The organism is Bacillus sp. H1a, from assembly GCF_000633475.1.
GTDB classification, from domain to species: Bacteria; Bacillota; Bacilli; order Bacillales; family Bacillaceae_G; genus Bacillus_A; species Bacillus_A paramycoides.
Genome location: NZ_AYMH01000017.1, coordinates 1 through 56617 on the forward strand (window position 1 = coordinate 1; position 56617 = coordinate 56617).

A 56617-nucleotide genomic window follows, 5' to 3' on the forward strand; every position below is an offset into this window, starting at 1 on the left:
CTTGATAGCGATGGGGTAGCACCACATAGCTATCAAGCTAAAGTTTTATTGCACCCCTAGAACGAAATTTTTAGGCTTTCTTGTAACGAAGAAGCTTACTTATCGTTTTTGGGTGATTCCAAATCCTTAGCTTGATGGACATGAGGCATCGCCAGCATTTCGGAGAATAGCCACGTTAAGGATTATTTACACAGTAACAAATTACAAAAAAAGAAGACGGTAAACCCGCCTCCTTTATCCATTACCATGGAAGATCAGCTACTTTGAAATAAAGTTCGATTAAAAATAGCACACAATTACTACTCAAATTGGTAAAGAGTATAGAAAATAGTCTTATCTAAATCGAGTTAAATGCTAAGCATCAAGATTAGCATTTTGGGCAAGTCTCACGTACTGACCATTTCTTTCGTCTCTAATGACAGCTCCTAACTGAGCTAAATCTTCTCGTAGATATTTAGCATCTGCCTTTTTCTTTTCTTTCAATGCACGGTCTCTAGCATAAAGTAATACATTTATTTTTTCGGAAAAGTCAGTATTTCCTAAAATCCATCGTTGATATTGGCTACTAAATGGATCCGTTTCATTCCATGGATATTGATATTTATTAAAAGCTTCTCGTACAGTATCCTTCTTCACTTCAATAACTTCTCTATATAATTCATTACTCTTTTGTCCAAGAATAATTAAGTGCTTATTTTCTATATAGATTGCTAAAATGTCCTGTTTCTCAATGACATTTACTTTTTCTCCAAATTTTAACTGTAAATTATTGTAGGAAATTGTGACTTCGAGACTCTCATTTAAAATAATAAAGCCTAATAATAAACCTGCTATTGTTCCAATAACAGTGGCAAGACTTGAAACCCATAAGCTGTTAAAGAATGTAATGAGTAAAATTAACTTTTCCATTGGAACTACTGGGAGTTTTAGTATCCAGTTGGCAATGATGGGAAGAAACCAACCAATCAAACCGCCTAATATCATGGGCACTAAAACAATAATTGCTTTTTCGAACTTACTATGTCCAAGAAATGTTTCTTTCTCTATCATAATACCTATCCTCTCTATTAAATTAGTTATAAACAATATTTTGGAATTATATATCGACATATAAGTCGCAGATATGCAGAATACAACATGGCGGCTACTGGCTTACTCTCTTTGTTTTAAACCTCGCATGTGTTAGGAAAAGGCCCTGACCGCTTCTGTGAACGGCCAGATGCTCTCGTCCTCCCCTAAAAAGAAAGGGTTTTTATGTCATTCTATTAACTTATATATAAATGATTTTTTGTTTTCATTATTTAACTATTTTCAATATGCTTTTTTTCAATTCTTCACTATAATTTTCTAAACTCATTTTACTTTGGGAAGATATCAAAGATTCCGCTATCGAACCTTGAATAATTGTTGCGGTCACTTGAATATTAAAATCTCCAAATTCTTTTGATTCCTGCCCCTGTAAGAGAATTTCTTGTAATAAACCCTTTATTAAATCTTCTTCATCGTCTTCTAGTAAATAATAAGGAATATGATCTGGTGTTCGTGCATTAAAAACTATTTCAATTAAAGCGATATTATTTGTTCGGTTTATAACCTGATAAGCTAAACTTGCTTCGATAAATGCTTTTAATTTTTCTGTAGATGCTTGTTTTTGACTAACTCTTGCATTAATAAATAACCATTCTTGTTCAACTAAATACATTAAAGTATTGTTCATCAAATCTTCTTTACCAGAAAAGTGATAAGAAATTAACCCTGTACTTATGTTTGCTTTTTTTGCTATTTTCGACAAACTTGTACTTACATACCCAACTTCTCTTAAAACTTCAACAGCGGCCTTAATTATTTGTTCTCTTCTTGCTTCTGTTATAAAAGATTGTCTGTCTTCCATAAGAATCACCACCTTATAAATTTTTCATCACTTTTGATTGAACGTTCATTTTTTTGATTGAACGTTCAATTAATTGGATTGTATATTTTTTTCCTATTCTTGTCAAATCTAATTTTAAAGATTATATCTTTAAAATCTCTACGATCTCTACAATGCGAATTCTATATACAGACATGAAAATATATTTTAGAAACACGAATACAAGTTATATCCTTAAATGTATACTTTTAAGGACATAACTTGTTTCCCTATAAAATCAAAGATTATCACGTTTATAACTATGAATGAAAACATTTATAAACGCTTGTTAAGTGATTCCAACCTTTATAAACTTCTTAGCATACAATTTTCTCGAAATGATATGGAATGTAGTTTCAGTGAAAGTTGATATAGATAAAAAAGAAGCTAACGAAAACATTAAGGAATTAACTACCGTAGCTAATGAGTGTGTCGATGCGTTAGAACGATTAGAAAAGGAACTAGGAAGATTCTTTGTTTCTCCCATCCTCTTTAGTACCGTCACTTCGGCGATGGCTTTTTGTTCATCTGAATAAAAGGATAATTATGTTTTCTGTTGAATGAATAGATTGGGAAGGTGGAGAAATTATGCAATAATAGAATAGAGTTAACTATTTTATGCGACTCTGTAACAAAGTTCGGTGAATCTGAAACAGAAAGATTTAAAGTGATGGGTAAATACGAAATATATGTTCATAATAATCAAGGTTACTCTTATCATGCACCATCAAAAAAGACATTAGTTTATATTATAGAAAAGATTTAAAAGCATCCAAAACGGGTGCTTTTTCTTTGTTATATAAAATTTATATAATAAACATGAAATTTAACAAAATGGAAAATTGAATCCCGTACCTCAATACATTGATTCATGGCCAAAATTTTTTAAACAATTGATTTCTTCATTATATAAGTAAAAAAGAGATAAGAACACTTTTTTAAGTGCATTATCTCTTTTCGAATATGCATTTCATATCCCATGTAAATTTACCACATATTTCGATGGGACTTACAAATTGCTCTTCAATAATAATTATATCTTGTTTTTTGTGAAAAATATACAATTCCAAACCCTTTCAAAAATACATGGTCAGAATGTCAGTGCTTTACATGTTTTTAAGAATTATAGTTAGAGATAACAAGAAGTTTATTTTACTATAATTAATTAATCACGTACATAAATATAGGTCTTTCTGTAAGAATGCTACAAATTCTTCCCTGTTTACCTATACATATATTTTAGATAATTAATTATTATGTAGATATTAATTTAAAGTTATTTATACGAAATAACTAAATGGATTTTTTAAGAAGAGCAAATGATAAACCCTTCAGTTTTCTTAATTAACATAATTTTCAAAATTAAAATCTATAGATGTTAATATTTGTTATATAATAAAATTGTCAAAGCATTACCCTTGTAGTTTCTATGATGAATCTGTAAGATGGTTTGTTTGTCCCTTATATTCACCTGAGATTAAAAAGAACTTGTAGGGATTCCTACAAGTTCTTTTTGTTTCCACATTATTTTCCTTCTTAAGTTGATGGATGTACCTCGGTACCTATATTTTACTGAATTTTCAGTGTACAATTAGAATTCCGAATAGTATGATATTCAAGATGTGTAATTTATTTTAAGGAGAGGATTTAGTTATTATGAAAAAAATTATTGTATCGTTATTGTCTATTTTTATTTTTTTCACAGCTTTTAGTACAAACGCCTTTGCGGCAACTCCGAAATATATGGCTGAAACTCACGGTTATTGGGAATCTGGTTCGGATTTGTGTGGGAAAACTTGGGCTTTTAGGCTTTATCGTGATAGGGATTTTGTATATCGTGCTTGGGTGCAAAGTGAAGATGGAGTAGATTGGTATTATATTAATGGGTATGAGATGGTTGACCCATCATCTAGTTCGTGTAATGATAACGGAGGCAGCCCTTGGTTGAAGATAGACGGTAGATGGTACTTATTCAACCCTGGTGGAAAGCTAGTTAAGAAAGAAGGTTGGGAATGGTCGGCTAATGCCGGGAAGTGGATGTATTGGATTCCTGGAAATTATGGACTTGCAACAAATGAATCAAAGGTAATTGACGGGGTAACATATTACTTCGATAGTAATGGTTATATGAAATAAAAATGAAAGCACCCTAATGGATGCTTAATGATTCTCTATGTTTTTGGTAACTTTGCAACAGAACCCAATCAGATTTCTAACCAGGTTAGATTATCATTTGGAGTCATAAGTGATCTCCATATTTCTTTAGAAGGAGTTTTTGAATTTATTAATTGTGCCCATCCCTCTAAAGGATCTTCCCAAGGCTGAACTTCTAACCTATCCTGAAAAGACACATTTGACGGTAGAAGACTCCAATCAGCAGACTCAACTTTTAAAGTTTGTCCCTCAGGAGCTACGCCATATATTCGCGTAGATTCACTAAATAATTCAAATGTCAAATCTTCTATGTGACTAGAGGTTGTACCTCCTGGTTTTATCTCAAAGTGAGTCACTAAGTCCTGATTGGGGAAGCCATCAGCATAGGTAGGGCAGTTTTCTTCAGGTATAGCGATTGGTCCCTTTGTCACCATTTTGAATGGAAGTGCTGGTCCAATGATTGGATTTACTAATGCGTAGAGTTGACAGCCGTTTATATCTATATCATCTGCTGCTGAAGGTCCACGGTCGAACCGATCCCAAGCTAATAATAAACCCGCGCCACCGACAATTTCTGAGACTCCAGCAACGAAAAAAGCTAATTGTGGCATTCTTTATACCTCCTAGTAATAGATTGTTTCAAATCCATATGAACAGTAAATTTAGAGATGGGGTTTGAAATGGGGTTAATGCTATTTTTACGACATTTTAAGGTGAATTTTGGTTGTCTCAAATGCTTACGTTTTTGAGACTGTATGAATCCCTTAGAATAGTATAATCAACGTTTTTTCGTGTCGAATTTGCTTAGCGTATATTTTCATTAAAATGTGGATAGGACCCCATCACCATCAAGCTTAGATTTTGAAGTACCCCAGAACAAAAAATTGACATCTCCAAGTGAAGATGCACAATTTTTTGTTCTGGGACTTTATAAAATGGTTAAGTATTATTGTTCTAATTTATCATTACAGTCTATTCTTATGACCTGTCTCTAATCGAATATCGAGAAAGAGGATGTTTTTAAATCTACTCTGCCTGATCACCGATACAGATTAAACCACTATTATGGCTACCGATACAGATTAAAGCGACATTATGTCCTGTACCGCTTCCTCCACCTCCACCATGTCCTCCGCTTCGTTGAACCTCACCCTCATGTATAATTCGGTCCCCAATTTCCATTTGTAATTGTTGTTTTAATGTATCTGCAAGAGAACCTGAAACTATAATTCGCCCCTGTTCATCGATAACAATCTCAACTTGATTTTTTGACATTGGAATCCTCCTAAGTAATAATATGATTTTTAATGTTGCTTAAATTCCAGATATACCTTTTAAAGGGCATTGTAGAATAGAATAATCTAAATTTTCAATGCCCCGTAACCAAGGGGATAAACGATCCTGGTTAATCTTCACAGTTCCATCAGGTAATAATGAACCAATATGATTGTGATTATCATACAGAGCAACTGTGCATTTATTGATTTTTCCATCTGAACGTATCACCATGTGATTTGGGCGAGATGCATAGCATATATAAGGATTTTTTTCTTCGTAAAAGGTATAGTTTTCGCCATATAATTTTTTTTCTAAACTCTTTATGATTTGCCCTCTTTGATTTGTTGGAAAGACATCAAAGGTCTTGTCATTTGGTCCTCCAGCATGGCCAACTGCACGAAATAATACTTTAAATCTTGGGTCAGAAATAAATTCCTGTCGTAAATCTTCAATTAAAGGATCTAATAACATAATGTTATCTGGAGTAGCATGAACTCTAATCAATATAGATACCGGAGCAGAAGATTTTTTGATTTCTAATAAATTTTCCCAAATTTTATCAAAAGTCCCCCCACCGTTTGCTTTTAGTCTTGTTTTGTTATGTATATCGCTTGGACCATCTAAAGTAATTTGATAGTCCAAAACATTTAAATTTGTTAATTCCGAAAAAAGGTCAGGAGTTAGTAAATAACCATTTGTTGTCATACCAGAACGGTATTCTAATTGTGGATGCCTTTTAGATAACTTTTTAACAAACTTAGATATGTTTAAGACAACATCCTTAGCAACAAGTGGTTCCCCTCCAAACCAATCGATGTTAAGATATTCCAAATCTGAAACCCTACGAAGAATTAATCTTTTTATCCCTTGAATAATTTCATCAGACATCTTACTAGCTTCGAAATTTTCGTAACAATATGTACACCTAAAATTACACTTTTCAGTCGGTAAAATGGTTAAACTAAATCTGCGATTAGACAATAATTCAGTTAGCACTGTCATTAAATTTTACCACCTCCAGTTTTAAGTATTCTCTTCATGTTTCGATAATATACAAATTTTAAGTATACTTTTTAGAAGTTGCATAATAATTACAGGAGGTTATTCGTAAAGGTACACCTTTTGGAACCGCCAAAATCATATGAAATATTAGTTCCAAAACCTCAAAAATACATTTTTGAAACGTATCTAAAAAATAGACATCTTTTGGAACTAATTTGTTATAATATGTATTATAAAACATCAAGAGAAGGAGATTCTGATACATTGACTAACAGAAAATTCGGATACATCCGTGTAAGTAGTAAAGATCAAAACGAAGGTAGACAGCTAGAAGCGATGAAACAAGTTGGTATTGATGACAGAGATATTTTCATTGATAAACAATCTGGTAAAGATTTCAATCGCCAAAAATATCAACTTGTAAAAATGATGTTACGGGAAGGTGACATTTTATATGTACAATCCCTGGATCGTTTCGGAAGAAACAAGGAAGCTATTTTAAATGAATGGAGGGATATTACAAAAAATATAAGAGCACATATTGTTGTACTCGATATGCCTTTATTAGATACAACTAAGTATCAAGATAACTTGGGAAATCTCATTACAGACCTGGTACTTCAAATTCTTTCGTGGCTTGCTGAAGAGGAACGCACAAAGATAAAAGTTCGGCAGCAAGAAGGCATCCATTTGGCTAAAAAACAAGGGAAACATCTTGGAAGACCTAGAGTAGAGATTACAGAGGAATTTATCATGGCTTATAATTCCTGGCAGACAGGAAAAGTTACTGCCGTAGAAGCTATGAAACAAGCTAATCTATCTAAGACTACATTTTATCGACTTGTGAAGCGATATGAAAACAAAACATAAAAACAAAATTGAGGGGGATAAAAGTGGGTAGAAATGAATTATGTTTTTGTGGTAGTGGCAAGAAACAGAAAAAATGTCATTACGATGTAGATCCGAATAGTTATATCGGAAATCTTTATAAAAAATATCTTAAAATAGATAACATCATTTCAGATTACAAAGCAACACATGAAGAGTTCGAAAATCATCCTTGCGGAAAAGGATGTTTCAATTGTTGCTATGATGTCTTTCCTGTTTCAATGTTAGAATTCGAATTACTTTTAGAAGAAATGCGTAATATTGGCATAGGGTTTGCTGAAGCTGTTTTTACAAAGGCACTTAAACATTTAGATTCACTACGAATCAATAATCCTGGGTTATACAAGAGATTAGAAGAGGATACAAGTTTTCAGAATAAGAGAAAAGTTGATTCTAAAGACCTAGAACAATATCAACAAACAGAAAGATTCCAATTCCCTTGTCCCTTATTAGATGAAAATAATGGAAGATGTACAGTATACAATAAAAGACCTATGGTCTGTAGAACCTTTGGCACTACTCATGATTCTCTTTTACTTATGATAAGTAGTCCTCAATCAGCAGTTTGTGAAAATATCCCTAGTATTCATGCTAATGCATTACAAACACCTGAAATTGAACCTTCAGACTCACAAGTAAATAGCATGCTTAAAACAACATACCTAGGACAAGAAACGCTTATAAGGGCATATCCAATTGTTTATTGGTTCAAGATATATCACAATAAGAACAAGAAAAAAGGAAAACCTGTTTATTCTTCTTTAGTTCCTTCTTTTTTTCATAAGAAACTAGGAACTATTACACTTGCTGAATTAATGCCCTAATCATTTATAAGGGGTATCGTCAGGAAAATGCAGATTTATAACGTTAAGGAAATTTCAATATTAAAAGCCTAATTTCTCAATTTAATGCTGAAGAATTAGGCCTTTCTCATATTTTTATTCTCTAAAACTTTTACTTTATAGTAGCTCGAGACATTTCAAACTTTGCACCTAGTTCAGCAATTATAATATTTGCACACTGCATTAAAATTACTTGAATATTATCTGTTAAAGTTTGAGTTTGTTTAATTTTAATTTCTCTTGATAACCATTTCATTTCTTCTTCGTCAGTTTCAAATTGATTCCATGCAATTTCCTTATATGGTGCGACAGAATGCATGATTAATAAATTCATACGTGACAGGAAAATTAATAACGTACATTTATAAGATTTAAGACTAGGATACTTCGCTTTAAATTCAATAGAGATATAATCAAAGGGAATATCCCCAGATTGTATTTCTAAATCTATAGGTTTCCTTTTCTTCTTAAATGGAAAAAATGCATTGGCGAAAATACCTTTGGATTCTTCTTCTTCTGCCTCTTCATATACCACATCAACAAAATAATTTCTTTGTTTTTCATCAAGTAATCCGAGCACAGATCTATATCTACCAATAGTAGATACAGGGATTCCTCCATTTATATGCCCTTTATAAACTGATAGTTCATAAATACCAGCTATGTCATCTGGAAGTGTATACTCCCCTACTACTTGACCAATTATATCTACGGCATTAATGATTTCCGAAAAATCTGTGCAGTAATCTTCTGATTCTTTTTGGACCATGTCAATTAAGGTAGCCACTGTTTTTTCTTCTACTACAGCTCCTGAAGTAACTGCTCCGACCTCTTCTAATTTTTTCGCAACTTGTTCCTTTAACTGAGTCGTTACTGTGCAAAATTCCTCTGTAAGATTAGCTTGATTAACAAACTTGGGAGTCTGATCATCTTGATATATTGAACTAAATGTATCAGATATGCTGTCTGTAATATTCTTAAATCTAATTGTAGTCCCAGTCTCTTGCTCAAGAACTGATTCGACAAAACTTTCTGTAAAATAACTTAATCTTTGCGCAAGCGAAGGTTCGTTATCTTGGGAGGAAAACATAAAGTAACAGTCTTTCAATTCCTTTTTCTTCGCGGATGCACTTAAAGTTTTCTCCACAAGTTGTTCATCATCGTCTTTAATATATGTAGCACCTGAATAGCATGCATCAATGACCTTTACAGCTAATTTAGGACTTAACATTCTTAAATAACTGTCTACCTCTGAATTTTGTAAAGAAGTAGAATTTAACTTTGTGGTTTCATAATCTGATAATAAGAAATAAAAGTCAGATGATTTTGTCTTCCCATGCCCAGTAAAATAGAAAAATACCTGATCGATTTCTTCTTCAGAACCTTCATGTTTTTTTACAAACTCTATAATTTGGTCTTTTACTTGATTACTATTCACATTCTCTTTAATAAATAAAATGTCACTATACTCATTTGTTTGTTTAAGTAGTTCATGCATTACCTCAACATCACGTAAGCAGGCATCTAAATTTTTTAGACTTTTATATTCGCTTACACCAACTAATATTGCTATTCTTACTCCCAATTATCTCGCCCCAATCCATAATTATTACAATTGTAAAAATATATAATACAATTGTACCAAATTTTTTTATAAGCATTGTATCATTACTTCATATAAAAATAGGAAAATGTTTGGTGCGAATAGTGAACCTATAAAGGGGAGCATCAGAAAAATAAGTTTACCGTTGTAAATCCGCATTTACCTGATGTTATCCCTATCCAGGAATTATAGTTAGCAATAACATAAAATTCATTTTCTTATAGTTAATTGTTCCTGAATAAAAACATATTTCTTTCTGTAAGAACGCTAATTTTTTCTAGAAATACACATAGCGTATATAAGTATAAATGGCACTTGTTGTTAAAAATTATCTTAATAGGTTTTCAAGATTTAAATGAAACTTGCAGCGCTCTAAACTTCTTATTAAGCGATAGTAAAAATCGGATTACTGAATTTATAGAGGGTTCATTAGTGGATGTTGTTTTTACAAAGCCCAATTTCTTATTATATTGGTTACAAGAAGAAAAAGACATTTCTCAAGAGTTATATACTGTATTAGAGCAAGGTTTCGAAATAAGACATAAAGTAATACATGATGCAAATTTCATTTATAAGATTGAACCACATTTTATTAATGCATTTGAAGATTGTATGGTAATTTTTCCTCAATTAATTTCTATTTTGTTAGCTAAAAAATATAACGCTAAGAGACCGGTTTATAATGTGGAAAAACATTATAAACCGGTTAACTGATAATCCTAATGCTGATGAAGTTAATTTTATTTTTAGCAGAAATGATTTTGAGGGTGAATATGAAATTGTAGACTTGAAATAAAGTTGTACTGTTTATAAAAAAGATGAACCGAAATATCTTATTAAAGATGAGATTTCGGTTTTTCTTATTGCACTAACGAGATTTGATATTGATTTTGAAAATAGTTTGATTATTTATAATGGGAGTTTAAAGATTGTTGTTTTATAACTAAAAACAACATCAAGAACATACGTTTGTTTATTTGGGATTTTCTGTTATAATTATATTGATTAGGCTTAGAAAAGAGGGAGAAAATTGAGTGAGGTAAAAAACATTATTAGTAATTTTAGTCATTATTCATCTTGGTTAAGCACTTTAGAAGAAATCAATGAAACATTATGGTCTAAACCGATAGCTGAGGGTAAATGGTCTGTAAGTGAGATAATAGCCCATATTATGAATTGGGATAATTATCTATTAACAGAAATCTTCCCATCTGTTCAAAATGAACAGGGAATGGAGTTTCCAGATTTTGATACATATAATAAAAAAGCATCAAACTACGCAAAATCAGGCATATCACAATCAAAACTTCTTGAAGAAGCAAAAGATACAAGGGAATTACTTGTAAAAGAGCTTAATGAATTACCAACCGAAAAGTTAAAAAATCCATTAACTGCAAACGGTGTAACTCATTGTCCGAATACTGGAACACCTTATTCACTTATATATATTGTTAAGGAATTTACAGATCATGATAACCACCACAAAAGACAAATTATACAATTCCTAAAGGAAAACAACTTGGGCTAATTGAATCACGGGTTGTGATTATGAATAATTCTCAAACGTTGAAGAGTGCTTAAGAGACATATGAATCATTGAAACAATCAAACTTTTTTATAAAATTTTGTAGTATAGAATAACTAATCCCAATTATTTTGATTAATCTTTCTTCAAAATAATTGGGATTCTTTTATGATGAAATCAAATTTTTTAACTAGGTTTTAATTAAACTTTATTTCAAATCTACATTAGTTTCTATTAAGCAAGCGGGCGCTTTAATTGAATAAAAGAAGAGCACATATTAGTCATGTATAATATGTGCTCTTCTTTATTTTTAAGGATTTTTATAATTTAGGTCTTGATAAATTTTATCAGGGAACTCTTTGTATGTGTATATTTTGCTTAGATCGTATTCTTGTTTAGGTTCTTCATTTCCCATTCGTTCCACCTACATATCAGTCTGAATTAATACAGCTTAACCATAATAGCATGAATTGTTCACATAGTGGATGCTTTATATTTTGGAGGAGATGGAGTTTTAAAAATCCCTTAGCGTATAAAAACGTTAAAATGTGCGTGCTACCCCATTTTGGACGGATATTTCCAATCCTGTTTTTTCTTAGTGGCAGTTGAAGAAACTTCTCTTTTTTGATTTTGCTTTTCTATATTTTTCAGTGATGTTTGCATTTGTTCCACTTGTTCTTTTACTTCTTTTAGTTCCAGTTTCATTTCCATGAGTAACCGTAAAATAGCATCTCCTTTATTCATTGCAACATTCCCCTTCATTTTTCTATTATTTTTTTTCGGTTAACTGAATTTGAAAAATATCTGACTCCGTTATTTTTGATTGATGTAATCATAGTATCTTTTTAACGAAACTTTAGATTTAAAGCCTACTTGTTTTATAATTTTATCTTCTGATAATTGCTTTCTAATTAAACTTAGAATGAAAGTATTACGTAAATGCTGTGCTGAAATTCCTTTACGTAAGTTAGCCCTTGCCACTTCAAGTCGGATCATTTTTTGAACAGCAATTTCCGTTAAAGCTTTTGGTGCATCATTTTCATATACCCAACGAAATGTATTTCGATTATAATCAAATGCCACAAATAGTGGGTCAGTACTATGATATTTGGGACGAACAGGTTCCGGAATGATTTTGTAATAGCCAAATAATCGCTTTTTATCATCTTCACTTAATACAATCGTTCTTTCTATCCCTGTTATTCCTGGAACTGTGATTGTATTGTTCTCAAAATGAGCATGTTTCATTTGTAATCCCACAAGCTCTTGTAGTGATAGTCCATAGTTCAGAAGGAAATGTACAATAGAAATGTTTCGATCCTGAAGTATAGGACGAACAGCGCTTTGCCTCTCGGTTAATCCGTCCAATGAGGTTAAAATATACTGTAAACTTTTTTCTTCCTCTTTCGAGATAAAATCCTCATCACGTAACGCACGATTTGGTTGGATACTAAGTTTCATCTCTTCTAATGGATTTGGCAGTTCTAAATACTGATACAGTCTATTTAATACAATATAGACACGATGCATTGTTTTATCAGAGTACTTTCGTTGCTTCTTTAAATCATTAAAATACTCTTCATAATCCTCTGTATTAAGTGTCGTCCATATATTCTGTAATGGAAGCTTTTTAGATTTTTGTAACCACTGGCCAAAGTCCTCAATATCATAGGCATATCGTTTAATTGTGGAAGGTTTTCTTCCTTTACCTAATAAGAAAGAAGAAAAATGCTGTACTGTGTCTTGGAACTCCTTTGTTGGCATAGCCCTATCATCCTAATTTTTTCTTTTAGTATATCAAATTTTAAATCGCTTAAAGTATACATATTCTTCTAATTACAAGACAAAGATGGTAAATGGATGTTATATATTACTCCTTATATAAATTATCTTCTTTTACATTGTATAACATATACATGTGAGATTTACATAACGTCCTATTATTGGTAGCTGTGGCTTTAAAACAAAGTTTGATAATTTATAAAAAAGTCTGGTCGTTTAAAATAAAGATTGATAATATGTAAAAAAGTTTGATCAAAATCCTGTGTTGATGTGCAGGATTTTTTTTTATTCAGCAATCGGGCCATTTTCTTGAATAACTTATTGTGGAAATTATGGAATTTTGCGATGATTGTTATTGATTTTAATAGCAGGATGGTGGAAGAAAGAAGGGGATTTTTTATATGTTAAGTTTTAGAGATTCAACAAAGACTATTCAGGAAAGTGGGACAGAAATTGCAATAATTTCTGTTGGTGCTACCGAACAGTTTGGCCTTACTTACCGATGCACTTAGATAATTTGATTGCTGAAAAGTATGCAGAAGCGTTTGGTGAAGTATTAGATGCTTATGTATTACCGACACACTTCTGAAGAACATGCAAACTTTAAAGGCACTATTACAGTGAGCCCTAATGTATTAACAGTAATACTGGAAGAGATAATTGTAAATCTAACGAGACAAGGGTTTAAAAAATTCGTTTTATGTAATGGACACGGAGGAGCTTATTGGGAGTCTTCATTTGTTAAACAAATAAACTTTAAGTACCCAGAACTCATATTAATTACTACTCATCGGCATTTGGCTTGGGAATATGCTTTAAAAGAAGCAGGTATTGAAGGATTAAAAGATAGGCACGCTGGTTTCTTATCAGTATGTACGGCTATGTGGTTATGTCCAGAACTTGTAAAGGTTAAGTCCATGGGTTCTGAAGTACCTACCAAAAATAATAAATTTGCTGATTATATTTTTGGGGATAAGCTAACGAAAGATGGCTGTTGGGGCAAGTTTGAGAGTAATAATTATACTGCCCAACAACTTACTGAGATTGGAAAGACATTCTGGACCTCTTTTATTGCAAAGAGAAGTGAACACCTAAAAGAAACTCTTGAAAAAGCTTATCAAATAAAAATGAGTTGAATAAAGAAGTTTGGTAGATATAAAAGTCACTATCTTCAAGTAAAGGGCGCGATTTTTTGAAGAAAACTTAGATTATTAAACGACTTTATTATCGGTACACATCAAAAAGTATAACAATTTATCCCGCTACTTTAGGGCAGTAAGAGCCCGATTGGTTCAACTAATCCATCAGTAGGGATGAAGAAAAATCCCTACTGATGGAAGTTTCACTTTATCCTGCAATCTCAGCCGAAGAGAGCCCCTCATGAATATTTCCGCTTACAATGATAGAATGTCCCCAAAATATATCTCCATCCAAAAAGAATATTTCAAAATCACCTTCTGAATAAACGCTTATGCTGCTTAATGTGATGGAATCGATGAACATTTCTTTTGTAATTTCGTCGATTTCTGCTTCATCATCTTGTAGCCATTCATTTGCTAACTCTACCAGTTCTTTTGCAGCGTACATTTTCATTTTCATGTTCCATTCATCTTGCTCCTTGAAAAGTGCATGTGCTGTTTCCAGTGCAGACTTCATCATATGCTTGTCTTCATTCCAATCAAAATATAAATGACATTCTTCACCAGCCCAAGACATTCTCTTTTCAAAAGTTTTCACTCTTTTATCAAGTTCAAACTCGCCCAACATCTCATCATGATAAAAAACCGGTTTCATCGCATCTTGTAAGATGATTTCCAACTCATCATCTTTATATGGTGTTTCCAAAACCTTAACAAGCATCATTGAATTTTCTGACTTGCGCACCTGTAATATTACAACTGTATTTGCTGTCAAAATGTCTTTTGATTTTCTCCATTCTGCATCATCAACCAACCATGCGAGTCGTATGTCTTCTTTTGTAATCGTTTCATTGTTATGTAAGTCTTTCCACGCAATCAAATCAATTGAAGCAGTCCACAAAATGTTGTCACCGCCTCTTGATGCACCAATTCCTAATGCCCCTGTGACAGCTGCTATTTCAATCACATTTTCTGAGAATCTATTTTCAAATCTACTTATTTCACTTGATTTACTCAATTTCGTACACATTCCCTTCATCACCCACAGGCATAAGTACTTTGTGAGTTTTCCTGTTTTATTATAATCGGTCTATGTCTTGTAACAAAAACGAACGCTTATGTCACGTTTGTATTTAAAAATAATGAGCTTCATAACTCTTGAATTCATTGTAACAAAATACTGTATCAAAAGTAATTTGTAACATTATTAATCTCAACTATTTTGTTACAACAAAATGTATTTTTGGAAATAAGATGGTTCATCACCAAAAGACGGGGGTGACATATGTACAGAGATAATAAAGTTGTTTTAAACGACTTTATTAATTGTTTCGTTAAGATTGTAAAGAAGTGTACTTGTGCCAACGTGGCAGTTTAGTTGAATGGAAAATGTTATAATATTATTAAAATTTAAGAAATGTAGAGTGAAAAATGAAGAATATTAAAAGATTAATTCAAGTCATCTTAGTAAGTACATCATTCCTAATTCTTAGTGGATGTTATTTCCCTAAAGATAAACTGAATCAACCAATACAAGAATATTTAAAAACAAACTATGGAATACAAGGTGAGTTTTCTATTATTCAGACAGATAATAATTGGTTTGAAGGGATTGGCCATCAAACTTATGTAGAAATTAAAAAGCCATATCGTGCTTATCCGTTCTTAATGATTGAAAGAGATACTTTGAAAATCTTAAAAGATGCTAGTGACGATATCTATCTCGAACAATTCAAGGGTGCATATATTGAGCAACACCCAGAAGTAGTTCAAGTAATGAAACAGATCATTAAAAAATATGGGTTAGTGAAATATCCTGATAAAGTTGTCCTAGAAGGGCATAACCCTATTCGTATCTTTCCTTACGATAACATTAAGTTAAATATAAATAATTCTCAAGAGCTACTTGATGATTTTAAAAAGACTCAAAAGATTGATACTACTGGACTTTTACCTACATTAATACCAAGTGACCCCCGACGTGAAAATTATAATATCAGGTATGTAGGTGTGGTGAATTTTCAATTTGAATTTGACATGAATAAAAATAAACATCCTATTCCAAAGGCCAAAGATCTAATTGAGGACTTTCAAAAAAGTGGGATATTAACAAAAGGGATATACAACATAGATATGTTAGTAGATGATTCAAATCCAGATCATTTTGTGGGATGGGAATACAATAATGTAGCTTTGTTTGAAGTCGATGAAAATGGTAAATATACCATAATTGCTACTCCTAAATATGATGATTTAGAAAGCACTTACTTTTATGGTGATTACGCAGCTAAAAAAATATAGAATAGAATTTTAGGTTGAATTATCACAAAGTTTAATCGTTTATTTAATTATATAGACGAAATAATTATTTTCCCAAAAAAACATTGGGGATTTAAGGGGATAGAATGAATTTTCTCCAACTAATGATAGGTTAGTTGAAGAAGACATGTGCTTATCATCTTCAATAATCGGGCGTGATTGTGGAGTAACACAGGCAGAAAATGATCAAATTTTTTTATAAAAAAATGAACTAAATGAAAATATTAAGAACGTGTTTTGATCAATCTTTTTTTCAAAACACGCTCTTTTCTATGATCGTTTATCTAGATTATTAGTATCAATTTGATCAAACTTTATTTTAAAGCAACAGCAAGTAATCTCCTAATATTGGACATACTGATAGTATGACTCTAAAAAAGGTGCGTGATCAGTATGGAAAAGGAAAATTTGTTTAAATGGAAGCATTATCAGCCTGAACCAATCTTATTAACAGTAAGGTGGTACCTACGGTACAATTTGAGCTTCCGTAACCTGGTGGAAATGATGGAGGAAAGAGGATTATCAATTGCTCATACAACGATTATGCGCTGGGTTCATCAATATGGATCTCAATTAGAAGAGAAAGTACGACATCATCTTAAATCAACTAATGACTCATGGAGAGTCGATGAAACATATATCAAAGTAAAAGGTCAATGGATGTACTTATACCGTGCAGTCGATTCAGAAGGGTATACAATTGATTTTTATCTAAGTAAATCAAGAGATACACAAGCAGCCAAGCGCTTTTTCAAGAAAGCCTTGGCTTTTTCGTATGTTTCTAAACTTCGCGTGATAACAGTAGATAAGAACCCTGCCTATCCTGTAGCGATTCAAGAGTTGAAAGAAGAGAAACATATGCCTGAAGGCATACAACTAAGGCAAGTTAAATATCTCGATAATATAGTGGAACAAGATCATCGTTTTATTAAGAAACGCGTGCGTTCTATGTTGGGATTCAAGTCATTTAAAACAGCAACCTCTATATTGAGTGATGTTGAAGCCATGCATATGATGAAAAAAGGGCAACTTGTTTTACTGGATAAGTCTGTCCAAAACCAGAAAGAATTTATTCATAAATTGTTTGGCTTAGCTTCATAAGATAGAAATGAAGAGGAAATTGCTACTCTATGTTTCTAACTAGCATTTTCGTACCAGAAAATGTGATATTTCGTTGACCTTAATTAGATATGTAATATTGCATATAAAAATATATTGATATAGATTATATGTGCTTACTATAATAAGAGTATAAAAATTTACCACATCTTAATACGAAAAAAGAGGAGGAAATAATATGGAAATCGCAATGGCAGTTTTAAAATTTATTGGTGGAGTAATTCCATTCGTTCAAGAACTTTTAAAAACATTTATGTAAGTTCATTATTTAGCAATTATTTATAAAAATTATCACACAAATGATAAAAAGACTTAATCTCCTCATAAGGATTAAGTCTTTTTTATTAGTTTCGTGCGAAAGGTAGAATGGATTTGAATGAGGGGACTGACTTATATGAATAGAAGAAAGAATTGTAAATTACAAAAACCAATGAAAGTATTTATGGCATCTGCTGTTTTGACAACGACATTATTTACGTCTATGACTGTAAATAGTTTGAACATTCATGCTGAAACTACGCAAACTCAGGCGCAATATGAAGAGAGGACATTTGAACTTCCAAGTACAGGACATTATATGGGGGAAGCAGCAAGAGAAAGAAGAAGTGAGCAACGAAACTATGTACCAACAGGAATCTATGTACAACCGAATGAACAAGTCACAATTGAAGTATCGGGACTATCGGGATTAGACAAGCTTGGAGCAACTATTGGGACAAATGAATATGATAAAGCAGGGGGAAAAGCATTTCGTCTTTCTCTGGGTTCTAACACCATCTCCTCTCCAAACGGTGGTTTATTAGGGTTTGATAACTGTGAAGGGAAAGGAACTGTTAGGGTGAAAGTAACACAAGGGGGGAGCCCTGTTCCATTCTTTGAATTAGGGAAGCATACGAAAGAAGACTGGATTACTATGATGGACAAGTATCCAGATGCACATGCCGTTCAATTTAAGTCAAAGAAAGCAGTACTTACTGTTACTCGTGATAGTGCCAAGAAATATATTGTGGGTCAAGATCCGGTTCCTCTATTAAAAAAATATGATGAAATGATTCTAGCGCAAGATAAAATATCGGGACTATCTGAAACAAGTTCTAATCCGTTACATCGTCCAACTCGCCGTCTCTGGTCTTTTGTGGAAAATCCTAACAACCCAGATTGGGGTATGTATGCAGGGGTGAATGGAGTTGTATTTACTACTGCTGGTAATGCAATCGAAAGTGCTTTAAATGTAAATGAATTTGGATGGGGACAACTGCATGAAGCAGGACACACAAGGCAACAATATCCTTGGAAATGGAATGACCTTAGAGGAATGACTGAAGTCACTGTTAATATATATTCTTTAGCTGCACAAAAGCAATTATTCCCGAATCAACCAACACGATTAGAAAAAGAAGGGGATTACGATAGAGCTTTTGCATACTTAAAACAAACAGATAAAGAGTATAAAAATATTGATGACTTGTTTGTGAAACTTGTTATGCTTTGGCAACTTCATTTAGCATATGGAGATGATTTTTATCCGAATCTTCACAAACTATATCGAGAGTTACCAAAGGATAAACTTCCAGGAACTGATGAAGATGCAATACAAGCATTTATTTACAATACATCGAAAGTAGCGAAACAAAATTTACTTCCATTCTTTGATCAATGGGGACTGAAAGCATCACAAGAAACGAGAAAAAAAGTAGAAGCTTTGAGATATCCAACATTAACTTCCCCTATATGGGAAGCGACGGATGCGAAACCTGTTAAACCAGTAGCTGCGTATGATTCAAGAAAATAATGAAAGCAAGTGTGTAATCTAGCTAGTAGGGGTCACCATACACATCCATCAACTTAAGAAATTTATAACGCCCCCAAAACAAAAAATTGTACATTTTCACCTGAAGATGCCAATTTTCTCGTTTTGGGGTATTTGCTTTTCTCAGCTTGATTGTGATGTGGTGTTAAGTTAGTCCTTCGAGTTATCTGTAAAAGTATACCTTTATAAACTACAGTCACTTTTCCCATTAGTAAAAGTAATATTCCAGTTGACATTTTATAAAACGTTGAATTTCCAGTGCCAAATAGTCCCTATTCAGCTGAAAAATTGCCTTAACGTACAGCAAACAGCTTAAATGCGTCCAAATTGTGACATAACGTACAATTTTCTTTTTTTGATATGGTGACCCATGCTCATCAACTTAAGATTCTGAAATACCCCAAAACGAAAATTTTGTGCATTATGCTCATTTTTATTGTTTTGAGGTAACCCGTTCTTTTTAGCTTGATAGCAATGTGGTGTTACTTTTTTTATATATTTGCAAGACTTTTGTAACATTTATGAAAGACATTTGAAAGATATATAAACTATGATGATCTTAAATGCCCATCAACTTAAAAATTTTATAACATCGCAAAACAAAAAAATTATGCATTTTCACATAAAGATGTCAATTTTCTCGTTTTGGAGGTATTTGTATTTCTTAGCTTGATAGCGATGTGGTGGTACCCCTACTTAAGGATATTGAATTTACTGTTTATATATGATAATCATTATATTATTGTATTCAGAAAGGAAAATGAAATGAAAAAAATTATACCTACACTATGTATAGCTGGGATGACTTTAGCTATGTTAGGCGCATTCCCTCATAATAGCTATGCTCATACTGATCAAATTGATTTAACTGAGAATGATCCCATTGTTGCAAAATGGTCTGCAGAGGCTCCCTATCATTCTGATAAAAGTACACATTTATGGATTGCAAAACAAGCTATTGAAATTATGAAGGCAGAGTCTAATGTGGAAACAAATAAACAGGCTGTGGACTTCTTAAATTTCCCACAATATAAAGATTTATTTTCAAAAGGATTGTATGATGCAGATTATAATTCTGAATTTAACGATGGCGGGTTAGGAATTGGCGGAGTTTTTAAAGGCGGATGGAAGTCACACTTTTATGATCCTGATACTCAGAAAAACTATCGAGGCGAAACAGATCCAACAGCTCTTACACAAGGAAAGAAATACTTTTATGAATCTGGAGAACATTTTCGAAATAAAGACTATGAAAAAGCTTTCTATTATTTAGGAGTAGCCACGCACTACCTTACAGATGCTACACAACCTATGCATGCAGCAAATTTCACTGCAATTGATACAAGAGCTATCAAATATCATAGCCACTTTGAAGACTATGTCACAACTATTCAAGATCAATTTGCAGTCAATACTGGCGGGAATTATAACGATTCTTTCTCTAAACCTGAAGAATGGATCGATTATGTAGCAAAAGTAGCTAAACCTGAAATCCAGAATATCGTTAATGATAATACACTTGAGTATTACAATAGTGGTAAAGCACAATTGTGGCAAGAAATGGTTAAACCAGCTGTACAGCGAAGCTTAACAGCTGCTCAACGCAATACAGCAGGTTTCTTAAATCTTTGGTTTAAAACTTTTACTAAAAATGAGCAGGCTCCAAGTATAGAGAAGGCATTAATCTATGATACAGAAGGAAATATCGTAGAGGAAGGCAAAAACTATTATATCGTACCAAGTGAATCACCTTATCAAGGTTTAACATTTAAATGGTTCGCAGCAAATCGTTACGATTATGTGTTACTTGCAAATGGAAATAACAATGCACAATCTGGCACACCTATAGAATTTGAATTTTACAAAGAAAATGATACAAAATTACACCATGGTGAGAGCGTATATCTTCACATGAAGAGCTCGAGTTATGATCAATATCAATATTTAAATTGGTCTAATTATTCTAGTTGGGTTCACCTTGCTCAAAAATCTGATAGTTTAGCTGATTTCAAAATTCAAATAAACCCGAATAACCCTGCAGAATATAACATTTATACAGATGGTTATCCGTTAAATTATGAAAATATCAACGCAGAAAAAGGTTGGATCGTACTAGGAAAAAAAACACAAAAACCTAGTTCCTGGAAGTTTATACCTTGTAGATAAAATAGGTATATGTCTGTTAACTGAATGAGAGTGATGGTTATCATATTTTCGAATAGAACTTGTATAGATTGCAAAACACTTTTCACATGATATAATATAACTACAAAAAAAGGTATACTCTAGTCAATAAAATCATACAATAAAAAAGAGAGTGCCATGCGACCAACATGTACACTCTCTAGATAACTGCTACCGTCAAGGTGGTGGCTATCATAATTTAATTTTTCTTACGAAGTCCATCCTTTTTACGCTTCCGACGGCGAGATAATAGGGTGGGCTTCTTGTGTTCTAAAATCTTTTTTTTTGAAGAGATGTGCGAAGGTTTCACGAACGACACCCTTCATAATTTCCTTTAGAAATTTAAGAATTACTTCCATGGCTTTTCACCCCCTTTCTTTCTAAATATAGAAAGAAGGAGTAATAGCCTCCACCCTAGCTTCTGCAATTATCTTCGATTATTATAGCATATATTCTTTATATTTCGCTTCACTTTGGAATCGAGTAAGCCTATATGGGATCACCATACATGCCCATCAAGTTAATATTTTGAAGTATCCCCAAAACAAAAATTTCATCTTTTCATAGTTGCCCATAGGAATTTTGTTCATTTTTTTCATTTTGGGGAAGAATGTATTTCTAAACTTGAAAGCGATGGGATCACCACAGAAGAACCGATTTTTTGCTATGTTTTAATACTATCCATGATAAGGTTCATGTAGGTAATTTATATTTTATTTTTTTACAAGTAATACTCTGCATGATTCAGTTCAAATTCCTGCCTTGTCATTCCGTAGCAAATACCATCATAATAAGCTCCTTTGGTGAAAATGATACGTCTTAGTTGTCCCTCTTGCATGAATCCTAATTTTTCATGCAAGCGCATGGATGGATTATTGAAAGAATAAACAGTTGTATTTACTTTTTGATAAGCAAGCTCCAAAAAGAAGAAACGAAGAACCATAAGAATCATTTCTTTCGCATACCCATTGCCTCTGTATGGCTCAAATACAGCCAAATAATAATCAAAGGTACCATTTTTGCGATCGCAATCAAATGTTTCAATTATCCCAACAATATTATTGTCTCTATCAACTGCAATAAAACGGAATTCGTCATCGTCTTCTAATTGTTCTTCTACCCATTCTCTTATTTTATCAGCTGAACGGGGAAAATGAAGTGAGTCCATATTCCGTAAAATTTCGTCATCTAACGATTCGAACATAACAATATCTTCAGGTTGAATCGCTCGTAGTATAAGCTTTTCTCTTGTCCAATAAGCAACTGCCATTTAAACTTCCCCTCCGTTATTTGTATTTTGATAGTTGATAATAATTAGGCGCAATAACCAATTATGTATATTATATACTATGTATAATTGATTTAAGCTTGTTGGTGCTACCCAATCTCCATCAACTTAAGAAAAGTAATTACCCCATGCCCATCAACTTAAGAAAAGAAAAACACCCCTAAAACGAAAAAATGCGCTGACTTCTCAAAGTAACTAACTATAGAGAAAGAAAATTTTCATTTAGGGCGGAGAGCTTGTAGTAATTACTACAGGTTCACTTTGTTTTTCTTTAAAACCGAAAGTAAACTTTTACATATTTGTTTGCATTCATTTAAAAAAATAACACCAATGTTCATCAATTTAATTTCACTTTTATAAATCATGTATATATATTATTAATAAAGAGGTGAAAAAATGAAAAAAAAGAGAATAGTATTTTTATTTTTAGGTTTTTTGATTCTTTTTATTGTATTTTGGTATTCAAAAGGCTACAGCGGTGAATACATAAGATGGGGTAGTTCAGTAGAGTCTGTTGATACAAATATACTTGAAAGAAACAACATCCCATATAAAATAAAAAATAACAAAGTATATATTCCAGAAGATGCCTATGACAAGGCGATATATTGTTGTTCTTAATTCATCTTCACATTGTTTAGGTATTGGGCTTAATTAAAAATAAAATAAAACGAAAAAAGAGTCCCAAATTAATAGGACTCTTTTTTTATTTTTCTCGAATGTAAACTTTTTACCCATTAGTTTACATTCAAAACATTGTAAATAAGGCGTACCGCCAAATATAAAACATATCCATAGGGAAGCGTGTAGCACCTTGCTATAATAATGTTGGAACTATTTCCTAATTATTGATGAAGGAGCTTAGACATGGAAAAGATTAATAGAATATTAAGTGATTTTGCTAAGGTTAATGAATATGATGGCGTAGGTAATGATTATAGACTATATCTTTTATCAGAAAATACAAAAGAAGATATATGTGAGCTTATAAAAAAGGATATAAAAGCTACTAGTGATGACACAATAGAACTTATACAGTTGAATGAATGGCAGCAGGATTTCCTTTTTTGTGAATTCCCTGACAGTGAAGAGTATTGGTTCGGAACAATACCCAGTGGATATGATTTGAAAGGATTAACACCGAAGGAGTTTATAATAGAACAGTTATTGAATACATTTGAACAAGGGATTGGAGCAGTTTATTGGGTAAAATTAGATATAGGAGCCTATTATGCTTGTAGTTATGAAGAATATGTCTTCGTAACCAATAAGGGAATTTATTATCTTTCTATGCAAGTACATGATTAAAAAGAAATAGTGTACTGTTAGACATAATTTAGGATATCTTTTACCCGGTTCTTTGTATGACTAGGGGGGGGGGAATATGATTAGAAACTATGAAATTTTAACAAATACGCCCCCAACATTAGATGAATACATATATTTGTGTTCAAGTGTTGGGTGGAAAGATTTTATGAATTTTGATGCTGCAGAAATTTCAATACGGAATTCTGTATTCTCCGTTATTGTTAAAGATAATCATAACATCATAGGAATGGGAAGAATTGTAGGGGATGGTGCTATTTATTTCTATATTCAAGACATAGTGGTTCATCCCGACTATCAAGGAAAAGGTATTGGCAAGGAAATTATGAAGGTCCTAATGAAATATCTTGAAGAAAATGCACCAGATAAGGCATTTGTAGGTTTGTTTGCTTCAAAAGGAAAAGATGAGTTTTACGAAAAATATAATTTCAGAAATTACTCACCTAATATGACAGGAATGTTTAAAGTGATTTCCGAATGAACTAAGGAAAAATTGGATTTGTTAAATAGCAATTCAATTGGCTAGAGTTTTTTGAACCTTCCACGAGAGGGCGCTTAAGCGGAAGAACGAATTGTTATACCCCATAAAAACATAAAAGGAGTATTGCTTATGACAAAAATAATAATTGAAGACCAAATAGCAAATGACATCCCGATTATAAGTATGTTTCAAGAAGGATTATTAAATTGTCCATTGGTACTGTATATTCACGGGTATGGAGCAGACCGTGAACAGGCTATGGACTTTGGGTATATGCTTGCAAAGAAAGGTTTTTACTACATAAGCATGGATTGTAAAGGACACGGTAAGAGAAAACTAGAAAATGATTGTAATAAATTCTCTGAAGTCTTTCCACCAGATACTGGTTTGGACATATATGTCCATATGCATGAAGTTATAGAACAATCTGCAATAGATATACAAACTCTTATTAAATATTTTGAAAGTAGAGATGAGATTGACTCAAATAAAATAGGAATATCAGGTTTTTCTATGGGAGGATATGCATCATTTTATATTGCAGCAAATAACCCGGATATAAAAGTTGCAGTTCCGATAGCAGGAAAGCCAGCTTTTACTAAAGCATGGAAAGACAGCATTCTCTCAACAAATACTTATGAACAATGGAGTAAACAGATTCAGGAAGCAGAAAGAGAGATAGACAAAAGAACGGAGTATTTTCAAACGATAGACCCTTTTGAAAGGTTGAGTAGTTTTTCACCAAGACCACTATTAATAATTAATGGTGATCAAGACACTGATTCTCCATACATCTATTCATTAGAGCTTTATAAAGAATTATTACCAGTGTACTCCGAACATCCTGAAAACCTTCAACTAAGTATGCCTTTTGTAAATCATCAATTTAATTATAGTATGAAACTTGAAGTATGCAATTGGTTTGAAAAGTATCTTGTCTAAGTTGCCTGTTCATCAATAGGGGGCTTTAACTTAACAAGACAAAATTAAAAAGTCGATTCTTAGCGTACAGGAATTTGACTTTTTTAGATTGAAATTTGCTTAGCGTATAATATGTGCGTTTTGTCGGCAGGACCCCATGCCCATCAAGCTTATATAAATTTTTATCCCCAAAACGATACTTTTACCTATTTGGGTTGTTGATGCTTATTTGTAACCAAAAGACCACCCATAGATTAGCGGGTGGTCATATATTTTCTAAATTATTTTATATTATTTGGCTTTCTATTTCTTTAAATTGAAAGTGGTAATTTTAATTTTTTTGGAATATCAGCTTTAAAATTTTCGGTAAGGTGTACCGAAAACGAATATCCTTCCCGTATAAATGAAATTTCATTAGTATTAGAATGAAATTTCACATTGCTTTGAAAAAGATTAGCCTGAATCTCTTTTAAAAAAGAGAGACTTGTTGTTCCAAAAGAGATATGCATTTTAGGTGGTAATGCTCTCATACCGATAGGAATCCACGGTCTTCCTTTACTAACAACCACAGCATGGGCAGTCCCTCCTATAACTAGATTAAATATATCTTGATCTTCTAGCGTCCTCATCTGTAATGTTTGTTTTAGCCAATCACGAAACACTGGCACAGATTCAACCGGCAAACCTATTTCTCTTAGATATATAACTTGTAACTTTCCTACTGGATTTAAAATTCTCTCTTTAATGTAATCATGTGATATGATCTCAAGTATATTTCCATCACCATCTTTAAAATATAATGACCGACTTTGTTTAGTATTATGAATGATAAAATCTCCGTTTTTATTCCCTAAAATTTGTATACCTGATTGGAGTAACCAAGTAACAATATTTTGGAAAATAGACATTGGAACTTGAAAAGCAAAATGAGCTGGTGTGATTGGTTCTAACACCTCGCGAAAACTAATTGTTGTATAAGGGGTTATTTGAAATTGAACAAATGATTCAGTCTCATTTTTTATTGGAAACATAGTATATCTTGATAGACCTTCTTTACTCCCTCTAAAGAAAGTGTCTGTAATTCTAAATCTGAAATATGTGTAATCATTGTAATGTAGCTCCCTGTCCAATATATCTATTTGCTATTATATCGAAATTCAAATTTAATAAATCAAACTGAGGTAGCGAATTCAGATGAAATTTCTACTACTTTTGTAGGGGGTATCTTTATTAAATCTAGATGAAATCATATTTAAATAATGAAAAAAACGTTATTCTTTTAGTAGAAATATAAAGAAAGGATGGCGTTCTCGTATGAAAGTTTCGATTTCTGATGAGCTACAATTGTTTTCTTCAGAATTACAACGATATATGTCACCTAATGCTTTAGAGCAATTAGCTAGAAATGTAGGATTCGTGAAACGAAAAAGTAAATATCGCGCACAAGATTTAGTGGCTCTATGTATTTGGTTAAGTCAAAACATAGCTCATACTTCATTAAGACGTTATGTTAACCTCACATGAATACCCTATTCATGCAAATTTGCACAAAATTGTCTTTGCTGAGGGTACAATCAAAATCATGGAGGGATATTATGTTAATTTTTTATGTAATACCATTGTTTCTTATATCCGGTACTTCAATATTTTTATTTTTCATGTCTGTTTCACCAAAAATTAAGGCTAAAAATCTATCATTGATAATGATCTGTTTAGCGATAAATCTACTCACAATTCCAATTTCTTGTTTGGTAGGTTCGTTTGTTTCTTATACAAATGAGGCGGCAACAGAATTTAGATATAATAATCCACTTTATTCTTGGAAAGGATTTTTCTTTATTCAAATAATACCGCTTTTCATACTACTTGTAGCTTTGATACGGTGGTTTATCCGCAAGGGCAAAGAAAAAATCGACACATAAAATTTTAAAATGACTTCCAATAATAGGACGTTATGTTAACTCTCTATGAATATCATATACAACCAAAATTATACAACATATCACTTTCTCTAAATGGTACAATTAGGAAAAAGATGAAAGAAAAAAATAAGGGCGGGGCATAAATGAAATATATTAATGGATTGTACATATCACTTATATTGATGATGTTTATTAATTTACTTAATACTACAATATTTGACAATGAATATTCAGGGATAACAATGTACCTTTCTTCCGTTATATTCATAATTGGGAGCGCATTTTTCGGAAGTTCAAAACGACTTAAAATTAGTGAGAAAAAATAAAACATTTAGGAGATGACAATCATTAATGAGACAACAAGAACACGTTATTTTTCGTGAGGTTCAGCGATCCCCAATTTGGGCATGGATACTCATATTAGGGATTGCCATACTAATGTGGTATGGATTCATTCAACAAATTATTCTTGATACCCCGTTTGGAGATAAACCAGCTCCCAATGGTGTATTAATTGTTTTGTGGTTGTTTTTCGGGATTGCCTTTCCTGTATTAATGCTTGGAGTATTGAAACTGATCATTGAGGTCCGTGAAAAAGGTCTTTATGTTCGTTTTGTTCCTTTTCATTTTCAATATAAGCAGTACCTTTTCAAAAATATACATCACTATGAATGCATTACTTACAGTCCACTAAAACGATTTGGGGGATGGGGAATTCGTTTTAACCTTAAGGGTGAAAAAGCCTATAACATGAATGGAAAGAAAGGTATAGAGTTAAAGTTGAAAAATAACACAGTGGTAATCGGCACTCAAAAACCAGACGAATTAAAAAAAGCATTGGACTCAGTACAAAAAGTATAATGAAAAATTAATCTTCAACAAACTGGCGCAATTCAAGAATTTGTACTAGGAATACCTACTTTAAAAACAACTTAAATTTACTTCCGATATCGAAAATTATGTAAATATGTGTGGATTTAAAATAAAGTTACGACGTTTATAAAAAAGACGCGATGTTTTAAATAAAGTCACGATGTTTATAAAAAAGTTGTGATATTTTGTCTCTTTCAATTTAGGAATTCTAAGTGACCGGAATTACTTACACTTCGTTTTTCTTAGTGAACCAACAACGCAGATTAGTTACACATCAATAATTAAAATATCAGAACTTTAGGAAGGAGGGGGGATTATGATGAATAAAGAAATTCAAGAATTGTTTGATGATCTCAATTTATTTGCCAGACAAATTGCAAATGTAAGATTGTCAAATATATCATTTGATGTATATGAATTTAGAGATGAATATGCAATGCAAGTAGACTTAACATTCGCCAGAAAAGGTCAATTTGATAATATTCAAGAGGCATTTTCTGCACTATTTAAAAAGGAATTGTTCGATGGAGAAGAATGGGATATTAGTGATGAGCCAGACCCTTCAGACGAACAATGGCTAGCATCACTAAAAGATGGTTGGATTAATACATACTATTCAAGAGTGTGTATTAGCATAGAGTCAGTAAACAAAGATGACTTTATAAGTAGATTTAAAAGGGATTTAGCTGATGTGAATGCACCAGAACAAGTTATTAAAGAACTCTTAATTAGATTAAGTCATATTGAAACAATACAAGTACAAACGGGGTATGTTTATGATTGTATATTCGGACAATCTGATAGCCATTATTTTTTGTATGAATGGGGAATATATGATTAAAATCATTATAACGACTAAGATTGTGACGAAACGTACTTAAAGTAACGGGGGCGTTGGTGAAATAACGGATAACAAAACAATCAAACTTTTTTATAAAATTTTTATACTAATTAGCAAAAAAGGGCTCCATTTTAACCAATCTTTTTTCAAAATGGAGTCTTTGGGTTTGGCGTAAAATCAAGGTGCATATAATATTTCTAATCCAACTTTAATTCAAACTTACAAATAACACTTTTGGAATAGTTTCATCATTCATTTAGATATTAATAGAATTATATATAATGTCAATATTGTTAAAATGTGCTATTATCCCTTGTGTAAAAGTAATTCAAATAAGAGGAAAAAATTGAAAGGTAGGATTAAAATGATTAGTGGCTTAAAAAAAGCGGCCTTATCTTCATTAAAAGACAGATGGGGATTGGGGGTATTGTCATCGTTTCTTTATCATGTCATTTCCAGGATTGGTATGTTTATTATAGGGTTTCCACTGTTGTTACTGGGTATCTTATTAAGTGAAACAATGAATTCTAGTTATTCGATTACAGGAGACGAAAAGTTAAATGCAGTAGGTGCTTTTTCTTATTTACTTGTTTTCGCTGTTCTATTTATTTGTTTAATAGCTGTACAAGGCATTATGAATTATGGGTATATTAAAGTTACATTGCGTTTAGCGAAAAAAGAAGCTACTACAATTGGTGAGTTATTTGAAGGATTTCGAAAAAGTAATGTGTTTAGATCTATAAAGGTGACTATTTTAATGACTGTATACACACTTTTATGGAGTGTATTATTAATTGTACCAGGTATTATAAAATTTATCTCTTATTCTATGGCTTACTATATTTTGTTAGAGCATCCAGAATATACGGCGAGTGAAGCAATTAAAAAGAGCCAAGAACTGATGAAAGGACATAAATTAGATTTATTCCTACTATCGTTAAGTTTTATCGGATGGTTTATTTTAGGGGTTATCATCGGATTTTTCACATTTGGTATCCCGTTTCTTTGGATCTATCCATACTACATTACAACAGTATCGCATTTCTACTTGAATATAGTGAATAGAGATACTGTTATGGAGGAAAAAACAGTTATCTAGAAGGAGAATATAGTTTGTTTTATATTGCTACACGAGGATAGTATAATTTACGAAGAAACTTTAATGGTAAAGAATTAGTAGATACCTGGGGTTTTGAGAAAGACGGTAATTTTACTGTTTCACTTGTCTTAAAAGAAGATGGAACATTTGAGTTGTATGCAAAGGGTAAATATCCGTGTAAAGATGGTAATGTTGCAGGAACTTGTGAGTATACAATTAACGGTTGTTACAAAATTTATTCAAATTAAGACTCCAATTATATAAAAACTCATTAGTCTTTTATTGGAAATGTTATAATGGTAATTGTGGGTTTTTTCTGGAAATGGCTGATGTTCGCATAATTATTGGATTAGATTCTTAAGCAGTAGTTGAAGCATTTTCTACGTTTTTATCACAAGATAACTTGAATTTGTAACAAACAAAATTTGTTGAGTTAATCTAATCATTTATTATGTTGTGGGAAACGAGACATTTGCATGCCATTGCAGAAAAATCCATTTATAAGGTAGAGGTTACTTTATAAAAGTTTATTAAAATATTAAAGGGGTATATGTTATGAAACCGAACAAGGTATTATCCATAGCACTCCCTATCATACTCTTAACAGGGTGTGGTGGGGAAGACAAGATAAAAGAAAAAGCCGAAGCCAAGCAAGAAGAGAAACAAGAATCGAAGAAAGTAGCTAAAACTCATAAAGTACCTGCTGAGTTTTATAAAAAAGATATCAATGCTTATTGTAAGTATTTAGAAGATGACTTTAAAGCATACAACAATGAACTGAGTCATATCTCGGATAACACTACTACAAGGGAAGCGATTATAGATAGAATTAAACGACTCGAAAGAACAATTGATATGTTTAATGAAGTTGACCCTCCTAAAGAGTATGCAGACGTCCATAAAGATGTAGAGAGTTCAATGGAACACTTCTCAAAGGCAATGAAACTATCGAAAGAAGTATTTTCTAGAAAAGAAATGCCTAAAGGGGGTAGAACTGATAAAGAATTACTAGAAGAGTCTGATAATGAAATCAAGAAAGGTGACGAGTACTGGTTTAAATTCATAAAAGAACTTGGTTTCACAGAAGGCTCTCCTAACAGAGCAATAACAGAAGCTCAATTAAACGAGTTGGATAATAAAGAAGGTACTAACCTTGAAGCAGTAGAAAAGAACGTAGTAGATGGAACAGAGTTAATTGCTAACTGGGGTTTTGAAACGAAAAACGGTTTCCAACCTTCTCTTATCTTAAAAGGTGGTAATCCAAAACAGTTTGAAGTTTACCTATATGGAGATTATCCAAAGAAAGGTAACCACATTGAAGGTACATGGACTTATGATGTTCCATCCAAAGAGTTACGATTACATATCGACAAACAATTTGTAAATGGTCAGAAAGCAGAAGTTATTCATAAAGACCTTAAGTACAAAGTACAAAACTATGATAAAAAGAATTTACAATTATTTAACCAAGATTCTATGAAAATAACTCGATATACAAAGCAAATGTAATGATAAAAAGGAAAAGGATTAGGTATAGTCGCCTAATCTTTTCTTCTTCGTAACTATCCAGCCCATAGTTAAAAACGCAAAACAAATAGAGGTAATCACTACGATCTATTCTATTTTCCTCTGATTGGGGTACTGCCACATTGTTATCAAGCTAATATTTTGAAGCATCCCCAGAACAAAAAAATTGTACATTTTCATCTGGAGATGTCAATTTTCTCGTTTTGGGGTATTTGCTTTTCTTAGCTTGATTGTGATGTGGCGAGAACCCATTTATAAAAATAGATTCCAATAGAAATTTAAATACCTTTTTCAAATAAATACAGTCTTTGCACCAGAACCATATATACTATATGAATGTATACAATAAACATAATTAAAGGAGAATAGAACTTGATAAAACATATACTCAGTTTCATTCTTGGAACAATTGTTATATTAATTGGTTCCTTTTGGGTTATTCCTTCCACCCTCGAAGCAATTGACAGTAACGTAAGCCATATTACTCCTGACAAAAAGTATTTTAGTAAGCTATATGACTATGATATTAAGCTTTGGATGATTGCAAACCTTATATTTGTAATTTTTTGGGCAATTACTGTTCTTATAGTTAAGTTACCTAATTATAAGAAGAGCAGAAGTACTCATATAAAAAAATATAGTCATACAAATCAGCGTAAAAGAGCAAAGAGAAGGCGTCGTAAATAATTGTTTTATAAAAAACAATTATTTACGACGCCAGCATTTTGGAAAAAACCATACTAAGCAAAAAATACAATAAGCCGCCCATATGGACAGCTCATTTACATAATTATTGTTATCGGGAGTTATTAAATTTCTTGAAAAATATAATCTCTGGATCACCGTCATCCAAATTATCAATGTATCCACTATTAACGTAATTGAGTGAGCAAAAGACTTGTTGCATTTTTTCGTTTGATTTGTTCGTTGATGAAAAGATTTTATCTGCTGAGAAAATATTCTCCACGTGTTTCATAAGTGTTTTTGCAACACCTTGCCTTCGTACTGTCGGGCGCACAATTACTAAATCTATAAAAATATGATTAAAAAAATGTTTATGATACACTAGAAAACCAGAAGTTTGATCATCTATTTGTCCTACAAAACATCTATTTTCTTCAATAGATTTTCTTAGCTCAACTTCTCTACTCCTGTTACCAATAACTTCAGAATCAATAGATATTACATCTTCTAGATCATTAAGTGTCGCAATTCTTACTTGAACCATTTTATTTCCTCCTTACTGATTAGTTACCATAAAATTCGAAAGTGGAAGTTAAAAGTTTTTAGTTTCTTGCTCAATTAAAGCGTCCATTAGTTAAAAATTATGGATAATTAATTTGAAGGTGTTTTTATTTAAATACACCTTTTCTTTTGGAAAGCCAATCTTCTAAGGCATCTTCGTGTAGTCTTGTGAATAATCTCGGTATTTGGTCTATTGGGAAGTATTTTAAATCTAAAGTTTCAATACCATCTGCAGTAAGTTCCCCATCAATTGGTTTGCATTGAAAACAATGAACGATAGTCTGAGCTTTATCTCCGTTCGGAAACTCACCAAAATATTTAGAGTAGACACCTATAAGATGTTCCACTTCAACATTTAATCCTGTCTCCTCAAGTATTTCTCGTTTAGCGGTTTCTTCAAGAGATTCTCCAAGTTCCATAGCACCACCTGGAAGACCCCACTCATTTCTATCTCCCCGTTTTTGTAAAAGGATTTCATTTCGTTCGTTATAAACAATACCTCCAGCAAAATTAAGAAATATTAAATCGTGCCCTACTTTTTCCCGAATATAGCGAATGTAGTCCTTATTTACAGTCATAAATTTCCTCCTATTTATATATAAAATACAAATTAATTATATATAAAAATAGAGGGAAATTGTAATTAAAGTAATATTGTTCCTTATTCAACTAAATGACAGGTTAGTTGAAGTGTATTTTGGTTAATATAGGGATTTTTTGGATGCCCCTAGAATATAAAAAATATAGATTGTATTATAGGAGGTATATAATGAAACAAAACATTTATGATAATCCGTTTTTCTTTAAAAAGTATAAGTCATTACGTGAAACTGGATTTACCTTTAATGATTTTGTTGAACAGCCAGCAATTAAATCTATAATTGCTAATCTTACAGATAAGTCTGTATTAGATTTGGGATGTGGAACTGGTCATTTTTCTATGTACTGTGTAGAAAGTGGTGCCTCGAAAGTTATAGGAGTGGACATCTCAAGAAATATGATTGAACAAGCTGAAATGTATAACAAAAACGAAAAAATAGATTATATGTGTGCACCAATAGAAGAACTTAATTTGCCAAATCAAAAATTCGACTTAATAACAAGTTCTTTAGTTATACATTACATAGAAGATTACTCATATCTAATTAAGAAAATAAGAGATCTGTTAAAAAATGATGGTGAATTTATCTTTTCAACAGAACATCCAATAGTAACAGCTCGAAAGGAAATGAATAATTGGTTTAAGGATAATAATGGAAACAGATTGCATTGGGCATTAGATGATTACCAAGAAGAAGGAAAAAGGGAGGAACATTGGTGGATAGATGGTGTTGTTAAATATCACAGAACAATTTCAACATTAATTAATACTCTTATAGACAACGGTCTTGTAATTGAGAAAATTATTGAGCCAGAGTCAACTCCAACAGGATTAGAAAAAATGCCAGAATTAATAAATGAAAAACGGAGACCATCTTCTATTATCATTAAATCAAGAAAATATTGAGATTGAACCCTCGTTGATTAACTACTGGCTTTATTTTAAAAAAAGAGTAAAATCTTTTTCTAATTTTAAAAATAAGATTGTGAAGAAATACACTTAAAGTAACGGGTGCTTTAAGTGAGCAAGAAACTAAAAGCTTTTAACTTCCGCTTTCGATAATTATGTAAATGAGCTATCCATATAGGCAACTCATTGTATGTTTTGCTTAGCGTGGTTTTTTCAAAAATGATGGCGATGTTTCCGCGCCCCTTTAAAGGCCATCCCGAAAGGAATGGCCTATTTTTTATGAACGAATATCGGAATTTTTGAAGATTTCAATGAGGCTGGTGAAGCTATCATTGACATGACCAGTCTTCATGCCGCGCCTAAAGATTTCCAGAACAGTTGCTGGCAAGGCGGTGTCGATACTGGCTTCTTGGGAAGTATGAACAACATGCTCAACGCTCGCCAAGCCCATTGCGAGTCTGTCCACGTCACCAGGGTGCTCACCCTCATCGAGAAGCGGGGTATAGAACTCTACAAATTTCGGCAGTGACGACATCGTCGCCGAAGCATATGGTAGGAATTGCTCCGCCGTAATGCCGTTCGCGTTAGCGATTGCAAGAGCGTGAAGGTAACTAAGCATTGCCGTCCAGAATATATCCATCTGTATCTGGTAGTATAGCATGGCTAATCCAGGGTCCGCGCCCCGATAATCGGTACTTGTTAACACTCCCAAGGTCTCCCTGTGAGCCTCGAAGACCACTCGCTCACCACTATAGTATGTGTAAGATTCCGATTTACCTATGCCTGACGGTGGAACTTGCACTCCTCCAGTAATATGCCGTGCTCCACGGTCTTCCAACCATTTAGCCGCCTTGCGAACTTTTTCCGGGGTATCCGAACTCAAGTTAACGAGCACCTTACCGAATAAATTCTCAGAAGTCGGTTCCAGAATAGAGTACATCACATTGTAATCTGTAAGGCTAAGGATTACCAGCTCGTTAGCAGCTAATGCCTCGTTAACCGTAGACACCCTGATGGCTCCTCTTGCTACAAGCTGATCTGCTTTACTTGAAGTCCGGTTCCACACGGTCACCGAGTACCCATGCTCCAGAAAAACGCCTGCCATCGCCTGACCCATCGGACCTAACCCTATGAGTGTTACCGATTTTTGGTTCCCAACCGCGGTTGTAGTTTCAGAACCATTTTTCCCATTTGGGCTATTACTTTTCAATGGAAAAACCCCTTTCAGATGAAATTAAGTAAATCATAAAGGATTACACTAGTGTCAATGTCAACACAAACAAAAATGGCCTCGGAGCGATTCATCATGCTCAGGGGCCATGTCTACATTAAACGGTTCTCTTTTTCCTAATCGTTAAAGCGATTTGCCTCTCCAGTAATCTCTTTAATCCATGAAGTGTTTCGATTTGATAATTCACATTGCTTAGCTTCTTTTCATACGTTTCCAGCATCTCCTCGCAATATTCATATTCGTCAGGATTTGCCGCTTCGCTCTTGAACAACACTTTAATTTCATTTGCTGTTAATCCAAGCTTCAAGTATAACTGAATCGCTTTGACTCGTTCTATGGCCGATTCGTCGAAATCCCGGTAATCGTTCTCCAACCTTTCGGCGTTTAGAAGTCCTTTATTTTCATAATGCCGGATGGATCGTATGCTGACATTGGTCAATCGTGCTAGTGCGCTTATTTTCACTCCTAACAAGCCTCCTTGCATGCTCATAATAAATTGATTATACAACGGCGGTTTTCCATTATTATTTCACCTAAATGAACTTGTAGTATTTGTAAAATACAGTTTTTCATAAAAGGGATTTAAAGAAACTCTAACATAACAAACAGTTCACAATGGATTTTGTGAGTTTTTCTCAAAAATATCCTTTATTTGCGATTCGAATCCCGGTTCTAGATTTTGAATTACCCTCCATGATTTATATACACAGTTTATGGACATATTTCTAGCTAAAACGGACAAAAAACTCACCCATATGAGAGTGTTGTTTACGAGTATACTGGATTAAGAGGGCAAAAGAAAACTGTATAATTTATAGACCTAGCTAGGGCTTATATAGCATGCACATTTATAAGAAAATACTCCTTTTTTTAAATGCTTTTATTTTGGTAAACGAAAGCTTATTTTAGTTCTGTTCTTAAGTTAATGGCCATGTAAGGTGACCCCTACTATAAAAGTACGACATTAATGCTTCTTATGATTGATATAATGTATAATGGCGTTATATAAAAATTCAACTAAGTCTTCATTACTATATTGATTTATATAATTTTTAAATCGCTTATCAAATTTATACGTATTTGCAATACATGTCAACATTTCAGAGTCACATACAATAGATTGCTCGAGATAGCTTTTCCACTCTACAATTAATTGCTGTACTTCATCGGAAGTAGGTGATTGATTAATATAGGAAGCAATTTTTCTAAACATTCTTTCCATTTTTTGTTCGAATTCATGAAATAAGTTCGCCTTTTCACTAGGAGAGAGTTCTTTCAGTTTCTCCTCAAATTCTTTGTATTTTTCTGTTTCTCCATAGATGAATTTCGCTTCATGAGCATATTGTTCTTGTAATGGTAAAATAGATGAATTATTAAAAATATTTAGATTGTAGATATCCTTTCCTGATACATACTCATCCACCGCAGTAATAACTGTTTCTAAACGTTGTTTTTTTAACAATAAAGTTTGGTTATGCTTCTTTAATAATTGCTGCTGTTCTTCTCTCGTAAGTTTCAAAACATCCGCAATTTCCTTTAGAGAAAATTCCATTTCCTTAAAAAATAGTATCGTTTGAAGCTTTACTAAACTGTTCCTATCATAGAGTCGATAACCATTATCTGTTAAGGAAATTGGCTTTAATAAATTGATTTTATCATAATATTGTAAGGTTCTTTTTGTTATGCCTGTAATTTGGACAATATCTTTAACCGTTAATAGTTGTTTCTTCATCCCAAAATCCTTTTATTTCATCTAATATTAGATTGGCAGGAGTTATTGTGGCTTCAAAGATATTTTTCCCTGTTTTTTCTAAATAGTATTTAATTAAATAGTATCCACAGGCATAACCAGCAGCATAAGACATATTGACTGGCATATAGTTTTGAAGTTTTGCTAATTCGTCACCATAAAGATACGGTGCAATTTTATCAAATCCTGTTAATTGTAATTGTTCCTTGAGCACAGGTTTAATACGTCTATTAAGCATTTCCATAGTTGTTTTCGATACCCAAGGACCGAGTAGATCTTCACCAAAAATAGAAGTAGCAAAGTTTTCTGCTAAACCTTCACTAACAATTAATTCACCTAAAGTAACAGTATGATCCCACTGAATAAATTGATATCGAACATTATGATTACATTCATGTGCTAAAGCAGCTTTCATTCGAGGTATTGTGTATTCATTTGGCACAAATGTACACAAAATATAGCCAGGGATACCTCCATCACCACTATATCCTTCATTTAACATTAATGAAGGGCTATTTGGATCCCCTAATAGAATCGTGAATAAGTAATCTGATACATGAAGGTTCACATCATGCTCTCTAAATAAATGAAGGCTTTTCCTAACAGTTTCCGTACACTCAGACCAAAAAGAATCAGACGAAATCAATTCTAGTTCTGGTGTAATCTCATTTGTAATCTGATTAGGAGAAATGTTCATTATATTATTCAATGTGATAACATCAAAACCATTTGGCTCCTCAGCTTTAAAAGGAACATGTTGAATTTCCCATTTCCTTATAAACGGAGCCAACATTTCTTGTCTGTATAACTCAACCTTTTCCTCTTTTGGAGCTTGTGAAATTTTTCGATATATTTTATCTGAGCGTAATGATTTTATATTCATTTCTTTCACCCCTTATTTAATATAGTTAAAATTATGCACTATGACGCGGCGTTATAGTCAAGGGAATTAACTAAAAATATAGTAGGAAGATGGGATTAGGTGTTCTTTGAAATATTAATAGGGGTACGGAAACGATTCTGGGTATGAGGGGCTACTATGAAAAAAATTAATTAGCAAAACCGTTAAGAAGAACTTGTAGCTATAAATTTTTAGAGGAAGCATCCATAGCGGATGCTTTTTTCTGTACTATATAAAATTTATATAATAAATGAGAAATTAACTAAGTGGACAATTGAACACTGTAACTTATAGATAGCATCATACCTCACACATTGATTCATAACTAAAATATTTTAAATAAACGCTTGTTTAATTTTCCTATACCTGATTTCTTCATCACATAAATAAGAAAAGGTAAGAATACTCCATTTACATATATTTAAGAAATATAGTTAGTTATAACATAAAATTCATTTTCTTATAGTTAATTAATCCTGTATATAAATATATTTCTTTCAATAAGAATGCTACAATATTCTTATAAAAATCTTTTAATCTAATTATATGCAATATTACATATTGGTTATGAGTATTTTTCGTGTTATATTATTTAATTACTATATGTTTAGTAATATTTAATTTTGAAAGGGGAAAGATTATGTTACCAAATACAGTTCGTACTCCAAATAAGAAAAAAAAATGGATTATTGTCGGGGTTATTGTACTAATTGTTATCGTTGCGGCGGTTAATATTTTTGTTATGCAAGGTAAGAAGAAAGATACAACGAAGACGGATGCTGTAAGTTTTGAGAAAGTGACAGAGCATAAGCTAAATAATACGAAGTTAATTTCGGGTCAGGTGAAGCCGGGGAATATTGAAAGCTTCTATACGGATCCAACTAAAGGAAAAGTGAAAGATATTGCAGTGAAAGAAGGGCAAGAGGTAGAAAAGGGAACGAAATTATTCTCTTATGATAATGAAGAAATTAATTTACAGGTGAAACAAGCTGAGCTTGATCAGAAGATGGCTGATATGCGTTATGATCAAGGGAAAAAGAAAATTTATTCATTGAAGAACGAAATTAAGAAGGCAAAAGATAGTGGGGCTGGGAAAGAAGTAACAGACCCAATGGAAGAGCAAGTAAGTGAATTAGAAATGGCACAAAAAACAACTGAACTTGAGAAGGAAAAAGGAAAGTTGCAAAAAGAAGAGTTAAGTAAAAAACAGAAAGAACTTACGATTTATAGTAATTTTACAGGTGTTGTACAAAAGTTAGATAAAGATGCAGCACAAAGTTCATCTCAAGTTTTAGGTGGTCAAGGGAAAGCATTCTTACAAGTTGCTTCTAAAGATCCGTTCCAAGTTCAAGGGACTTTAACAGAGCTTCAAAAGTCACAAATTCAAAAAGACCAAACGTTTACTGTAACTGCGAAAGCAAATAATAAGAAGAAGTGGACAGGTAAAATTACAGAAGTAAGTGAATTCCCAACGAGTGCAGAGATGGCTCAAGCAGCTGGTGAGGGAACTCAAAATATGTCTCAATATACATATAAGGCAAGTCTTGATAGCCAAGATGGTTTATCACCAGGTTATCACGTTTCTTTACAAGTAAATTTAGAGAATAAGACGATGATTGCTGTTCCAAGTAAGAGCATTGTAGAAGAAGGCGATGATGCATTTGTTTATATTGAAGAAAAAGGAAAACTTCATAAACAGAATGTGAAAAAAGGTGCTACTGATGGAGACTGGACAGAGATTGTTGAAGGCGCAACAGTGGGGCAAAAGGTGGTTAAAAATCCTTCCGACAACGTGTATGACGGAATGGAAGTGAAAGAGAAATGATTACTTTAAATAATATTGCCAAAACGTATTATCAAGGGAAATTGGCAGTACCGATTTTACATGGTATTAGTTTAACGATTCAGAGTGGTGAGTTTGTTTCAATTATGGGACCGTCTGGTTCCGGTAAATCAACGCTTATGAATATTATCGGTTGTTTAGATCGTCCAACAGAAGGGAAATATATGCTGAATGATGTGAATATCTTAACAGCAGATGAGTCAAAGCTCGCTTTAATTCGTAATGAATATATCGGTTTTGTGTTCCAGCATTTTAATTTACTGCCGCGTCTTTCAGCGGTGGAAAATGTTGAACTTCCGCTCGTATATGGTGGGGTGAAGAAAACTGAGCGCCGTAAGCGTGCTTTGGAAGCACTGGACAAAGTAGGGTTAGCAGATCGAGTGCATCATTTACCGAATGAGTTATCAGGTGGACAGAAACAGCGTGTAGCAATTGCGAGAGCGATTGCGAATAATCCAACGTTCATTATGGCCGATGAGCCGACGGGTGCGCTTGATACGAAGTCTGGTGAACAAGTTATGGATATTTTCACGAAGCTTAATGCAGAAGGTACGACGATTGTTATGGTTACGCATGAAGAAGAAGTAGCGGCATATTCATCTCGCCGCATTGTACTGCGAGATGGGAAAATTACTGAAGATAGAAGGTGTGCAGTATGAGTTTACTAGATAGTATGAAAATTGCTCTATCTTCTATTTTAGCTCATAAACTGCGCTCGGCTCTGACGATGCTCGGTATTATTATCGGTGTTGGTTCTATTATTACTGTCGTTGCAATTGGACAAGGCGGGGAAGCGATGCTGAAGTCGAAAATCGCTGGTTCTGGTAATAATCTTATGCCAATTCAATTTAAGCCGGATATTAATGATGAGTTTGCTATGGGTGGGCATGAAGTACCAAAATTAACGGAAGAAGATATTCTTGAGGTGAAACAGGTAAAAGATGTTGCCCATGTTATTACGACGAATAGTACGATGGAAGCACTTGATATAAACGATAAAAAAGCAATGATTAATGTTATTGGACTTGAAAGTGAGTATTTTCAAGTAAATAAAGTGAAAATTGTCAAAGGCCGTTCATTAAATGAATCAGATATTTCGCAAGGGAATAACGTTGTGATGATTAGTATGAAGGCAGAAGAGACGTTATTTAAAGATGAAAATCCAGTAGGGAAAATTATTGAAATGAAAGGACAGCCGGTGCAAATTATCGGTGTCTATAAATCAGACAATGAATTTATGGGATTTGAAACTGAGGAAATACTGATTCCTCTCACCTTATGGCCTGTTTTATACGGAACAGATGAAATTCAAAGTATAGCAATTCAAGCTAAAAATGTAGACAATTTAGAATCAGCAGGAAAAAAAGCTGTTGAAGTATTAAATAGTCGTAAGCCGAGTGAAATTCCAGGTAAATATGAATTAGTGAACTTAAAAGAGTTCCAAGAAGGAGTTTCTAAAGTCACTAATATCATGACAATGATCATCGGTGGTATCGCAGGTATTTCATTAGTCGTTGGTGGTATTGGTGTTATGAACATTATGCTCGTATCTGTAACGGAGCGTACGCGCGAAATTGGGATACGTAAAGCGCTTGGAGCAACGCGTAGTAAAATTTTATTACAGTTTTTAATTGAAGCCGTTATGTTAACGCTTCTAGGTGGTTTAATCGGAATTGGTCTTGGATATGGCGGAGCATATATTGTTTCCACATTTGCGAAATGGCCACCGCTCGTTTCATGGGAAGTTGTTGTTGGAGGCGTATTATTTTCGATGACACTTGGTATTATTTTCGGATTAATTCCAGCAAATAAAGCCGCAAAATTAGATCCAATTGAAGCACTTCGCTACGAATAGTTTACTAGTGTAGTAAAGATAAATATCATTACTACACATACATATTGTTTGAGTCAATTGTTTGTACCATTCTTTAAGAGGATTATATAGAGAGAAGGAGGCGCAATAATGGAAGCGAATATTAATACACAAGATGTAGGTGCGAAAAAGCCATCATTATTTGGAATGATTACATCTCCTGGAGTACAATTTGAAAGAATGAAAACAAACAAGAAAGTTTGGGGGATGTTCCTCTTAGTAGCATTGTTACAAGGGCTTCTAGGTGGTTTAAATGCGTATGTTATGTATACCTCACCTGAGATGCTTAAAATGAAAAAAGAATTAGGTGAAATGGCTGGACAAAGTTCACTTACATCAGAAGTTATTTCTGGAATTGGAACAAGCTTTGCTAGTGCGATGGTTGGAACACTATTCATAACTGCTATTTATAAAATGTTTATGATGTTCTTTGGTAATGATACGCCTTATAAAACCTTATTGAATATTGTAGCTTATACAAACATTGTCCTTATTATTGGTGGACTTATTAATTCAAGTTTAGGTCTAATCTTTGGTAGTGGAATGAGCCAATATACGAGTTTAGGGTTATTATTTACGAAAGGTACATTTGCATATGGAATTGGTAATACAATTGAAATATTCTATGTATGGAATTTAGTCTTAATTTGGCTTGGATTACATATTACAGCTGGATTAAGTAAAGTGAAAGCATTGATTCCAATTATTATTCTATTCATTATTAAAGCGGTATTCTTTGCGGCAATTATTGTATTAATAGCGAAGTTTTTACCCGGTATGTCAATGTAAATAAATTAAGTTCATTATTACTAAGTTTAGTAAAAGATTTGTAACATTAATAACCGGTTCCTTGACGTACAAGGTACCGGTTATTTTGTGTCCAAAATGTGTTCAAACATACAATTTTTTTTTTGGTATGGTGACCCCATGCCCATCAACTTAAGAGATTTTAATACCCCTAAATACAAAAAACGTTATCTTTTCTAATTACCTATCTTGTTTAGAAAAGGTGACGTTTTTTATGAATCTTTCGATTCAAAGTGAACTACAATTATTTGCTGAAGAATTACATAAACATCTTACTCCTTCATTTTAGAAAAGCTTGTTAGAACAACATATTACAGCTGGATATAGTCACTTATGGTTTGATGCATATGTGAATCACCAAAAGCAAATACATTTACACATGGCAAAAGTTATTTATGTCATAAAGTAAAACGAAAACGACTATTGGGTTCAAGAATTATCCTGGGAGTAAATACTATAATTTGAGTTTGGTAAGTGTATTTTAGAAATTTCAATACCTTTAAAATCAATGAAAGACTTTTGTAACATTTATGAAAGTAATTTGAAAGTTATTTATAATAAGATGAATATATCAAAGTTAATTTAACTTTATTTCACAGTAAAAGTATAAGCAATGTACAGTATAATTTCATTTTTGTAATCTTATAGAAACACTGAAAGAATAGGAGATATATCATGAATCGTATAAAAAAAATAATTCCCGCAGCATTTGTATTAAGTACAGCTTTATTTGTAGCACCAGGATTTTCTTCAGCGGATACTAATACCACAAACGTAGGAAGTGCGCCAGTAGTAATTAGTGCTCAAGAAGGAAAAGCACCTATGACAGCAGCTCAGGTTGCTAAAAATGGTACGCAACTTCCTTACATTCCTACAGGTCCTTATGAAGAATTTCCTAATGAATGGCATGTGTCTACAGAAGATGGAAAGTTAATTGATTATGTATATGTAGATGTTGTTGCTAAAAGTAATGGAGCAAGAGTTTATGGATTAAAAATAGATGCTAATTCTAAACATAAGATTTTAAAAGCTGATGGTACTTGGCTTAATGTTGGAGAAGAATATGAAAAAACAGGTAACAAAGGAGACGTATTATATACAATAGCAATTCCTAAAACTGATCCAATTTTAGAAGATACTAAATTGAAAAAAGAAGTAAATTGGAAATTAATAGATTCAAATATAGTAGATAAAAATTCAGGTTATCATTGGAGCAAAGCAGTTACAAGTGGTATTTCACATAATGTAACTGTAGGATTATCTTATACAATTGGGATGGAAGTAGGTCTTGAGGGGGTTGCAAAAGTAAATCAATCATTAACTGCAAGTTTTGGTTATGGTATTACTTTAAATTCAGAAAATACAGTTACAAAAACATTTGACTTTAATCCAAAGACTGATTATGCATATGATCAATATAGAACTGCATTATATCAACAAGTAGCAACATATTCAGTTCTTCCAGGGGAAAAACTACAAAAATGGATGTCTGAACAAAATGGTATTTGGGATAATGTTTTTGGTCAACTTGGTGATGAATTTAAGGGTCTTACAAATCCAACAGAATATAAAGTGAAAACCTCTGTTGACTATCCAGTAGATGTTTTAGTTGCACTTACTTCAAAATAATGTGAAAGCTAGCAAAATGCTAGCTTTTTTATTATCTCATCTATATGTATGGGGCCACCATACATGCCCCTTCAAAACGCGAATTTCTTACGCTAAGAAGGTTCTATAAACGGTATTTGATGTTTGGTATGATACTTTGTTTTTGGTAATGAGTTTAGGACTGTTTTTTAAATGTAATTCAGTTAGTTTTGATAGATATAAATAAAGTCCCTTAAACGACCGTTTTCGGTTTTTGTAAAAGATAATAAAGTTGTTTCATTTTCGGATAGCGAATAATTAATATTAGTAAATCTCCGTTTCATTAAACAATTTACTTTATATATTCCAATAGTCACTATTTATATCACTGTTATATTTATATTCAATCTTTTCTCTTCCACACTTTTCACACTTATAAAAACTAGCTGTACCCATCTGTCCTGTTTTAAAATTTTCACTATCTTGAGTTTCAATAAAGTTATATTTATGAATACATTTAGGTTCTTTTACTTTATTTATCCATTTTCTTAACATAAAGTAATCACTCTCCTTTAAAGAATATTCCTCGTGGATTTCTACATTTATAATATCCTACGAAATATTTCCAATCAATGACTACGTTAGGCCTTAGCGTACAAAATTAGCGAAATTTTGGTGCTACCCCATGCCCATCAAGCTAAGAATTTAAAGTACCCCTAAATGGAAATTTTGTGTTTTTATAGCACCGAAGTTTGTTTTTATCGTTTTTGAGATAACTTGTTTTCTTAAGTTGATGGACATGGGGTATCGTCACACATCTATCAACTTAAGAAAAGTAAACACCTCCTAATAAAAAAATCCCATAGGTGTTTTGCAAATCCGTTAATTATCCATCGACGACAATCGTACATATTTTGCCGACGCTTGTTGTTCGCATAGACGCAAGAATAAAAAATCAAATAAAAAAGATAGAGATACAAATATCTCTATCTTTTATCAGTGGGGATGGAAGTTTTACTTTATTCTTTTTATCTTTAACTTCATTATATTTACCGTGAATTCAAGTTTATCAACAATCCCTTTTTCAAAAGTTTTATAAAAAGCATTATTTGATATTGCAATAAAGAACAACATAAGAAAAAACACTTTTGTATTCCCATCTACCGAAGTACCTTTAAATCCCCATTCCTCCAGTGTTTTCTCTCCTATATTTACTATAGAAAACGCCCCAGAAATATATGTAGCAAAAAAATGTACCTGATAAAACCTTTTTAAAAATGCATTTGAATCATATCTCCAAGTATAGATAAAGTGTAAAACGAATGAAAATATAGCCGACAATATACTAGATACTATTAACGTGCAAATAAATATTTCTACTGAATCTGGCTCTATAAACCTAGTAACAAATGAATCTGCAAAATTAATAATATCCATTCCGAATATTACTGCAAAAAAATACAAAATGAATAAATTCAGACCATTACCCATACACATTGGAAACGCAGCTTTTGAAATCCTGCTCATTCGGAATAATTGTATGTAGCTTGGCGTGTTGTACTCCAATATCATATGCTAAAGCTGCATCCACATTTCCCGTAGCCGGGACACCGTTGATTGCGGATAACAATAATGCACCAGTAACATCCTCATCACCTTCCCAATAATCCAACACTTGTGATACAGATAACTCATGACGTAATCGTTCAAGTACCCTAAACTCAAGTTCAAGCTTTGCTTTGGAATAAGGAATTTTGATATGGACCGTACGATGGTCAATTAACTTAATTTTATAAACCATTGAACTAAAAGACTGCGGAACATCCTCAATTGTTAATACATTCAAAGTAAATTTTGCTAATACTTGTTGCAGTGTATCCACTCAAAAACACCCTTTTGTCCCTTTACTCCAACACCCTTTAAAACTTAAATTTCACATGAATTAGAAACAAAAAACAGTTTGTAATTATTAATCGGACAAGCTGTTTTTAAAGTGTTTCAAGAATTTCAAATGTTATATGTTTAAATACAAGATTGTTTTTTTGTTAGTTGAATAAGATTTTCTTTGCTTTACCGTAGATAGTAGCTTTAAAAGTTAATATCTACGGTATTCTTATGTCCATTTTATAAGGATAGGGTATGATGTTAAGCCTGAAATGTACGCAAAAAAAACACAACTTATAAATAGAAAGTTAAAAACATAATTGTAACCTTTTAATAATGAAAGGAAGTGATGGATTTGATAAAAATAGAAAATCTAAAAAAAATATATAATCCTAAAAATGAAAAGCCATTAATAGCCTTACAAGATATTAATTTGGCATTTGATAAAGGAGAATTTGTATGTATATTAGGTAAATCAGGTTCAGGTAAATCAACGTTACTTAATATATTAGCTGGACTAGACAAGCCAACAGAAGGAACAGTTTTCATAGATGAAAAGGACATTTCAAAATTCAGTGATTTAGAAATGGCAAACTGTAGAAAAGACAAAATAGGCTTTGTGTTTCAAGATTTTCAGCTGATGGATCATTTAACGGTAGTTGAAAATGTAGAGTTAGGCTTATCTATGGATTCTATAGATAAGAAAGAGAAGAGAAGAAGAGCTATTGAGGTCCTAAAGAGAGTTGGATTAGAAGGACATATAAATCATAAACCAGGCGAATTATCTGGGGGACAGAAGCAGAGAGTTTCTATATCTAGAGCATTAGTAAAGGAGCCTGAAATCATAATAGCAGATGAACCTACAGGTGCATTAGATAGCAATACATCTGATAGCATAATAAGTTTATTGAAAGAAATCTCAGATGCGGGGAAATTAGTTATCGTGGTTACTCATGATTATGAGTTCAAGGATATAGCAACTAGGATAGTAGAGTTAAAAGATGGAGTGATAATAGAGAATACAAAAAAACAAGGTGTGACTAAGGAAGTTACTCCAAGTGTAGCAAAAGAAAAGAAGAGAAGCTTTGATTTAAATGCAGCTTTCAAGCTGTCTTTAAAAAGACTGATTGAGAAAAAATGGAGATACTTTTTAGTATCTATAAGTATGATTATTGGAATTTGTTCTTTATCTATAGCCTTTGGAATAAGTAATGGAATAAATTCTTATATAGATTATGCAAATAAAAAGATCGTAGATAATAAGAAAGTAACATTTGTAAAAAAGGATATTTTGAATTCGGATGATTATTTTGCGATAAAGAAAAATAAATCCGTAAAATTTTCCCAGGATGAGTATATATTAAATTCAAAAATAAAATTAAAAGATGAAAAAGAACTGGAATTTAATGTAAAACCAATAATTCAAAGTGAATACAAAGATACATATACAAGACCGGAAGTTTTAGAAGGTAAAATTCCAGCGGATAATAAGAATGAAATAGCAATTTCTGACAATATAGCAAATAAAATTGCCAAAAATGGAAACAAAAAAGAGCTTCTAGGAAAGGAAATAGATATTAAGTTTTTAGCTAAAGATGAACTGAATAATTATCCTTCAAGATGGGACAGCCAAAAGTTTAAGATAACAGGAATAACAGAAAAAACATTAATAGGCGATGACTATGCTTATATTCCATATGAAACACACAAGGATATTGTTAAAAGATCAAGATTTTTAGGAAAAGATGAAGATATCCCAACAAATAAAGTAAGCGTATATGTAAAGGATAAAAATCAGATTAATCGTGTATATAAAGATTTTAATAAAGAATATGAAATAGTAAGACCAGCAGATGTACTAAAGAATTTAACGAAAATATTCGAAAATTTCAATCTAGTAGTTTTAGGCGCAGCAGTTTTAATATTATTTATATCAGCTCTTATGATAGGAATAATATTATTTATAAGTGTACTTGAAAGAAAGAGAGAAATTGGACTTTTCATTTCAATTGGCGGTACAAAAAATGATATTAAGAAAATATTTATAACAGAAGGGATCTTATTAGGTGGAATGGCTTCGACTATGGGGGTATTACTGTCAGGAGTATTGACATTTGTAATCAATCCAATTGCTTCTAAATTTATGGATTATGGATTATATCAACCTAGCTTCATAACTCTTATAGTATCACTATGTATTGGTGTGTTAGTAAGCTTAGTGTCAAGTCTAGTTCCAGCGACCAAGGCTTCAAAATTATCTCCTATAGAACTTTTAAGAAGAGACTAGTTATAAATATTAAAATTAAACATTATGGAGGAATTAACCTGTGAATAAAAAACTTGTAGCATGTATATTAGCTTTAAGTGCGACTATGGTAGCCTGTGAGGGAAATTCAAATAATAAAGGGCAGGATACTCAAGTGCAATCAACGCAGCAAAAAAAAGAAGGAAATCAGTTAACGAAAGAACAAATAAACAAACTAATGACTGAATTATCGAAAAAAGTTAAGACGATTTTAATTGATAACAGCGATAAAATAGATGAGAAATTTGATATGAAAAATACACAGGTGTTATTAGTTAGTAATATAAGTAAAACAGCTTATTTAATAAACAGTCAGGATGAAAAGTATGGTAAGAAAGAAGAAGCGGTTGAATATTCAACAGATACTTTTAAAGATAAAGGTCTTCTTACAATACCATATGGTTTAGCTGAATTTAATGGTAAACAAACTTACGTATTTAATATTGATTTTATGGCTAATGCAAGCACAGGAAAGCAAGCGTTAGAAAATGATCTTATGAAATCAATCGTGCATGAAGGTGTACATTTAATCTTACAAAAGGATTTAGAAAGCGGAAAAGTAACTACCGCAGAAGAGACTACGGACGGAGAAAGAGCAGAGAATTATCCTGTACTTTATGATGCAAGAATAAATAGAAAGCAAAATTTATATTATTATAAAAAAGCTTTAGAGAGTAAAAATGAAGAAGAGAGAATAAAATATATAAAAATGGGAAACTATTTTTATAAAAAGTATCTAGATATGAATAATGAACATAAAAAAGAAACAGTTTTTGATAAGCTGGAAGGACAAGCTCAGTATCTAGAATATAGAGGAGTTGCAGTGTTAAACAATTTAGGTAAGGATGAAAACACTGTTAAAGCCGAAACGAAAAAACTATATATAAATGAAAATGATGGATTGAAGGACGATATGTTGGTGGAAGGGGATAAAAATGCTGAGTTTTATACATTAGGTTCTTTGGCTTATGCTAATATTTATAATATGAATCAGGAAAAAGAATTAAATTATAATCATCCACTACAATATTTATTGGATAAATACGGATATATAGAAAACGAAGGGGATAAAGAAATAGGTGATAAGGTTAAAAAATATTATGAGGAAATAAATACTAAATTAAAAAGTAGTATAGATGAAATAAATAGTAAGGTAAATAATGATAAATATATTAAAATTAAAATACCAGTATTAACAAAGTATAGTGAAAATGGATCAATAACATATGAAGATAAATCAATTAAATACAAGTATAACGATGAAGATGTAAATATTGATAAAGTTTCTAATGAAGTGAAAATAGAAGAAAACAGAATAAAGCTAAAATCAGCTACTGTGGTAACAACAAATGGAAGTGAAAAGGATGGAATAATGAATAACATGTATGTTTTTATTCCTAAAGAAAAAGTAGAATTAAATAAGGATAAACTAACTGTACAAACGAAGGAAGTACAAATTTATGATGCTAAATTTATAGAAGAGAATGGAGTATATAAGTTAGTAGAATAATAGGAGGGCTACATGTATAAGGTTTTAATAATTGAAGATGATGTGAGGATAGGAAATTTAATTAAAGATTATTTTTCTAAAGAAGGGTTTCAAGTCATATTAGAAGAGGATGGAATTGAAGGCTATGCTGCCTTCAATTCTATTTCTGTTGATTTAATTATTTTGGATATAATGTTACCTAGTTTAGATGGATTTTCTATTGCAAAGAGAATTAGAAAAAAATCAAATGTACCAATCATAATGGTTACAGCGAGAAGTGATGATGAAGATCAATTAAAGGGATATGAATTTAAAGTTGATGATTATATAACCAAGCCCTTTAATCCGGAAATTTTAATTGCTAAGGCTAAAAATCTTCTTGAAAGACTTCAATTGTATAAAGAAAAAGATAATGAAGATATATTTGAAATAAGTGACTTAAAAGTAGATTTTTTAAAAAGAAGAGTATTTATTGAGAATGAAGAAAGTATTCTTGAACCTAAGCAATTTGATATTTTAAAGTACTTGATACTTAATAAAAATAAAGTGATTTCAAGAGAAGAGCTATTAAATAAATTATGGGGATATGATTATTTTGGCAGTGATAGAGTTGTAGATACGCAGATAAGGAAGCTGAGAAAAAATTTAGGAAGTAAAGCATATCTTATCAAAACCGTTTTTTCAGTAGGATATTCTTTTGAGGAGGAATAATGAAAAAACTAAAAATCATACATAAATTATTAATCATAAATATAACTATCTTCATATTTGTATTTTTAAGCCAATTTGTTTTTCAAAATCTATTTTTTGATAAGTATTATAATTATTACAAAGAAACTATGTTGAAAAATAGTATCAAGAAATTTGAAGAAGTACTTTATAATGATAAGCTTTCCAATCAATATATAAATAAGACTTTAGATGAAGATGAAATTATAATTTCTTATTTAGATAAAGATTTGAATGTAATAAAAGGAGATTTAACAGATTCATTTCATTTAAGTATAAAAACGAAGGATAACGAGATTAAGGATCTAGCAATTCAATCTATGTCATTAGAGGGAAATGGTTTAAGTGTAGGAGATTTTGTAGAAATAGACGGTTTTAAACTCAAAAACGAAGATAAAATACATGTAAAAAATTTAATAATTAAAAAAAAGGATGAGAAAAATGATAATTCAACGATAAACACGTCTGATTACAATTTTGATTTTGAACAAAAAGAAAAGATTGATGTAAAGTTTGAAGGAGAAATACTCTCTTTTAGTAGCGTTAGCCAAAAAACTTTGAATCATAGACAAGCAATTTCAACTTATTTAGGTCACTTGGATAAAAATAAAATGAAAGAAGGTAATGATGTTTTTACCGACTTTAATCGAACATATTTAATAAGTTTAAAAAAAGTAGGTCATAATTATATTTTAGCATCTGCATCTATAGAAGGGTCTAAGGAAGCAATTGGAATTTTAAATAATTTTAATTTATATATTATATTTCTTACTTTGATTTTAGCAATTGTAATCATATACATATATTCTAAGCAAATAACGAAGCCACTACTTCAAATGAAAGAAGTAGCTAAATCAATAGCAAACCAAGATTTTGATAAAAAGGTATGCATAAATTCAAAAGATGAGCTACAGGATTTAGGTGAATCTTTAAACGATATTTCTTCAAATTTAAAAAGCAATATAAATCAACTAAAAGAAGCAAACAAAAAGCTTAAGCAAGAATATGAAGAGAGGTTGGAGATAGAAAAAAATCAGAATTTTTTATTGATTAATATATCCCATGATTTAAAGACACCTCTTACAATAATTAAAGGGTATTTAAAAGCTATAAAAGATGGTGTATATAGTAAGGATGAATATATAGACTATACGATAGATGAGGTAGATGAGATAAGTAGGACACTAAATGAAATGCTAGAGATTACTAAGTTGAAATCGAAATCTTATTCTTTAGATATGGAAATGACTGATTTTACAAGATTAGTATATAAAACATATGATAAATTAAAATATCTTGCTAAGGAAAAACAACAATCAGTAGAACTTAATTTAGTAGATGATGCCTTTGTACATATCGATGAAAGGGAAATGAAGAAGGTACTAGAAAATCTTATAACAAATGCTATAAAATATTCGCCGGATTCAATGAATATAAATATAGATTTAGTAGAAGAGCATGATCAATATGTTTTTAGCATAGAAAATGAAGGTGCTCATATACCAGATGAGGATGTAAAGAATATTTTTAAAGAGTTTTACAGGGTTGATAAATCAAGAAATAAAAAAACAGGTGGAAATGGTTTAGGATTGGTCATAGTAAAAGTTATATTGGAAGCCCATCATATTCAATATGGTATAAAGAATAATAAAAAAGGTGTAAAATTTACAATTTATTTACCTAAAAATTAGTGAGTTATGAATTGAAATAGATTTTAAATTAGAGTTATAAGTACCACCTAAGGAAACGTCCTTAGGTGTTTTTTAGTGAATTGAGCAATGAACCTTATTTTGTTTATAACTCATAATGGGTATCTTCGCCTATCTCCTCGAAAAAGGGTACGGAAGCGATTCAAAGAATAACCCGCCGCATTTTAAAATTTTTCCAATTTGGGCGGGCGTTTCTTATATTTCTTGTAGGGGTAATCACAGGGTTGCTGCTCTAGTCCGTCACATTATTAACATAAGATGGAATTTAATTAATGAGCTATAGGGGGTCACCATACATGCCCATCAAGCTAAAATTTGATAGTCCCCCCAGAATGAAAATTCTATTCATTATTAACTACTGATAACGAGAATTATGTGAAATATGCCCTTTTAATAAAAACTATTAAGGTAGGATTTATATTTTCGAGTATATTACATCATTTCTTTAATGGTATAATATGGTTTATATTCTGTGGACTGGAGTTGAATGAGTGAGTAATATAAATACAAAAGGTAAAGTTAAAAAAACAAAAAGAAAAGTATTAATAACTATACTGTCTATGTTAGTAATTATAATTGGATTTGGATATTGGAATTTTTTTAGTTTGCAAGGTGTTCCAAAAGGTGAATTAATTCGAACAGTGAAATCTCCAGATGGAAAATATCTCATTAAGACTTATTTTCATAATGCGGGATCATTAAGTGCGGATGCTGTTAGGGGTGAATTAGTTAACCTTGATACAGATTCAAAGAAAAATATATATTGGAACTATCCAGATACGGATCCATATATTGAATGGGTAAATAAGAATAGTGTTAGAATTGGAGATCAAACTTTAGATATTTCACAGAAAGAAACCTATGATTGGCGTGATGATGATAAGCACGTTAAAGAAATGCCTAAACAATTTATTAGATAAAACAAGAAAAATTAAATTTATTCAATCTTATTTGTTTAACTATAGATAGGATTATATGAGTGAAAAGTCCCTTTAGAAGATCTAAAGGGACTTTTTTAGGTTTCTAGATACGACTACTGATAATTGGTATTATATTAAGGAGTCTCGCCACATCGTCATCAAGCTTAGAAATTGTGTTACGGGCGTTAGGGTAATGCGAGGATATTGATTATATATGGGGGTAAATAAGTTGAAAAACATTGAAGTTCTAAATAAATACATTGAAGGGTTTTCTGATGCTCTCCCTACGTGGTTAAAGCATCTAATCGAGGCAGAGGAGATACATCAAAACTATGAGAATGTACAGGTACTTGGTGCATTAAAAACAGATGCGGTGTTGTACTATGTACACCGTACGCTGCAGGTGTTAGATGGGTTGTCTTTAGATGAAGAAGCGTATCACATTATTGAAAAGGTACTAACGTATAGTGAGCTTGCAAAGGTAGGCTCTTTAAAACAGCGGGAGCAATGGAAGAAAAATGGGATAAACCTATTGGTACATAACGAGGGTTCTGCTGATATCTTTAGTGATATTCAGTTTATCGAACGTATAGGGACAAACTTAAACTCTACTGAGTATTTGTTTGTTCGAGATTTAATTAGAACACATGGATTAATCGGGCAGTATATCCGCGGGGAGGCTCGTTTGGACTCACATTTTGATTTGATCAACACGTATAAAGAAGAGTACGGAGACGGTAGGTTAAAGGAGATTCTATACTATCTTAACCAATGTATTATTGAGGGCGTATCAAAATCCTTGTGGAGTGAAGTAAAGGACGATGTGAAGATTACAATTGATGGTCTGTTTGATGGCTATGTGGAGCTATTTACTTCACGCATACATAGACTCACGCCAAAACATAAGGAGTCAGCATTTGAAAAAGATATAATTATGGGGAGCGAGAAGAATGGCGTTCAAACCTTCTTATCTGATAAGGATTTGTGGTATGTAGAACCGTCTATGCATGCTCTTAGCTTCGAGGATATCTGGACAGTTTTTGTTATGTTAAAGAACGAGATAGGCACTGGAAAGGTTCAGCATATCCATTTCGAGAAATTGATGCAGCAGTTGCACTATGATTTCAAAGGCGAGAAGAAGGACAACGTGTATCGTAAGCGGGTTATTGAGAAGTATCTACGGGAGTACCGTGAGAACGAGAAGCTGGATACAACGCATGTTTCCTTTGAGGTTAAAGTCGATGAAGATATGAAGACTGCGTATGTGTCGTTTCAGTTTTCTGCTGTAGGTGAGGCGTTAATTACCTTCTGTGTAGAGGCAGAAAAGGTAGATATGATGCATGCTCGGGCAAACGTGCTGCTATTTGATTTCTTCGGGTTACGTAAGGATGCGTATGATAGATTCCATAACGAAGAAGTGTATCTGGAGCATATGAATAGTTCGGCTGATGATAAACGAATTATTCTTGATTATATAAAGGGAGATACGGTTGTAGATGTCGGAGCCGGTGGTGGTGTCATGCTAGACATGATTGAAGAAGAGACCGAGGATAAACGAATCTATGGTATCGATATTTCCGAAAACGTGATTGATACATTGAAAAAGAAGAAGCAGAACGAGGGTCGTTCTTGGGACGTCATTAAAGGGGATGCAATCAACTTAAGCAGCTCGTTTGATAAAGAATCGGTTGATACCATTGTATATTCTTCTATCCTTCATGAGCTGTTCTCTTATATTGAGTATGAAGGTAAGAAATTCAATCATGAAGTAATTAAAAAGGGTCTGCAGAGTGCCTACGAGGTGTTAAAGCCGGGAGGTCGTATTATCATTCGTGATGGCATCATGACCGAAGATAAAAGGTTAATGCGTGTGATTCGTTTTAAAGATGCGGGCGGAATGAAGTTCTTAGAGCAGTATGTCCATGAATTTAAGGGTCGTATAATCCAGTATGAGGTACTTGCAGAAAATACAGTCAAAATGCCTGTTAACGATGCGATGGAGTTCTTATATACGTATACCTGGGGCGAGGATTCCTTCGCTCATGAGGTGCAGGAGCAGTTTGGAATCTTTACGCCAAACGACTATAAGGATTTCGTAAAGGGTATCTTTGGAGATAAAGTAAACATTGTTCAAGCTATGAACTATTTGCAGGATGGATATACAACCCATATTAGCGAGAAAATCGAGTTTAAAGATGAGTCTGGGAATGCGGTTGCGCTACCGGATAGTACGTTCTTTATGGTTTTAGAAAAGGTGAAGTAATGGGTTATTGGTACAAATAAAGTATAAAGGGGTAAAGGGCAATGAAAATCTTAGAAATGCAATACACAAAGAAGGATAAAACATCTTTACAATCTAGGGTTGTCGAGTGCTGATGATACGTTTTGCTTATTCATTTTAAAAAACCTAATATTTGTTAATTCGATTATATAAGACAGAAAAATCGCTGGGAAGCGGTAAATAAGGATGAATTGTATATTGATAAATCAACAACGAACCCAAAAGGGGAAGCAATACACGAACAAGCGAAGCGCAGTGAAGTGGACGATACAGCTTGTCTGTATCGTCTGGTTTTTCGTAGCAAATGTAACTTATATATTGGTTACTATCATTACTCAAAACCTTGGACGGAACAGGCAGGCTGTTCCGTCGTCTTTCGTACTCAGGCACCGCTGTTCCCCCTTGTGGGGGATTTTTTTGTTTTTCTACATTTTTATATATTTTATTTAAAGCAAATGTGCTTAAACGTTGGTGCTTCAAAGCTTCTTCATTAGTTCTTCTACATCTTTGGGGAACCGCCACATCACCATCAAGTTAAAATTTTATAATGCACCATGCCCATCAACTTAAGAATTCAAAATTACCCCAAAACGAAAAAATGAGCTTTTTGTTACCAGTTAGCACAAAATTTCGTTCTGGGGGTACTATAAAATTGTAGCTTGATAGCGATGGGGTGCCGCCAGCATTTCGGAAAAACCCCACGCTAAGAGCATGCAAAATT

The 56617-nt window shown here is 32.4% G+C and carries 54 protein-coding genes and 3 pseudogenes; 36 read left to right on the forward strand and 21 right to left on the reverse strand.

From position 1 onward, the window contains the following. Positions 1–354: 354 nt before the first annotated feature. Positions 355–1050 carry a 50S ribosomal protein L29 gene (locus U860_RS0107070; protein WP_029952891.1) on the reverse strand — a complete coding sequence of 232 codons (696 nt, stop codon included), beginning with the start codon at positions 1048–1050 and terminating at the stop codon, positions 355–357. Positions 1051–1297: 247 nt separating this feature from the next. Continuing rightward, the gene (locus U860_RS0107075; protein WP_025147950.1) at positions 1298–1891 is read right to left on the reverse strand and encodes a TetR/AcrR family transcriptional regulator; all 594 of its coding nucleotides are present in this window, start codon (positions 1889–1891) and stop codon (positions 1298–1300) included. A gap of 377 nt (positions 1892–2268) precedes the next feature. On the opposite strand from U860_RS0107075, the gene U860_RS34935 reads away from it, so the two are divergent. The 3 genes and pseudogenes from U860_RS34935 (at position 2269) to U860_RS36290 (ending at position 4045) form a co-directional block, all read left to right on the forward strand. Continuing rightward, positions 2269–2445: a hypothetical protein gene (locus U860_RS34935; RefSeq protein WP_162790992.1), complete on the forward strand. Its 177-nt coding sequence runs from the start codon at positions 2269–2271 to the stop codon at positions 2443–2445. A gap of 50 nt (positions 2446–2495) precedes the next feature. Further along, positions 2496–2675: pseudogene (locus tag U860_RS36970) on the forward strand (hypothetical protein); the annotation flags it as partial. 890 nt (positions 2676–3565) lie between these two features. Then, the gene (locus U860_RS36290; RefSeq protein ID WP_240184459.1) at positions 3566–4045 is read left to right on the forward strand and encodes a hypothetical protein; all 480 of its coding nucleotides are present in this window, start codon (positions 3566–3568) and stop codon (positions 4043–4045) included. Between the two features lie 68 nt (positions 4046–4113). Here U860_RS36290 and U860_RS0107090 read toward each other — a convergent pair whose 3' ends face one another. The 3 genes from U860_RS0107090 to U860_RS0107100 form a co-directional block, all read right to left on the reverse strand. Next, positions 4114–4674 carry a hypothetical protein gene (locus U860_RS0107090; protein WP_025147953.1) on the reverse strand — a complete coding sequence of 187 codons (561 nt, stop codon included), beginning with the start codon at positions 4672–4674 and terminating at the stop codon, positions 4114–4116. A gap of 415 nt (positions 4675–5089) precedes the next feature. Continuing rightward, positions 5090–5338 carry a hypothetical protein gene (locus U860_RS0107095; protein ID WP_025147954.1) on the reverse strand — a complete coding sequence of 83 codons (249 nt, stop codon included), beginning with the start codon at positions 5336–5338 and terminating at the stop codon, positions 5090–5092. Positions 5339–5377: 39 nt separating this feature from the next. Further along, positions 5378–6343: a radical SAM protein gene (locus U860_RS0107100; RefSeq protein WP_025147955.1), complete on the reverse strand. Its 966-nt coding sequence runs from the start codon at positions 6341–6343 to the stop codon at positions 5378–5380. Positions 6344–6607: 264 nt separating this feature from the next. Here U860_RS0107100 and U860_RS0107105 point away from each other — a divergent pair, with 264 nt between their 5' ends. After that, a complete protein-coding gene (locus U860_RS0107105; RefSeq protein WP_025147956.1) occupies positions 6608–7213 on the forward strand; it encodes a recombinase family protein in 606 nt (201 codons plus the stop codon). 23 nt (positions 7214–7236) lie between these two features. Further along, complete coding sequence (locus U860_RS0107110; RefSeq protein WP_025147957.1) at positions 7237–8055, forward strand: YkgJ family cysteine cluster protein; 819 nt, start codon at positions 7237–7239, stop codon at positions 8053–8055. A gap of 130 nt (positions 8056–8185) precedes the next feature. On the opposite strand, the gene U860_RS0107115 is transcribed toward U860_RS0107110, so the two are convergent. Beyond that, on the reverse strand, positions 8186–9658 hold the full coding sequence (locus U860_RS0107115; RefSeq protein WP_025147958.1) for a caspase family protein: 1473 nt from the start codon (positions 9656–9658) through the stop codon (positions 8186–8188). Positions 9659–9994: 336 nt separating this feature from the next. Between U860_RS0107115 and U860_RS0107120 the strand changes: the two genes are divergently transcribed. Next, positions 9995–10390: a hypothetical protein gene (locus U860_RS0107120; protein ID WP_162790993.1), complete on the forward strand. Its 396-nt coding sequence runs from the start codon at positions 9995–9997 to the stop codon at positions 10388–10390. 316 nt (positions 10391–10706) lie between these two features. Further along, a complete protein-coding gene (locus tag U860_RS0107125) occupies positions 10707–11204 on the forward strand; it encodes a DinB family protein (protein WP_025147960.1) in 498 nt (165 codons plus the stop codon). A 552-nt stretch (positions 11205–11756) separates the two neighbouring features. On the opposite strand, the gene U860_RS0107135 is transcribed toward U860_RS0107125, so the two are convergent. Both U860_RS0107135 and U860_RS0107140 read right to left on the reverse strand, forming a co-directional pair. Further along, the gene (locus U860_RS0107135) at positions 11757–11945 is read right to left on the reverse strand and encodes a hypothetical protein (RefSeq protein WP_025147961.1); all 189 of its coding nucleotides are present in this window, start codon (positions 11943–11945) and stop codon (positions 11757–11759) included. A gap of 69 nt (positions 11946–12014) precedes the next feature. Then, positions 12015–12965, reverse strand: a complete 951-nt coding sequence (locus U860_RS0107140; protein WP_025147962.1) for a tyrosine-type recombinase/integrase — start codon at positions 12963–12965, stop codon at positions 12015–12017. A 578-nt stretch (positions 12966–13543) separates the two neighbouring features. Here U860_RS0107140 and U860_RS31260 point away from each other — a divergent pair. Continuing rightward, positions 13544–14119, forward strand: a complete 576-nt coding sequence (locus U860_RS31260; RefSeq protein ID WP_240184460.1) for a creatininase family protein — start codon at positions 13544–13546, stop codon at positions 14117–14119. A gap of 211 nt (positions 14120–14330) precedes the next feature. Here the strand turns inward: U860_RS31260 and U860_RS0107150 are convergent, their stop codons facing one another. Beyond that, on the reverse strand, positions 14331–15161 hold the full coding sequence (locus U860_RS0107150; RefSeq protein ID WP_029952892.1) for a DUF2262 domain-containing protein: 831 nt from the start codon (positions 15159–15161) through the stop codon (positions 14331–14333). Positions 15162–15553: 392 nt separating this feature from the next. Between U860_RS0107150 and U860_RS0107155 the strand changes: the two genes are divergently transcribed. The 4 genes from U860_RS0107155 (at position 15554) to U860_RS0107175 (ending at position 21536) form a co-directional block, all read left to right on the forward strand. Continuing rightward, a complete protein-coding gene (locus tag U860_RS0107155; protein WP_025147964.1) occupies positions 15554–16423 on the forward strand; it encodes a hypothetical protein in 870 nt (289 codons plus the stop codon). Positions 16424–16834: 411 nt separating this feature from the next. Next, positions 16835–17542, forward strand: a complete 708-nt coding sequence (locus tag U860_RS0107160) for an IS6 family transposase (protein WP_025147965.1) — start codon at positions 16835–16837, stop codon at positions 17540–17542. A 412-nt stretch (positions 17543–17954) separates the two neighbouring features. Continuing rightward, entirely contained in the window at positions 17955–19352 is a 1398-nt protein-coding gene (locus tag U860_RS0107170) for a M60 family metallopeptidase (protein ID WP_025147966.1), read from the forward strand. A 783-nt stretch (positions 19353–20135) separates the two neighbouring features. Then, positions 20136–21536 carry a zinc dependent phospholipase C family protein gene (locus tag U860_RS0107175; protein ID WP_025147967.1) on the forward strand — a complete coding sequence of 467 codons (1401 nt, stop codon included), beginning with the start codon at positions 20136–20138 and terminating at the stop codon, positions 21534–21536. Between the two features lie 245 nt (positions 21537–21781). On the opposite strand, the gene U860_RS36795 is transcribed toward U860_RS0107175, so the two are convergent. Further along, positions 21782–21913, reverse strand: a complete 132-nt coding sequence (locus U860_RS36795; protein WP_275887048.1) for a hypothetical protein — start codon at positions 21911–21913, stop codon at positions 21782–21784. 362 nt (positions 21914–22275) lie between these two features. Then, positions 22276–22824 (reverse strand): GNAT family protein, encoded by a 549-nt coding sequence (locus U860_RS0107185; protein ID WP_025147968.1) that lies wholly within the window; start codon positions 22822–22824, stop codon positions 22276–22278. 414 nt (positions 22825–23238) lie between these two features. Between U860_RS0107185 and U860_RS0107190 the strand changes: the two genes are divergently transcribed. The 4 genes from U860_RS0107190 to U860_RS0107205 all read left to right on the forward strand — a co-directional run bounded on the left by U860_RS0107190 (position 23239) and on the right by U860_RS0107205 (position 25591). Then, on the forward strand, positions 23239–23463 hold the full coding sequence (locus tag U860_RS0107190) for a hypothetical protein (protein ID WP_025147969.1): 225 nt from the start codon (positions 23239–23241) through the stop codon (positions 23461–23463). Between the two features lie 246 nt (positions 23464–23709). Next, entirely contained in the window at positions 23710–24150 is a 441-nt protein-coding gene (locus U860_RS0107195; RefSeq protein ID WP_025147970.1) for a hypothetical protein, read from the forward strand. Between the two features lie 76 nt (positions 24151–24226). Further along, positions 24227–24649: a GNAT family N-acetyltransferase gene (locus U860_RS0107200; RefSeq protein WP_115610294.1), complete on the forward strand. Its 423-nt coding sequence runs from the start codon at positions 24227–24229 to the stop codon at positions 24647–24649. A 129-nt stretch (positions 24650–24778) separates the two neighbouring features. Beyond that, positions 24779–25591: an alpha/beta fold hydrolase gene (locus U860_RS0107205; protein WP_025147972.1), complete on the forward strand. Its 813-nt coding sequence runs from the start codon at positions 24779–24781 to the stop codon at positions 25589–25591. A 290-nt stretch (positions 25592–25881) separates the two neighbouring features. On the opposite strand, the pseudogene U860_RS31270 reads toward U860_RS0107205, so the two are convergent. After that, positions 25882–26678 (reverse strand): annotated as a pseudogene (locus tag U860_RS31270) (glyoxalase/bleomycin resistance/dioxygenase family protein). 206 nt (positions 26679–26884) lie between these two features. Between U860_RS31270 and U860_RS0107215 the strand changes: the two are divergent. The 8 genes and pseudogenes from U860_RS0107215 to U860_RS0107245 all read left to right on the forward strand — a co-directional run. Beyond that, a pseudogene (locus U860_RS0107215) lies at positions 26885–27076 on the forward strand (IS4 family transposase); the annotation flags it as partial. 89 nt (positions 27077–27165) lie between these two features. Continuing rightward, positions 27166–27492: a hypothetical protein gene (locus U860_RS36295; protein ID WP_025147974.1), complete on the forward strand. Its 327-nt coding sequence runs from the start codon at positions 27166–27168 to the stop codon at positions 27490–27492. A 143-nt stretch (positions 27493–27635) separates the two neighbouring features. Beyond that, a complete protein-coding gene (locus U860_RS32925) occupies positions 27636–27818 on the forward strand; it encodes a hypothetical protein (protein WP_081806638.1) in 183 nt (60 codons plus the stop codon). A gap of 25 nt (positions 27819–27843) precedes the next feature. Next, positions 27844–28353: a DUF6141 family protein gene (locus U860_RS0107225; protein WP_025147975.1), complete on the forward strand. Its 510-nt coding sequence runs from the start codon at positions 27844–27846 to the stop codon at positions 28351–28353. A gap of 328 nt (positions 28354–28681) precedes the next feature. Then, positions 28682–29206, forward strand: a complete 525-nt coding sequence (locus U860_RS0107230) for a hypothetical protein (RefSeq protein ID WP_029952893.1) — start codon at positions 28682–28684, stop codon at positions 29204–29206. Positions 29207–29570: 364 nt separating this feature from the next. Next, entirely contained in the window at positions 29571–30305 is a 735-nt protein-coding gene (locus U860_RS0107235; protein ID WP_025147977.1) for a DUF975 family protein, read from the forward strand. A gap of 555 nt (positions 30306–30860) precedes the next feature. Next, positions 30861–31814, forward strand: a complete 954-nt coding sequence (locus U860_RS0107240; protein WP_025147978.1) for a DUF3994 domain-containing protein — start codon at positions 30861–30863, stop codon at positions 31812–31814. Between the two features lie 390 nt (positions 31815–32204). Continuing rightward, positions 32205–32519, forward strand: coding sequence for a hypothetical protein (locus U860_RS0107245; protein ID WP_025147979.1), 315 nt, complete (start codon positions 32205–32207; stop codon positions 32517–32519). Positions 32520–32628: 109 nt separating this feature from the next. Here the strand turns inward: U860_RS0107245 and U860_RS0107250 are convergent, their stop codons facing one another. Both U860_RS0107250 and U860_RS0107255 read right to left on the reverse strand, forming a co-directional pair. Next, positions 32629–33060: a GNAT family N-acetyltransferase gene (locus tag U860_RS0107250; protein WP_025147980.1), complete on the reverse strand. Its 432-nt coding sequence runs from the start codon at positions 33058–33060 to the stop codon at positions 32629–32631. A 124-nt stretch (positions 33061–33184) separates the two neighbouring features. Then, positions 33185–33655 (reverse strand): NUDIX hydrolase, encoded by a 471-nt coding sequence (locus U860_RS0107255; RefSeq protein ID WP_025147981.1) that lies wholly within the window; start codon positions 33653–33655, stop codon positions 33185–33187. 191 nt (positions 33656–33846) lie between these two features. Here U860_RS0107255 and U860_RS0107260 point away from each other — a divergent pair, with 191 nt between their 5' ends. Continuing rightward, entirely contained in the window at positions 33847–34584 is a 738-nt protein-coding gene (locus tag U860_RS0107260; protein WP_025147982.1) for a class I SAM-dependent methyltransferase, read from the forward strand. Positions 34585–34864: 280 nt separating this feature from the next. On the opposite strand, the gene U860_RS0107265 is transcribed toward U860_RS0107260, so the two are convergent. From U860_RS0107265 to U860_RS0107280, 4 genes are all read right to left on the reverse strand, one after another. Then, the gene (locus U860_RS0107265; RefSeq protein ID WP_025147983.1) at positions 34865–35797 is read right to left on the reverse strand and encodes an NAD(P)-binding domain-containing protein; all 933 of its coding nucleotides are present in this window, start codon (positions 35795–35797) and stop codon (positions 34865–34867) included. A 118-nt stretch (positions 35798–35915) separates the two neighbouring features. Then, positions 35916–36281, reverse strand: a complete 366-nt coding sequence (locus U860_RS0107270) for a MerR family transcriptional regulator (RefSeq protein WP_025147984.1) — start codon at positions 36279–36281, stop codon at positions 35916–35918. A gap of 501 nt (positions 36282–36782) precedes the next feature. Beyond that, entirely contained in the window at positions 36783–37550 is a 768-nt protein-coding gene (locus tag U860_RS0107275) for a MerR family transcriptional regulator (protein ID WP_025147985.1), read from the reverse strand. Continuing rightward, positions 37525–38451, reverse strand: a complete 927-nt coding sequence (locus U860_RS0107280; protein ID WP_025147986.1) for a DUF2268 domain-containing protein — start codon at positions 38449–38451, stop codon at positions 37525–37527. Before U860_RS0107280 ends, U860_RS0107275 begins: the two co-directional genes overlap by 26 nt. Positions 38452–39109: 658 nt before the next feature. On the opposite strand from U860_RS0107280, the gene U860_RS0107285 reads away from it, so the two are divergent. The 5 genes from U860_RS0107285 to U860_RS0107305 all read left to right on the forward strand — a co-directional run bounded on the left by U860_RS0107285 (position 39110) and on the right by U860_RS0107305 (position 44621). Then, positions 39110–40294, forward strand: coding sequence for a biotin/lipoyl-binding protein (locus tag U860_RS0107285; protein WP_025147987.1), 1185 nt, complete (start codon positions 39110–39112; stop codon positions 40292–40294). Beyond that, positions 40291–40971, forward strand: a complete 681-nt coding sequence (locus tag U860_RS0107290) for an ABC transporter ATP-binding protein (RefSeq protein WP_025147988.1) — start codon at positions 40291–40293, stop codon at positions 40969–40971. The genes U860_RS0107285 and U860_RS0107290 overlap by 4 nt, the downstream gene beginning before the upstream one ends. Next, on the forward strand, positions 40968–42167 hold the full coding sequence (locus tag U860_RS0107295) for an ABC transporter permease (protein ID WP_025147989.1): 1200 nt from the start codon (positions 40968–40970) through the stop codon (positions 42165–42167). The genes U860_RS0107290 and U860_RS0107295 overlap by 4 nt, the downstream gene beginning before the upstream one ends. 108 nt (positions 42168–42275) lie before the next feature. Next, on the forward strand, positions 42276–42974 hold the full coding sequence (locus tag U860_RS0107300) for a Yip1 family protein (RefSeq protein WP_025147990.1): 699 nt from the start codon (positions 42276–42278) through the stop codon (positions 42972–42974). Positions 42975–43667: 693 nt separating this feature from the next. Next, complete coding sequence (locus tag U860_RS0107305) at positions 43668–44621, forward strand: hypothetical protein (RefSeq protein ID WP_025147991.1); 954 nt, start codon at positions 43668–43670, stop codon at positions 44619–44621. A 315-nt stretch (positions 44622–44936) separates the two neighbouring features. On the opposite strand, the gene U860_RS0107310 is transcribed toward U860_RS0107305, so the two are convergent. The 3 genes from U860_RS0107310 to U860_RS0107320 all read right to left on the reverse strand — a co-directional run bounded on the left by U860_RS0107310 (position 44937) and on the right by U860_RS0107320 (position 46461). Next, positions 44937–45134, reverse strand: a complete 198-nt coding sequence (locus U860_RS0107310) for a hypothetical protein (RefSeq protein WP_025147992.1) — start codon at positions 45132–45134, stop codon at positions 44937–44939. Positions 45135–45593: 459 nt separating this feature from the next. After that, positions 45594–46016 carry a hypothetical protein gene (locus U860_RS0107315; protein ID WP_240184461.1) on the reverse strand — a complete coding sequence of 141 codons (423 nt, stop codon included), beginning with the start codon at positions 46014–46016 and terminating at the stop codon, positions 45594–45596. A gap of 46 nt (positions 46017–46062) precedes the next feature. Continuing rightward, a complete protein-coding gene (locus tag U860_RS0107320) occupies positions 46063–46461 on the reverse strand; it encodes a hypothetical protein (RefSeq protein ID WP_029952894.1) in 399 nt (132 codons plus the stop codon). Between the two features lie 357 nt (positions 46462–46818). Between U860_RS0107320 and U860_RS0107325 the strand changes: the two genes are divergently transcribed. The 6 genes from U860_RS0107325 (at position 46819) to U860_RS0107350 (ending at position 55878) form a co-directional block, all read left to right on the forward strand. Further along, positions 46819–48750, forward strand: coding sequence for an ABC transporter ATP-binding protein/permease (locus U860_RS0107325; protein WP_025147994.1), 1932 nt, complete (start codon positions 46819–46821; stop codon positions 48748–48750). Between the two features lie 40 nt (positions 48751–48790). Continuing rightward, entirely contained in the window at positions 48791–50278 is a 1488-nt protein-coding gene (locus tag U860_RS0107330; RefSeq protein WP_025147995.1) for a hypothetical protein, read from the forward strand. 12 nt (positions 50279–50290) lie between these two features. Then, a complete protein-coding gene (locus tag U860_RS0107335) occupies positions 50291–50968 on the forward strand; it encodes a response regulator transcription factor (RefSeq protein WP_025147996.1) in 678 nt (225 codons plus the stop codon). Then, positions 50968–52677 (forward strand): ATP-binding protein, encoded by a 1710-nt coding sequence (locus tag U860_RS0107340; RefSeq protein WP_025147997.1) that lies wholly within the window; start codon positions 50968–50970, stop codon positions 52675–52677. The genes U860_RS0107335 and U860_RS0107340 overlap by 1 nt, the downstream gene beginning before the upstream one ends. A gap of 509 nt (positions 52678–53186) precedes the next feature. Then, complete coding sequence (locus U860_RS0107345) at positions 53187–53615, forward strand: DUF5412 domain-containing protein (protein WP_025147998.1); 429 nt, start codon at positions 53187–53189, stop codon at positions 53613–53615. A 214-nt stretch (positions 53616–53829) separates the two neighbouring features. Beyond that, positions 53830–55878: a class I SAM-dependent methyltransferase gene (locus U860_RS0107350; RefSeq protein WP_081806640.1), complete on the forward strand. Its 2049-nt coding sequence runs from the start codon at positions 53830–53832 to the stop codon at positions 55876–55878. Positions 55879–56617: the final 739 nt, after the last annotated feature.

Coding starts and splice junctions, on each gene's coding strand:
- U860_RS36295 (WP_025147974.1), top strand. CDS start 27,166: ATGTTAATTTTTTATGTAATACCATTGTTTCTTATATCCGGTACTTCA.
- U860_RS0107310 (WP_025147992.1), bottom strand. CDS start 45,134: ATGTTAAGAAAATGGATAAATAAAGTAAAAGAACCTAAATGTATTCAT.
- U860_RS0107260 (WP_025147982.1), top strand. CDS start 33,847: ATGAAACAAAACATTTATGATAATCCGTTTTTCTTTAAAAAGTATAAG.
- U860_RS0107095 (WP_025147954.1), bottom strand. CDS start 5,338: ATGTCAAAAAATCAAGTTGAGATTGTTATCGATGAACAGGGGCGAATT.
- U860_RS0107150 (WP_029952892.1), bottom strand. CDS start 15,161: ATGAAGGGAATGTGTACGAAATTGAGTAAATCAAGTGAAATAAGTAGA.
- U860_RS0107295 (WP_025147989.1), top strand. CDS start 40,968: ATGAGTTTACTAGATAGTATGAAAATTGCTCTATCTTCTATTTTAGCT.
- U860_RS0107175 (WP_025147967.1), top strand. CDS start 20,136: ATGAAAAAAATTATACCTACACTATGTATAGCTGGGATGACTTTAGCT.
- U860_RS0107255 (WP_025147981.1), bottom strand. CDS start 33,655: ATGACTGTAAATAAGGACTACATTCGCTATATTCGGGAAAAAGTAGGG.
- U860_RS0107290 (WP_025147988.1), top strand. CDS start 40,291: ATGATTACTTTAAATAATATTGCCAAAACGTATTATCAAGGGAAATTG.
- U860_RS0107155 (WP_025147964.1), top strand. CDS start 15,554: ATGAAGAATATTAAAAGATTAATTCAAGTCATCTTAGTAAGTACATCA.
- U860_RS0107285 (WP_025147987.1), top strand. CDS start 39,110: ATGTTACCAAATACAGTTCGTACTCCAAATAAGAAAAAAAAATGGATT.
- U860_RS0107250 (WP_025147980.1), bottom strand. CDS start 33,060: ATGGTTCAAGTAAGAATTGCGACACTTAATGATCTAGAAGATGTAATA.
- U860_RS0107100 (WP_025147955.1), bottom strand. CDS start 6,343: ATGACAGTGCTAACTGAATTATTGTCTAATCGCAGATTTAGTTTAACC.
- U860_RS0107230 (WP_029952893.1), top strand. CDS start 28,682: ATGATGAATAAAGAAATTCAAGAATTGTTTGATGATCTCAATTTATTT.
- U860_RS0107160 (WP_025147965.1), top strand. CDS start 16,835: ATGGAAAAGGAAAATTTGTTTAAATGGAAGCATTATCAGCCTGAACCA.
- U860_RS31260 (WP_240184460.1), top strand. CDS start 13,544: ATGCTTATGTATTACCGACACACTTCTGAAGAACATGCAAACTTTAAA.
- U860_RS0107135 (WP_025147961.1), bottom strand. CDS start 11,945: ATGAATAAAGGAGATGCTATTTTACGGTTACTCATGGAAATGAAACTG.
- U860_RS0107235 (WP_025147977.1), top strand. CDS start 29,571: ATGATTAGTGGCTTAAAAAAAGCGGCCTTATCTTCATTAAAAGACAGA.
- U860_RS0107340 (WP_025147997.1), top strand. CDS start 50,968: ATGAAAAAACTAAAAATCATACATAAATTATTAATCATAAATATAACT.
- U860_RS32925 (WP_081806638.1), top strand. CDS start 27,636: ATGAAATATATTAATGGATTGTACATATCACTTATATTGATGATGTTT.
- U860_RS0107195 (WP_025147970.1), top strand. CDS start 23,710: ATGGAAAAGATTAATAGAATATTAAGTGATTTTGCTAAGGTTAATGAA.
- U860_RS0107350 (WP_081806640.1), top strand. CDS start 53,830: ATGGGGGTAAATAAGTTGAAAAACATTGAAGTTCTAAATAAATACATT.
- U860_RS0107140 (WP_025147962.1), bottom strand. CDS start 12,965: ATGCCAACAAAGGAGTTCCAAGACACAGTACAGCATTTTTCTTCTTTC.
- U860_RS0107280 (WP_025147986.1), bottom strand. CDS start 38,451: ATGAATATAAAATCATTACGCTCAGATAAAATATATCGAAAAATTTCA.
- U860_RS0107225 (WP_025147975.1), top strand. CDS start 27,844: ATGAGACAACAAGAACACGTTATTTTTCGTGAGGTTCAGCGATCCCCA.
- U860_RS0107070 (WP_029952891.1), bottom strand. CDS start 1,050: ATGATAGAGAAAGAAACATTTCTTGGACATAGTAAGTTCGAAAAAGCA.
- U860_RS0107170 (WP_025147966.1), top strand. CDS start 17,955: ATGAATAGAAGAAAGAATTGTAAATTACAAAAACCAATGAAAGTATTT.
- U860_RS0107090 (WP_025147953.1), bottom strand. CDS start 4,674: ATGCCACAATTAGCTTTTTTCGTTGCTGGAGTCTCAGAAATTGTCGGT.
- U860_RS0107335 (WP_025147996.1), top strand. CDS start 50,291: ATGTATAAGGTTTTAATAATTGAAGATGATGTGAGGATAGGAAATTTA.
- U860_RS0107240 (WP_025147978.1), top strand. CDS start 30,861: ATGAAACCGAACAAGGTATTATCCATAGCACTCCCTATCATACTCTTA.
- U860_RS0107185 (WP_025147968.1), bottom strand. CDS start 22,824: ATGGCAGTTGCTTATTGGACAAGAGAAAAGCTTATACTACGAGCGATT.
- U860_RS0107300 (WP_025147990.1), top strand. CDS start 42,276: ATGGAAGCGAATATTAATACACAAGATGTAGGTGCGAAAAAGCCATCA.
- U860_RS36290 (WP_240184459.1), top strand. CDS start 3,566: ATGAAAAAAATTATTGTATCGTTATTGTCTATTTTTATTTTTTTCACA.
- U860_RS0107275 (WP_025147985.1), bottom strand. CDS start 37,550: ATGAAGAAACAACTATTAACGGTTAAAGATATTGTCCAAATTACAGGC.
- U860_RS36795 (WP_275887048.1), bottom strand. CDS start 21,913: ATGGAAGTAATTCTTAAATTTCTAAAGGAAATTATGAAGGGTGTCGTT.
- U860_RS0107315 (WP_240184461.1), bottom strand. CDS start 46,016: ATGGATATTATTAATTTTGCAGATTCATTTGTTACTAGGTTTATAGAG.
- U860_RS0107075 (WP_025147950.1), bottom strand. CDS start 1,891: ATGGAAGACAGACAATCTTTTATAACAGAAGCAAGAAGAGAACAAATA.
- U860_RS0107190 (WP_025147969.1), top strand. CDS start 23,239: ATGAAAAAAAAGAGAATAGTATTTTTATTTTTAGGTTTTTTGATTCTT.
- U860_RS0107305 (WP_025147991.1), top strand. CDS start 43,668: ATGAATCGTATAAAAAAAATAATTCCCGCAGCATTTGTATTAAGTACA.
- U860_RS0107200 (WP_115610294.1), top strand. CDS start 24,227: ATGATTAGAAACTATGAAATTTTAACAAATACGCCCCCAACATTAGAT.
- U860_RS0107205 (WP_025147972.1), top strand. CDS start 24,779: ATGACAAAAATAATAATTGAAGACCAAATAGCAAATGACATCCCGATT.